Origin of the sequence: Pantoea hericii, from assembly GCF_014155795.1 — a bacterium.
GTDB classification, from domain to species: Bacteria; Pseudomonadota; Gammaproteobacteria; order Enterobacterales; family Enterobacteriaceae; genus Pantoea; species Pantoea eucalypti.
On the sequence record NZ_SCKV01000004.1, the window covers coordinates 114,977 to 172,647 of the forward strand.

General features: G+C 55.5%; 54 protein-coding genes, 3 tRNA genes and 2 other RNA genes (1 of these 59 cut by a window edge). 15 read left to right on the top strand and 44 right to left on the bottom strand.

The features are described from left to right. The first annotated feature begins 194 nt into the window (after positions 1-194). From galT to gpmA, 4 genes are all read left to right on the top strand, one after another. Positions 195-1,241 carry a galactose-1-phosphate uridylyltransferase gene (gene galT / locus H7K52_RS10080; RefSeq protein WP_039659199.1) on the top strand — a complete coding sequence of 349 codons (1,047 nt, stop codon included), beginning with the start codon at positions 195-197 and terminating at the stop codon, positions 1,239-1,241. After that, complete coding sequence (gene galK / locus H7K52_RS10085) at positions 1,238-2,386, top strand: galactokinase (RefSeq protein WP_182630000.1); 1,149 nt, start codon at positions 1,238-1,240, stop codon at positions 2,384-2,386. The genes galT and galK overlap by 4 nt, the downstream gene beginning before the upstream one ends. Continuing rightward, entirely contained in the window at positions 2,380-3,414 is a 1,035-nt protein-coding gene (gene galM, locus H7K52_RS10090) for a galactose-1-epimerase (protein WP_003851891.1), read from the top strand. Before galK ends, galM begins: the two co-directional genes overlap by 7 nt. Before the next feature lie 151 nt (positions 3,415-3,565). Further along, entirely contained in the window at positions 3,566-4,318 is a 753-nt protein-coding gene (gene gpmA / locus H7K52_RS10095; RefSeq protein ID WP_003851893.1) for a 2,3-diphosphoglycerate-dependent phosphoglycerate mutase, read from the top strand. Positions 4,319-4,568: 250 nt separating this feature from the next. Here the strand turns inward: gpmA and aroG are convergent, their stop codons facing one another. Continuing rightward, positions 4,569-5,621: a 3-deoxy-7-phosphoheptulonate synthase AroG gene (gene aroG / locus H7K52_RS10100; protein WP_182630001.1), complete on the bottom strand. Its 1,053-nt coding sequence runs from the start codon at positions 5,619-5,621 to the stop codon at positions 4,569-4,571. Between the two features lie 287 nt (positions 5,622-5,908). Here aroG and H7K52_RS10105 point away from each other — a divergent pair, with 287 nt between their 5' ends. From H7K52_RS10105 to zitB, 4 genes are all read left to right on the top strand, one after another. Further along, on the top strand, positions 5,909-6,277 hold the full coding sequence (locus tag H7K52_RS10105) for a YbgS-like family protein (protein WP_003851898.1): 369 nt from the start codon (positions 5,909-5,911) through the stop codon (positions 6,275-6,277). 98 nt (positions 6,278-6,375) lie between these two features. After that, on the top strand, positions 6,376-6,957 hold the full coding sequence (locus tag H7K52_RS10110; RefSeq protein ID WP_008925036.1) for a response regulator transcription factor: 582 nt from the start codon (positions 6,376-6,378) through the stop codon (positions 6,955-6,957). 14 nt (positions 6,958-6,971) lie between these two features. Further along, positions 6,972-10,028, top strand: coding sequence for a hybrid sensor histidine kinase/response regulator (locus tag H7K52_RS10115; RefSeq protein WP_220486790.1), 3,057 nt, complete (start codon positions 6,972-6,974; stop codon positions 10,026-10,028). Then, a complete protein-coding gene (gene zitB, locus H7K52_RS10120; RefSeq protein WP_182630003.1) occupies positions 10,006-10,995 on the top strand; it encodes a CDF family zinc transporter ZitB in 990 nt (329 codons plus the stop codon). Before H7K52_RS10115 ends, zitB begins: the two co-directional genes overlap by 23 nt. On the opposite strand, the gene pnuC is transcribed toward zitB, so the two are convergent. The 3 genes from pnuC to H7K52_RS10135 all read right to left on the bottom strand — a co-directional run bounded on the left by pnuC (position 10,989) and on the right by H7K52_RS10135 (position 13,465). After that, a complete protein-coding gene (gene pnuC, locus H7K52_RS10125; protein WP_182630004.1) occupies positions 10,989-11,711 on the bottom strand; it encodes a nicotinamide riboside transporter PnuC in 723 nt (240 codons plus the stop codon). The two genes, zitB and pnuC, sit on opposite strands and share 7 nt — an antisense overlap. 23 nt (positions 11,712-11,734) lie before the next feature. Then, complete coding sequence (gene nadA / locus H7K52_RS10130; protein WP_182630005.1) at positions 11,735-12,796, bottom strand: quinolinate synthase NadA; 1,062 nt, start codon at positions 12,794-12,796, stop codon at positions 11,735-11,737. 126 nt (positions 12,797-12,922) lie between these two features. Continuing rightward, a complete protein-coding gene (locus tag H7K52_RS10135; RefSeq protein ID WP_105099400.1) occupies positions 12,923-13,465 on the bottom strand; it encodes a methylated-DNA--[protein]-cysteine S-methyltransferase in 543 nt (180 codons plus the stop codon). Between the two features lie 158 nt (positions 13,466-13,623). Here H7K52_RS10135 and H7K52_RS10140 point away from each other — a divergent pair, with 158 nt between their 5' ends. Further along, positions 13,624-15,099 carry an AlkA N-terminal domain-containing protein gene (locus H7K52_RS10140; RefSeq protein ID WP_182630006.1) on the top strand — a complete coding sequence of 492 codons (1,476 nt, stop codon included), beginning with the start codon at positions 13,624-13,626 and terminating at the stop codon, positions 15,097-15,099. A 376-nt stretch (positions 15,100-15,475) separates the two neighbouring features. Here the strand turns inward: H7K52_RS10140 and H7K52_RS10145 are convergent. The 24 genes from H7K52_RS10145 to sdhC form a co-directional block, all read right to left on the bottom strand. Beyond that, a non-coding RNA gene (locus H7K52_RS10145) (RtT sRNA) lies at positions 15,476-15,610 on the bottom strand. Between the two features lie 43 nt (positions 15,611-15,653). Next, a non-coding RNA gene (locus H7K52_RS10150) (RtT sRNA) lies at positions 15,654-15,788 on the bottom strand. Positions 15,789-15,831: 43 nt separating this feature from the next. After that, positions 15,832-15,907 (bottom strand) — tRNA-Lys (locus H7K52_RS10155). A 46-nt stretch (positions 15,908-15,953) separates the two neighbouring features. Continuing rightward, positions 15,954-16,029: transfer RNA gene (locus tag H7K52_RS10160), tRNA-Lys, on the bottom strand. Positions 16,030-16,100: 71 nt separating this feature from the next. Further along, positions 16,101-16,176 (bottom strand) — tRNA-Lys (locus H7K52_RS10165). Between the two features lie 164 nt (positions 16,177-16,340). After that, the gene (gene cpoB / locus H7K52_RS10170; protein ID WP_003853134.1) at positions 16,341-17,135 is read right to left on the bottom strand and encodes a cell division protein CpoB; all 795 of its coding nucleotides are present in this window, start codon (positions 17,133-17,135) and stop codon (positions 16,341-16,343) included. Positions 17,136-17,144: 9 nt separating this feature from the next. Continuing rightward, on the bottom strand, positions 17,145-17,672 hold the full coding sequence (gene pal / locus H7K52_RS10175; protein ID WP_003853135.1) for a peptidoglycan-associated lipoprotein Pal: 528 nt from the start codon (positions 17,670-17,672) through the stop codon (positions 17,145-17,147). Between the two features lie 51 nt (positions 17,673-17,723). Next, the gene (tolB, locus tag H7K52_RS10180; RefSeq protein ID WP_003853138.1) at positions 17,724-19,019 is read right to left on the bottom strand and encodes a Tol-Pal system beta propeller repeat protein TolB; all 1,296 of its coding nucleotides are present in this window, start codon (positions 19,017-19,019) and stop codon (positions 17,724-17,726) included. Between the two features lie 115 nt (positions 19,020-19,134). Further along, the gene (gene tolA / locus H7K52_RS10185; RefSeq protein WP_182630007.1) at positions 19,135-20,457 is read right to left on the bottom strand and encodes a cell envelope integrity protein TolA; all 1,323 of its coding nucleotides are present in this window, start codon (positions 20,455-20,457) and stop codon (positions 19,135-19,137) included. A gap of 27 nt (positions 20,458-20,484) precedes the next feature. Continuing rightward, positions 20,485-20,913: a colicin uptake protein TolR gene (tolR, locus tag H7K52_RS10190; RefSeq protein WP_003853140.1), complete on the bottom strand. Its 429-nt coding sequence runs from the start codon at positions 20,911-20,913 to the stop codon at positions 20,485-20,487. Positions 20,914-20,926: 13 nt separating this feature from the next. Continuing rightward, positions 20,927-21,613 carry a Tol-Pal system protein TolQ gene (gene tolQ, locus H7K52_RS10195; protein ID WP_003853142.1) on the bottom strand — a complete coding sequence of 229 codons (687 nt, stop codon included), beginning with the start codon at positions 21,611-21,613 and terminating at the stop codon, positions 20,927-20,929. Then, positions 21,610-22,014: a tol-pal system-associated acyl-CoA thioesterase gene (gene ybgC / locus H7K52_RS10200; RefSeq protein ID WP_008925029.1), complete on the bottom strand. Its 405-nt coding sequence runs from the start codon at positions 22,012-22,014 to the stop codon at positions 21,610-21,612. The genes tolQ and ybgC overlap by 4 nt, the downstream gene beginning before the upstream one ends. Before the next feature lie 178 nt (positions 22,015-22,192). Continuing rightward, entirely contained in the window at positions 22,193-22,495 is a 303-nt protein-coding gene (gene ybgE, locus H7K52_RS10205; protein WP_182630008.1) for a cyd operon protein YbgE, read from the bottom strand. Then, positions 22,495-22,599, bottom strand: a complete 105-nt coding sequence (gene cydX, locus H7K52_RS10210; protein ID WP_008925027.1) for a cytochrome bd-I oxidase subunit CydX — start codon at positions 22,597-22,599, stop codon at positions 22,495-22,497. The genes ybgE and cydX overlap by 1 nt, the downstream gene beginning before the upstream one ends. A 15-nt stretch (positions 22,600-22,614) precedes the next feature. Continuing rightward, the gene (gene cydB / locus H7K52_RS10215; RefSeq protein WP_078804199.1) at positions 22,615-23,754 is read right to left on the bottom strand and encodes a cytochrome d ubiquinol oxidase subunit II; all 1,140 of its coding nucleotides are present in this window, start codon (positions 23,752-23,754) and stop codon (positions 22,615-22,617) included. A gap of 11 nt (positions 23,755-23,765) precedes the next feature. Next, positions 23,766-25,337: a cytochrome ubiquinol oxidase subunit I gene (gene cydA, locus H7K52_RS10220; protein WP_008925025.1), complete on the bottom strand. Its 1,572-nt coding sequence runs from the start codon at positions 25,335-25,337 to the stop codon at positions 23,766-23,768. A gap of 573 nt (positions 25,338-25,910) precedes the next feature. Beyond that, positions 25,911-26,786 (bottom strand): succinate--CoA ligase subunit alpha, encoded by an 876-nt coding sequence (sucD, locus tag H7K52_RS10225; protein ID WP_003853148.1) that lies wholly within the window; start codon positions 26,784-26,786, stop codon positions 25,911-25,913. Continuing rightward, positions 26,786-27,952 carry an ADP-forming succinate--CoA ligase subunit beta gene (gene sucC / locus H7K52_RS10230; protein ID WP_003853151.1) on the bottom strand — a complete coding sequence of 389 codons (1,167 nt, stop codon included), beginning with the start codon at positions 27,950-27,952 and terminating at the stop codon, positions 26,786-26,788. The genes sucD and sucC overlap by 1 nt, the downstream gene beginning before the upstream one ends. 67 nt (positions 27,953-28,019) lie before the next feature. Continuing rightward, positions 28,020-29,243, bottom strand: a complete 1,224-nt coding sequence (gene odhB, locus H7K52_RS10235) for a 2-oxoglutarate dehydrogenase complex dihydrolipoyllysine-residue succinyltransferase (protein WP_003853153.1) — start codon at positions 29,241-29,243, stop codon at positions 28,020-28,022. Positions 29,244-29,258: 15 nt separating this feature from the next. Next, positions 29,259-32,066 (bottom strand): 2-oxoglutarate dehydrogenase E1 component, encoded by a 2,808-nt coding sequence (gene sucA / locus H7K52_RS10240; protein ID WP_003853155.1) that lies wholly within the window; start codon positions 32,064-32,066, stop codon positions 29,259-29,261. A 200-nt stretch (positions 32,067-32,266) separates the two neighbouring features. Further along, positions 32,267-32,983 (bottom strand): succinate dehydrogenase iron-sulfur subunit, encoded by a 717-nt coding sequence (locus H7K52_RS10245; protein ID WP_003853156.1) that lies wholly within the window; start codon positions 32,981-32,983, stop codon positions 32,267-32,269. 14 nt (positions 32,984-32,997) lie between these two features. After that, on the bottom strand, positions 32,998-34,764 hold the full coding sequence (gene sdhA, locus H7K52_RS10250) for a succinate dehydrogenase flavoprotein subunit (protein WP_182630009.1): 1,767 nt from the start codon (positions 34,762-34,764) through the stop codon (positions 32,998-33,000). Next, complete coding sequence (sdhD, locus tag H7K52_RS10255; protein ID WP_008925023.1) at positions 34,765-35,112, bottom strand: succinate dehydrogenase membrane anchor subunit; 348 nt, start codon at positions 35,110-35,112, stop codon at positions 34,765-34,767. Next, positions 35,106-35,495 carry a succinate dehydrogenase cytochrome b556 subunit gene (gene sdhC / locus H7K52_RS10260; protein ID WP_033742984.1) on the bottom strand — a complete coding sequence of 130 codons (390 nt, stop codon included), beginning with the start codon at positions 35,493-35,495 and terminating at the stop codon, positions 35,106-35,108. The genes sdhD and sdhC overlap by 7 nt, the downstream gene beginning before the upstream one ends. Positions 35,496-36,128: 633 nt before the next feature. On the opposite strand from sdhC, the gene H7K52_RS10265 reads away from it, so the two are divergent. After that, positions 36,129-37,412, top strand: a complete 1,284-nt coding sequence (locus H7K52_RS10265) for a citrate synthase (protein WP_003853167.1) — start codon at positions 36,129-36,131, stop codon at positions 37,410-37,412. A gap of 347 nt (positions 37,413-37,759) precedes the next feature. Here the strand turns inward: H7K52_RS10265 and nei are convergent, their stop codons facing one another. The 11 genes from nei to H7K52_RS10320 all read right to left on the bottom strand — a co-directional run bounded on the left by nei (position 37,760) and on the right by H7K52_RS10320 (position 46,988). Beyond that, a complete protein-coding gene (gene nei / locus H7K52_RS10270; protein ID WP_008925021.1) occupies positions 37,760-38,548 on the bottom strand; it encodes an endonuclease VIII in 789 nt (262 codons plus the stop codon). A gap of 11 nt (positions 38,549-38,559) precedes the next feature. Continuing rightward, positions 38,560-39,207: a pyroglutamyl-peptidase I gene (gene pcp / locus H7K52_RS10275; RefSeq protein WP_008925020.1), complete on the bottom strand. Its 648-nt coding sequence runs from the start codon at positions 39,205-39,207 to the stop codon at positions 38,560-38,562. A gap of 6 nt (positions 39,208-39,213) precedes the next feature. Next, on the bottom strand, positions 39,214-40,230 hold the full coding sequence (locus H7K52_RS10280; RefSeq protein ID WP_033762882.1) for a DUF979 domain-containing protein: 1,017 nt from the start codon (positions 40,228-40,230) through the stop codon (positions 39,214-39,216). After that, the gene (locus tag H7K52_RS10285) at positions 40,230-40,958 is read right to left on the bottom strand and encodes a DUF969 domain-containing protein (RefSeq protein WP_182630010.1); all 729 of its coding nucleotides are present in this window, start codon (positions 40,956-40,958) and stop codon (positions 40,230-40,232) included. The genes H7K52_RS10280 and H7K52_RS10285 overlap by 1 nt, the downstream gene beginning before the upstream one ends. A gap of 52 nt (positions 40,959-41,010) precedes the next feature. Continuing rightward, positions 41,011-41,748, bottom strand: a complete 738-nt coding sequence (gene pxpA, locus H7K52_RS10290) for a 5-oxoprolinase subunit PxpA (RefSeq protein WP_182630011.1) — start codon at positions 41,746-41,748, stop codon at positions 41,011-41,013. Continuing rightward, positions 41,738-42,667 (bottom strand): 5-oxoprolinase subunit PxpC, encoded by a 930-nt coding sequence (gene pxpC / locus H7K52_RS10295; protein WP_182630012.1) that lies wholly within the window; start codon positions 42,665-42,667, stop codon positions 41,738-41,740. Before pxpC ends, pxpA begins: the two co-directional genes overlap by 11 nt. After that, positions 42,661-43,317, bottom strand: coding sequence for a 5-oxoprolinase subunit PxpB (gene pxpB / locus H7K52_RS10300; RefSeq protein WP_008925015.1), 657 nt, complete (start codon positions 43,315-43,317; stop codon positions 42,661-42,663). The genes pxpC and pxpB overlap by 7 nt, the downstream gene beginning before the upstream one ends. Positions 43,318-43,477: 160 nt before the next feature. After that, a complete protein-coding gene (locus H7K52_RS10305; RefSeq protein ID WP_008925014.1) occupies positions 43,478-44,221 on the bottom strand; it encodes a type 2 GTP cyclohydrolase I in 744 nt (247 codons plus the stop codon). 18 nt (positions 44,222-44,239) lie between these two features. After that, positions 44,240-45,664 carry a deoxyribodipyrimidine photo-lyase gene (phrB, locus tag H7K52_RS10310; protein ID WP_008925013.1) on the bottom strand — a complete coding sequence of 475 codons (1,425 nt, stop codon included), beginning with the start codon at positions 45,662-45,664 and terminating at the stop codon, positions 44,240-44,242. Between the two features lie 12 nt (positions 45,665-45,676). Beyond that, positions 45,677-46,633, bottom strand: a complete 957-nt coding sequence (locus tag H7K52_RS10315) for a YbgA family protein (protein WP_008925012.1) — start codon at positions 46,631-46,633, stop codon at positions 45,677-45,679. A gap of 154 nt (positions 46,634-46,787) precedes the next feature. Beyond that, the gene (locus H7K52_RS10320) at positions 46,788-46,988 is read right to left on the bottom strand and encodes a YbfA family protein (protein WP_003853189.1); all 201 of its coding nucleotides are present in this window, start codon (positions 46,986-46,988) and stop codon (positions 46,788-46,790) included. A 256-nt stretch (positions 46,989-47,244) separates the two neighbouring features. On the opposite strand from H7K52_RS10320, the gene kdpE reads away from it, so the two are divergent. Continuing rightward, positions 47,245-47,919, top strand: a complete 675-nt coding sequence (gene kdpE, locus H7K52_RS10325; RefSeq protein ID WP_003853190.1) for a two-component system response regulator KdpE — start codon at positions 47,245-47,247, stop codon at positions 47,917-47,919. A 276-nt stretch (positions 47,920-48,195) separates the two neighbouring features. On the opposite strand, the gene pgm is transcribed toward kdpE, so the two are convergent. Both pgm and seqA read right to left on the bottom strand, forming a co-directional pair. Then, positions 48,196-49,836, bottom strand: a complete 1,641-nt coding sequence (gene pgm, locus H7K52_RS10330) for a phosphoglucomutase (alpha-D-glucose-1,6-bisphosphate-dependent) (protein ID WP_008925011.1) — start codon at positions 49,834-49,836, stop codon at positions 48,196-48,198. Positions 49,837-49,863: 27 nt separating this feature from the next. Beyond that, positions 49,864-50,409 (bottom strand): replication initiation negative regulator SeqA, encoded by a 546-nt coding sequence (gene seqA / locus H7K52_RS10335; RefSeq protein ID WP_008925010.1) that lies wholly within the window; start codon positions 50,407-50,409, stop codon positions 49,864-49,866. 250 nt (positions 50,410-50,659) lie between these two features. Here seqA and ybfF point away from each other — a divergent pair, with 250 nt between their 5' ends. The 4 genes from ybfF (at position 50,660) to fur (ending at position 53,323) form a co-directional block, all read left to right on the top strand. Next, the gene (ybfF, locus tag H7K52_RS10340) at positions 50,660-51,424 is read left to right on the top strand and encodes an esterase (RefSeq protein ID WP_003852814.1); all 765 of its coding nucleotides are present in this window, start codon (positions 50,660-50,662) and stop codon (positions 51,422-51,424) included. A 168-nt stretch (positions 51,425-51,592) separates the two neighbouring features. After that, positions 51,593-51,868: a LexA regulated protein gene (gene ybfE, locus H7K52_RS10345; RefSeq protein ID WP_003852811.1), complete on the top strand. Its 276-nt coding sequence runs from the start codon at positions 51,593-51,595 to the stop codon at positions 51,866-51,868. A 132-nt stretch (positions 51,869-52,000) separates the two neighbouring features. Beyond that, positions 52,001-52,531, top strand: a complete 531-nt coding sequence (gene fldA / locus H7K52_RS10350) for a flavodoxin FldA (protein WP_003852808.1) — start codon at positions 52,001-52,003, stop codon at positions 52,529-52,531. Between the two features lie 348 nt (positions 52,532-52,879). Continuing rightward, positions 52,880-53,323, top strand: a complete 444-nt coding sequence (gene fur, locus H7K52_RS10355) for a ferric iron uptake transcriptional regulator (RefSeq protein ID WP_003852805.1) — start codon at positions 52,880-52,882, stop codon at positions 53,321-53,323. 64 nt (positions 53,324-53,387) lie between these two features. Here the strand turns inward: fur and H7K52_RS10360 are convergent, their stop codons facing one another. The 3 genes from H7K52_RS10360 to nagE all read right to left on the bottom strand — a co-directional run. After that, on the bottom strand, positions 53,388-53,783 hold the full coding sequence (locus H7K52_RS10360) for a hypothetical protein (protein WP_003852803.1): 396 nt from the start codon (positions 53,781-53,783) through the stop codon (positions 53,388-53,390). Between the two features lie 234 nt (positions 53,784-54,017). Next, positions 54,018-55,685, bottom strand: a complete 1,668-nt coding sequence (gene glnS / locus H7K52_RS10365) for a glutamine--tRNA ligase (protein ID WP_182630013.1) — start codon at positions 55,683-55,685, stop codon at positions 54,018-54,020. Positions 55,686-55,837: 152 nt separating this feature from the next. Beyond that, positions 55,838-57,671, bottom strand: the 3' portion of a protein-coding gene (nagE, locus tag H7K52_RS10370; protein WP_182630014.1) for an N-acetylglucosamine-specific PTS transporter subunit IIBC. The gene runs 194 nt beyond the window's last position; only the last 1,834 of its 2,028 coding nucleotides appear in the window; the start codon falls outside the window, past its right edge; its stop codon occupies positions 55,838-55,840.

The window sequence follows — 57,671 nt, forward strand, 5'->3', positions numbered from 1 at the left end:
AAAGCACATCGGTGTAAGCGCTACCATTCAGCACCGTCTTTAACGCCGCATAACCGCACACAATGCCTCGAAATAAGAATATTCAGCTTGTGTAAACGATACCATTTATCCAGACTTGATCACGCTTTCGGGCGCGCTGATGTGCTACTTTTTACCGATGCCTCTTTGGCTTTTGACGCTTACCAGGATCTCACATGGAAAAATTCAACCCGGTCGATCACCCGCATCGCCGTTACAATCCACTGATTGATCAATGGATTTTAGTTTCACCTCATCGGGCCAAACGTCCGTGGCAAGGCGCGCAGGAAACCCCGGCGGTCAATACTTTACCGGCGCACGATCCGGACTGCTTCCTGTGTGCCGGAAATACCCGCATTACCGGCGATAAAAACCCGGACTATGCGGGCACGTACGTCTTTACCAACGACTTTGCCGCACTGATGACCGACACGCCTGACGCGCCCGAGAGCGACGATATCCTGATGCGCTGTGAAAGCGCACGCGGCACCAGTCGGGTCATCTGCTTCTCGCCCGATCACAGTAAAACGCTGCCGGAGATGTCACTGAGCGCGCTGGAGGAAGTGGTGCGCACCTGGCAGGCGCAGACCGCCGATCTGGGTCAGCACTACCCGTGGGTGCAGGTGTTTGAGAACAAAGGCGCGGCGATGGGCTGCTCCAACCCGCATCCGCACGGTCAGATCTGGGCCAACAGCTTCCTGCCAAATGAAGCGCAGCGTGAAGATGATCATCAGCGCGACTATTTCGCTAAACATGGCTCGCCGATGCTGGTCGATTATCTGGCCCGTGAGCAGCAGGATGGCAGCCGCACCGTGGTGGAAACCGAACACTGGCTGGCCGTGGTGCCATGGTGGGCGGCCTGGCCGTTTGAAACGCTGCTGCTGCCGAAAGCGCACGTTAAACAGCTGACGGACCTCAGCGAAGCCCAGAGCGCCGACCTGGCAAAAGCCATTAAGCTGCTGACCAGCCGCTACGACAATCTGTTCCAGTGCTCCTTCCCCTACTCAATGGGCTGGCACGGCGCGCCGTTTAATGGCGAAGCCAACGATCACTGGCAGCTGCACGCTCACTTCTATCCTCCGCTGCTGCGTTCAGCAACGGTGCGTAAATTTATGGTTGGCTATGAAATGCTGGCCGAAACCCAACGCGATTTAACGGCGGAACAGGCGGCGGAACGTCTGCGTTCTGTCAGCGACGTTCACTTCCGTGAGGCACAACAATGAGCTTAAAAACCATCACGCAGCAGCTTTTTTCTGACGCATTTGGCTACGCTGCCACCCATACCATTCAGGCACCGGGCCGCGTTAATCTGATTGGCGAGCACACTGACTATAACGACGGCTTCGTGCTGCCGTGCGCTATCGATTATCAGACGGTCATCGCCTGTGCCCGCCGTGACGATCGCCAGATTCGCGTGGTCGCTGCCGATTATGAGAATGCGCAGGACACGTTCTCGCTGGATGAAGAGATTGTCAGCGTGCAGGAACCGATGTGGGCCAACTATGTGCGTGGCGTGGTGAAACATCTGCAGAAGCGTCACGCCGATTTCGGCGGCATCGACATGGTGATCAGCGGCAATGTGCCACAGGGGGCGGGCCTCAGCTCATCGGCCTCGCTGGAAGTGGCGGTCGGCACCGTGGTACAGCAGCTCTATAACCTGCCGCTGGATGGCGCAGCCATCGCCGTTAATGGTCAGGAAGCGGAGAACCAGTTCGTTGGCTGTAACTGCGGCATCATGGACCAGTTGATCTCCGCACTGGGCCAGAAAGATCACGCTATGCTGCTCGACTGCCGCACCCTGGGCACCCGTCCGGTGTCGATGCCGGAAGATATCGCGGTGGTGATCATCAACTCCAACTTCCGTCGTACGCTGGTCGGCAGCGAATACAACACCCGCCGCGAGCAGTGTGAAGCGGGCGCGCGTTTCTTCAATAAGAAAGCGCTGCGTGACGTTGAACTGGCCGAGTTTGAAGCGGCACAGTCGCAGCTCGATCCACAGGTCGCCAAACGCGTGCGTCACGTTCTGACCGAGAACGCCCGTACCCTGGAAGCCGCCGATGCGCTGACGCAGGGCGACCTGACCCGTATGGGCCAGCTGATGGCCGACTCTCACGCCTCAATGCGTGACGATTTCGAAATCACCGTGCCGCCGATCGATACGCTGGTTGAGATCGTGAAAGCGCAGATTGGTGAGCGCGGCGGCGTCCGTATGACCGGCGGCGGCTTTGGTGGCTGCATCGTGGCACTGATGCCACTGGACCTCATCGATCAGGTTAAAGCCGCCGTGGCAGAACAGTATGAAGCCGCGACCGGCATCAAAGAGACCTTCTACGTCTGTAAAGCCTCTGAAGGAGCCGGCCAATGCTGAATGACGTCAACTCCCATGCGCCCGACGGTCAGCCGTGGCGCATAACCGTGCTGCGCAATGCCAACGGCATGCTGGCAACTTTTATGGACTGGGGGGCGACCTGGCTCTCTGCCCGCGTACCGATGCAGGATGGCACGGTGCGTGAAGCGCTGCTCGGCTGCGCCACGCCCTCTGACTATCTGCACCAGGATGCCTATCTGGGCGCCACCGTGGGCCGCTACGCTAACCGCATCGCTGGCGCAAAACTCAATAAACTTAACCGTCAGCTGGTGCCTAACCAGGGCGTACATCAGCTGCATGGCGGACCGGAAGGCTTTGATAAACGCCGCTGGCAAATTGTCAGTCAGTCTGACAGCGAAGTGCATTACCGCATCGATTCACCGGATGGCGATCAGGGCTATCCGGGCAATCTGATTGCTGACGTGCGCTATCAGCTGGATGATCAGAACTGCCTGAGCATCAGTTATGAAGCGCGTTGCGATCAGTCCTGCCCGGTCAATCTGACCAACCATGCTTACTTTAATCTTGATGCGCATCATGGCGATGTCCGCCAGCATCGCTTACAACTGCACGCCGACCAGTATTTACCGGTCGACAGCGAAGGCATTCCGAATGCGCCGCTAAAAGCGGTCGCCGATACCAGCTTTGATTTCCGCAACGCTAAAGTCGTGGCGCAGGATTTCCTGGCAGATGACGACCAGCGTGCAGTAAAGGGCTATGACCACGCGTTTCTGCTGAACAGCGCCGGCGACGAGAGTCAGCCTGCGGCAGAACTCTGGTCAGAAGATGGAAAATTACAGCTCAGCGTGACTACCTCGGCCCCGGCGTTGCAGTTCTACTCCGGCAACTATCTGGCGGGCACCCGTGCCCGTGAGCAGGCGAGCTATAATGCCTTTCAGGGCATTGCGCTGGAGAGTGAATTTTTACCGGATTCGCCTAATCACGCTGAGTGGCCTCAGCCTGATTGCTGGCTGCAGCCGGGAGATCGCTGGGAATCGGTGACGCGTTATCGCTTCACGCCACGCTGAGCCTCCGGCTGAAAAACGCGCAGTGCGTCACACACAGGCTTACGCGCTGCCCGCTTTTCCGTTATGGTATGGCGCAATCAGCTCGTGTATCAGGCGGGCAGCAGCAGGTTTCCAATCTCACAGAAACATCACAGTATTAAGGAGTTAAGCTATGGCTGTAACTAAGCTGGTTCTGGTGCGACACGGCGAAAGCCAGTGGAACAACGAAAACCGCTTTACCGGTTGGTATGATGTTGACCTTTCTGAGAAAGGTCGTGGCGAAGCCAAATCAGCAGGTCAGCTGCTGAAGAAAGAGGGCTTTGTTTTTGATTTTGCTTACACCTCCGTACTGAAGCGTGCCATTCATACGCTGTGGAATGTGCTGGATGAGCTGGATCAGGCCTGGCTGCCGGTTGAGAAAACCTGGCGTCTGAACGAGCGTCACTATGGTGCGCTGCAGGGTCTGGATAAAGCTGAAACTGCCGCCAAATATGGCGACGAGCAGGTTAAGCAGTGGCGTCGCGGCTTTGCCGTCACCCCGCCAGAGCTGGATCGTTCAGATGAGCGCTTCCCGGGCCATGACCCGCGTTACGCGAAACTGACCCCAGAGCAGCTGCCAACCACCGAAAGCCTGGCGCTGACCATCGACCGCGTTATCCCTTACTGGAACGACACCATTCTGCCGCGCATCAAAAGCGGTGAGAAAGTGATCATTGCTGCACACGGCAACTCACTGCGTGCACTGGTAAAATATCTGGATAACCTGAGCGAAGATGAAATCCTCGAACTGAACATCCCTACCGGCGTACCGCTGGTGTATGAGTTCGATGAAAACTTCAAACCGCTGAAACGCTACTACCTGGGCGACCAGGACGAGATCGCCGCGAAAGCTGCAGCCGTTGCGAATCAGGGTAAAGCGAAGTAATTTCTCGCTGAAAGGCAAAAAGGCCAGACGAAAGTCTGGCCTTTTTTATGCTTTAAATCTCTTGAAGCCGTGCTTAATGCTCAAAAGCACAGGAAGCATGGTCAGAATAGGAAAGCGTCCCGCGCCAGGGATGGCGCGGGCAGAGCATGCCATGGATGGCGGTTTTTGCGTCTTTCCGATCTGACCGTGTTCCCTTTGCAGAGGCACAATCCTCAAAGCGAACTTAATCAAACTTTGTCAGTGATCTCAATCATCCGCGGCGCTGTTTAACCGCTGCCGCCAGCTGACGCAGCACCTTGTCGGTATCTTCCCAGCCGATGCAGGCATCGGTAACACTTTTGCCATAGACCAGCGGCTCGCCGCTCTCCAGGCTCTGGTTACCTTCCACCAGATGACTCTCAATCATCACACCGACAATCGCCTGCTCACCGTTAATCAGCTGCTGTGCAACATCGTCTGCCACGACCATCTGACGCTGGAACTGTTTGCTGCTGTTGGCATGGCTGAAATCGATCATCACCTGCTGTGGCAGACCCGCTTTCGCCAGTCCTTCTTTTACCTCAGCCACATGCTGCGCGCTGTAGTTTGGCTCTTTTCCGCCGCGCAGAATGATATGACAATCACCGTTACCGCTGGTTTCCACAATCGCGGAGTGACCATACTTCGTCACTGACAGGAAACAGTGTGGCGAACCCGCCGCGTTAATCGCATCGATCGCGACCTTAATGGTGCCATCGGTGCCGTTTTTGAAACCCACCGGACAGGAAAGGCCCGATGCCAGCTCACGGTGAACCTGAGATTCTGTGGTACGCGCACCAATCGCGCCCCAGCTCATCAGGTCAGCCACGTATTGCGGGGTAATCATATCCAGAAACTCGCCCGCCGCCGGTAAACCGCTGTCGTTAATGTCCAGCAGCAGCTTACGCGCCAGACGCAGACCGTCGTTGAGCTGATAGCTATTGTCCATATATGGATCGTTGATCAGCCCTTTCCAGCCCACCGTGGTGCGCGGCTTTTCAAAATAGACCCGCATCACCACTTCCAGCTCGCCTTTCAGCTCATCACGCAGCGCCAGCAGGCGATCGGCATACTCTTTCGCCGCGTCTGTGTCATGAATGGAGCAGGGACCAATCACCACCAGCAGGCGGTCCTCCTTGCCCTGCAGGATCTGATGAATCGCCTGACGGGCCTGTGAAACGGTCTGTGCAGCACGATCGGTCGCCGGGAATTTTTCGAGCAGCGCAACCGGAGGTAACAGCTCTTTAATCTCTTTGATGCGTAAGTCATCGTTCTGGTAATTCATACTGATTCCATTTTATTTCTGGCCCGGCGCCCGCCGGACACAACCTGCCCAATGTAGCCCGAAGCGCCAGGGGTGTAAATTCCCGCTGCGGGTTAAATGTGCGGGTCATATTTGCATTAATCAGGTTAGCGACTAGACTTTTTACTGGTAAGCACTGAGGAACATCCCGCTTACCAGATTTAATCACCCTGTTTAAGCCAACCGGCGAATTTTATTTCGTCAGGGATTTTATTACCCGAAATTGCACCTCTGGGCTTAAAGCAACTTCATTTATTAACGGGAGTATAATGATGAAAAAGTTTGCCTTAGTTTTTTTGACAGCAGCAATGACACTGAGCAGCGGTGCGGTACTGGCTGCGGACAGCAGCAGCAACAATGGTACAGCTAATCAGGCGGCCAGTGCAGGTGCAGCAGCGGGCGGCGCAAATGAAAATCTGCCGCCAAACAAAGTTGATAACGATAAAATTAATAACACCGGCAACAACACTAATCCTGCAACGTCTGGCAGCACCACCAGCAATGGTAATATGTCTGCTAACGAAATGGACCAGAACGCCCAGTGTAAAGATGGCAAATGTCCGAACATTAATAAAAAAGTTCAGACTAAAGTGGGCGGCGGTGACGTAGATACCAAAACCGACGGCACCACCCAGTAATGCTGTTTAACCCGGCGCGCTTCGGCTCTCCGGGTTTTTCTCCCCTCTGCCCCACTCTTCCGCTATGCTAATCCTGTGAAATTTACAGGGAATCCTTCATGGCTGTTTTGCTTCTGATTGACGATCATCCGCTGGTTGAAGTGGCACTTGAAGCCGCCCTGAGCCAGTCACCTATTCCGGTTCAGCTCCTCTCTGCCAGCAGTGAAAAAGCCGCCCGTCCCCTGCTTCAGCAGTCACTGGACATTATCGTGCTGGATATCGGCCTGCCGGATAGTGATGGGCTGGAGTTCCTGCGTCGCCTGAAGATCCATCGACCCGATTGCCCGGTCCTCATCTACTCCGCGCAGCAGACCCGCCACTATGTGCGTCGCGCTCAGGCGCTGGGTGCCGCCGGTTATGTGGTGAAAAGCCAGCGTATGGCGCAGTTGCTCAGCGCTATCCTTGCCGTGCTCGGCGGACAGACGGCTTTCCCGGAGATGGATGATGAGCCTGAACTCCCGCTGACCCAGAAAGAGCGTCAGATTCTGGCCCTACTGGCCAGCGGGCTGTCTAATCTGCAAATTGCTGCCCAGTTGCACATCAGCAATAAAACGGTCAGCACCCATAAGAAAAATATTCTGGAAAAAACCGGCGCCCGCTCGGTGGTAGAACTGGCCGATCTGTGGAAGGCGCAGCAGTGAGAGTTTTTCTGCTGATGCTGCTGTTGCTGTGCGGCTCCGCGCTGGCTGAGGTGCGTCCGGTGAGCAGCGTCAATCTGCCGATGATGCTGCCGGTGACGCACGCGGAAACCATGCAGGGCAAAATCCTGCGCGTTGGCCTGCTGGAAGAGAACCACGCGCCCTGGACAATGCGCATCGGCAATGACCTCTATGGCATCAATGCCGACTATCTTTCCGCGCTGCGACAGCTGACCGGCGCGCAGTTCACCCTCAACCTGTACAGCGATCAGCTGCATCTCATGCAGGCACTGAGCAGCGGCCAGATTGATTTCGCGCTGGGCATGTGGGTCACGCCCCTGCCCGCCGGCACCCTGAGCAGCGATAACTGGTACAGCAGCCCGCTGCGTGTCTACCGCAATCAGCAAAACCAGCGTGCCGTGATGTTTAACAGCCAGAATGCCCAACTGGCGATCAGCGACAGCACGCTGGCCCAACTGCCGCCCGCGCTGGCGGCCCGCCACAGCTTCAGACGCTACAGCAGCGATCTGCAGGCGCTCTACACCCTGCTCAATCAGCAGAATGACTATGTGGTGGCGGATGAGACCAGCGCCGGTTTTTTGTTAAGCCAGCTTCAGCAGGGCCAGATTTACCAGATCGCCTCTCACATCGAGGCCGGACAGCTCAACCTGCGCGCGGTGGCACGTGATCCTCAGCTTATCAGCTGGATTAATCAGAGCCTGCGTCAGTTGCCAGCGGAACTGATGAACACGCTACAGGCGCGCTGGAGCAGTAACCTGCCGCGCTATCAGGATACGCAGACCCTGATGCTCAGCCCCGCTGAACGCGCCTGGATCGCCGATCATCCGCGCGTTACTTACACCGCCGAACCGGACAACTATCCCTGGAGCTACCGCGATGCCAGCGGCACCGCCAGAGGTTATGGCGTGGACTTGCTGAAAGCGATAGCACAGAGCACAGGATTGCAGTTTGAGCCGGTATGGGTCAGCAATCCCCGTCAGGCACGCACCCTGATTGAGCAAAAGCAGGCGATGCTGCAGCTGATGCAGCCGCTGAACGGCGATGCGATGCAGAGTACATCGCTGCCGGTGTGGCGGGCGCTGTGGGGCATCTACAGCATCCAGTCTGACACGCTGGCGCACTGGCGCGACCTGCGCGGCAAACGGATTGGTGTATTGCAGGATGACCTGGCGCTGCGCCTGTTGCCTGCGGATCTGCAGCCCCTGCAGTTTGCCGACCGTAATAGCCTTTATGACGCGCTGGCAAAAGGGCAGATCGATGTGCTGGTCGATAATGTGCTTTCCGCCCGCTGGCGTATTGCCAGCCGCGATGATGCGCGCATCCACCTGGCCTTTGCCGCCAGCGACATCGCCTGGCCCATCGCGCTGGGCGTCACACCCGACCAGGCGGTGCTGCGCACGTTGCTGGATCGTGCTCTGCAGCAGATTCCGGCCGATACCCAGAGCCAGATGCGCGACAGCTGGTCTACCCCGCCGCAGCCCGGCAGCGTGATGGCAATGGGTTCGCTGCCAATGATGGTGCTGGCGGTGGCCGGTGCGGCCATTATGCTGCTGTTGCTGCTGCTGGCACGCCGTTACTGGCAACAGCGCCGCGAGCGTCAGCAGCGTGAACAGGCAGAGCATGCAAATGCGATGAAAAGCCAGTTTCTGGCAACCGTCAGTCATGAGCTGCGCACGCCGATGCAGGCTATCCTGGGGCTGCTTGAGCTGGAAAAACAGCAGCACAGCAGCCAGAACCTGACGCTGCTTCACAGCAGCGCACAGTCGTTGCTGACGCTGCTGAATGACCTGCAGGACCATGCCCGCATTGAGAGCAACAGTTTTACCCTGGCACCCCGTCCACTGGCGCTGGCGCAATGGCTCAGCCAGCAGCAGCACTTTTATCACCCGTTAATGCGCGGTGACGGGCCGCGTCTGATTGTCGAGGCGCTGACGCCGCTGCATGACACGGTGCTCATCGATGCCGATCGCCTGCAGCAGGTGATCAACAACCTGATGACCAATGCGCTGAAATTTACGCGTCACGGCACGATTCGCCTGACCCTGGCTGCCCAGGATCAACAGCTGATTCTCACAGTGAGCGACAGCGGCAGCGGTATCCCATCGGAGGAACAGCAGAAGTTGTTTGATCCCTGGTATCAGGCGCCGTCCGGAAAATCAGTTTCGGTGCAGGGCAGCGGCCTGGGGCTGTTTATCTGCCGCGAAATAGTGCTGCGGATGGGCGGCGATATCCGGCTCGCCTCAGAACCGGGGCTCGGCACTCAGGTCACTGTGACGCTGCCGCTTGAGATCTGCACGCCAGCAAACCACGTGGATGAATCCGCCCTGCCCGGTTTTCCGCAGCTGCGGGTGGCGATTGTGGATGACCACCCGACTAACCTGCTGGTGATGCAGCAGCAGCTGGCACGCTTTGCCATTCAGGCTGACATCTTTGAGCAGGGACGTGCGCTGCTGCAGGCCGATGCGCAGCAACCTTATGACCTGCTGTTTATCGACCAGATGATGCCGCGTCCCGACGGCACGCTGCTGCTGCGGATACTGCGTCGGCGTGACCGCCAGCGGAGACGGCAGGCGATGCGGGTACTCTGCTCGGCTGATGCGCAGCTGCTGTCGCGCTCGCTTGAGGAGCGGGAGCGGGTATTGATCAAACCGGTGCAGTTAGGCGATCTCAGCGCGTTGCTGGCAGAGTGGCAGCAGGCGTGGCAGGACGATCCGCTGGCGTCACTGGATGACAATCTGTGGCAACTGGCACAGCAGAATGACAAATTCCTCAGCCGTCTGAGCCAGACGCTGCACAACACGGTCACGCAGGATCTGGCTGCGATGCAGGCGGCGCATGATCGTGCGGACTGGACGCCGTTCGCTGAGGCGGCACACAGGATGAAAGGAAGCTTTTTACTGGTGGGGCTTGAGCATGGCGCGCAGCTCAGCCAGCAACTGACGGAGCAGGTAAAACAGCATCAGGACCCGTCTGAGACGTGGCAATTACTGATATTATTAGCAAACAGGTTACTGAAAAAACTGGAAACTTATGGCACATACCCACACTCATAGCGGGCAGGATAGTAATCGCACGCGTCTGGCGGCCGCCTTCGGGGTGACCGTCGTCTTCATGGTTGCTGAAGTCATTGGCGGCTGGCTCTCTGGTTCACTGGCGCTGCTGGCGGACGCCGGGCATATGCTGACCGATGGAGCCGCACTGCTGATGGCCTTGCTGGCGGTCCATTTTTCACGCCGTAAACCCAATGCACGGCACACCTTTGGCCTGCTGCGCCTGACCACGGTAGCCGCATTTGTTAACGCCATTGCACTGCTCGGCATAACTGCGCTGATTGTCTGGGAAGCAGTGCGCCGCTTTGCCGACCCGCAACCGGTGACCGGCGGACTGATGCTGGGAATCGCGATCGGCGGCCTGCTGGCCAATCTGCTCTCGTTCTGGCTGCTGCATCATGGCAGCGGAGAGAAGAACCTCAACGTGCGGGCCGCGGCGCTGCATGTGATGGGTGACCTGCTCGGTTCAGTGGGCGCGATTGTGGCGGCAGTAATTATAATGCTGACCGGCTGGACGCCCATCGACCCGATACTGTCGTTGCTGGTGTCACTGCTGGTGCTACGCAGCGCCTGGTCGCTGCTGCGTGAGAGTCTGCAGGAGTTACTGGAAGGGGCTCCGCATTCACTGGATGTGAATAAGCTGACACGGGATCTCACCCTGAACATCGCCGAGGTGCGCAATGTTCACCATGTGCATCTGTGGCAGGTGGGCGAAAAGCCGATGCTGACGCTGCATGCGCAGGTGATCCCGCCTTACAATCATGATGCGCTGCTGCATCGCATTCACGACTATCTGCGCGAGAACTATCAGATCGCGCACGCGACGGTGCAGATGGAGTACCAGCCCTGCGCTGGTGCCGAGTGTGAACTCGGCTCAGGCAGTGCGGCTGCCACCGGCCATGACCACAGTCATTCTCACGACCACGATCATGGCCCTGCTCATGTTAAAGGCGACAAGCACACTCACTGAGCTGACAGCGCGCGGGAACCCTGTTGCCGCGCGCTGCGGATCCACATACGTGATCCGTTCAGCGCAATCATCGTCAGAATCACATACTCCAGCGACATCGCATAGACACCCTGGCGGGCGAAGATCATCACGCTAATCACGTTGATGATGACCCACAGCAGCCAGTTCTCCACATATTTGCGCGTCATCAGCACCATCGCGGCAATAGACAGCACCATCATGCAGGAATCCCAGAACGGGAAGGCATCCGGCTGCAGCGCAGGCATCGCCACCGACAGGCCCAGACCGTTCATCAGCGTTACCGCCGCACGGGTTAACAGCGCAAACACCGGATCGATATAGAGGGTCATCAGCGCAATCGCAATCACACACCCTGCTGTCCAGGCCAGCGCTTTAGGCAGCGGCAGCCAGCGGATTTTCAGCGCCGCCTGGTGATCTTCGGTCTGTCGGCTCCATGCGTACCAGCCATAGAGATTGGCGGCAAAGAAGAAGAGCTGCAGCAGCAGGCTGGCATAGAGCTGGATCTGAAAGAAGATCACCGCAAACAGCGTGACGTTAATCAGGCCAAACGGATAGTTGATAATTTTTTCCAGGCTGGCAAACCAGATACAGAGTAAGCCCGCCAGCGTGCCGATGGCCTCAATCCATGAGAGATCGTAGCCTCCGGCACCCAGAGGAATATGAACCAGAATATTATGTGTGCTGAAGAAGTCCATGCAGAGCACCTGTCCGGGAACGCTTAGGCGTTGCCCTTCACGTTGAGTTTAAGTTCCGCTGCAAAGGATAGCATGCGATTAAGCGGCAGTAACGCCGCCTCTCGCAGCGTCTCATCCACCTGAATCTCATGTTCCACCCCACCCGACTCCAGCGCCTCTGCGATGGCTTTAAGGCCGTTCATTGCCATCCAGGGACAGTGCGCGCAGCTGCGGCAGGTTGCCCCTTCACCCGCGGTCGGCGCTTCCAGCAGCTCTTTATCCGGCACCGCCTGCTGCATTTTGTAGAAGATGCCGCGGTCGGTCGCCACAATCATCTGCGGATGCGGCAGGGATTTCGCCGCCTGAATCAGCTGGCTGGTCGAGCCGACAGCATCCGCCAGTTCGACAATCGCCTGCGGTGACTCAGGATGCACCAGCACCGCCGCATCGGGATAGAGCGCTTTCATGCGCTGCAGCGCCTGGGTTTTGAACTCGTCATGCACAATGCAGGCGCCCTGCCAGCACAGCACATCTGCGCCCGACATCCGGGTGACGTAGCGGCCAAGGTGACGATCCGGTGCCCAGATGATCTTTTCGCCGAGACTGTCGAGATGCTCAATCAGCTCTACCGCAATGCTGGAAGTGACCACCCAGTCGGCGCGGGCTTTGACGGCCGCCGAGGTATTGGCATAGACCACTACAGTGCGATCGGGATGCGCATCACAGAAGGCGTTAAACTCTTCAATGGGACAGCCAAGATCCAGTGAGCACTCCGCCTGCAGGGTCGGCATCAGCACGGTTTTTTCGGGGCTGAGGATTTTGGCGGTTTCACCCATAAAGCGCACGCCCGCCACCAGCAGCGTGGTCGCCGAATGATTGCTGCCGAAACGCGCCATCTCCAGCGAGTCGGAGACGCAGCCGCCTGTCTCTTCCGCCAGCGCCTGAATTTCCGGATCGGTGTAATAGTGCGCCACCATCACCGCGTTTCGCGCTTTCAGCAGCGCTTTGATTTTCTCACAGTAAAACGTCTTCTCATCGTCACTCAGGCGGGCGGGTTTCGGCGGAAAAGGATAAACGGCGCTTTCAGGATCGAACATTACACTCATGACACAGCTCTCGTTTTGTCTAATTAACGAAAATCACCTGCGGAGGCGAATTTTGGCGTTGAACCCGCCGTCGTGTTTTATATGCTAAACACGATAACGGAAAAGCCACACTGTGTCGTGAGATTTTTACTCTGCCTGCGTTACAGCACCGACCCTGCCCGTCTGCGTTTCATCTGCCAGCACCAGCGTTTTCTGCGGCGCTTCCAGTGCCAGCAGGAAAGCTTTGGTCTCCAGGCCGCCCGCAAAGCCGGTCAGCTTGCCGTTGGCACCGATCACGCGATGGCATGGCGCGACAATGGAAAGTGGATTACGGCCGTTGGCCGCGCCGACCGCGCGCACCGCCTGTGGATGGCCGATCTCCCGTGCAATCTGGCTGTAGCTGCGCGTCTCACCAAACGGTATCGCCACCAGCGCCTGCCAGACTTTTTTCTGAAAGTCGGTGCCGACCATGTCGAACGGCAACGCAAAACAGCGTCGCGCACCGGTAAAGTACTCGCTGAGCTGACGCGCGGTTTCGATCAGAATGGGATGATCGTCATTGCGCGTTTGAGGTAAAAACCGGGTGCGTTTTGGATCGTCGTTTTCCCACAAAATCCCCGCCAGGCCGATATCGCTGGCGACCAGCTTCAGCTCGCCCACCGGGGTAACTATCTGTTTGAAGTAGTACATGGTGATTCTCCCGTCACGGTTCCGTCGTCCAGTATCGCACTTTTCATCAGCCTGACTGGCTGTTTTCGGTCATGGTTATAAACTGTTGTACTGTCCGAAAACAGCCAGTCTGCCGGGATTCCCCCCTGTAGGCTGCGCTTATTTACCGGAGAAATGCCATGCTCGATCCCGACATTGCCTATCAGGCGCTGACCTCACGTGATACCCGCTTCGACGGCGTTTTCTTTGTGGGCGTGACCTCAACCGGTATCTATTGCCGCCCAATTTGCCCGGTCAAAGCGCCGATGCAGAAAAACTGTCTTTTCTTCAGCAGCGCCGAGGCGGCGGAGAAAGCGCGCTTTCGCCCCTGCCTGCGCTGCCGGCCTGAGCTGGCACCCGGCAATGCGCCTGTCGATCAGCCGCATCGCGTGGCGGAGCAGCTGATTCAGCGCATTGAGGAAGGCATGCTGGAGGAGCGCGAAGGTCTGGAGGCGATTGCCGCTGAGTTCAGTCTCAGCCTGCGTCAGCTGCGCCGTATCGTGCAACATGAACTCGGCGTCTCACCACTGGAGCTGAAGCAGACACGGCGAATGCTGTTGGCCAAGCAGTTGCTGACAGAAACGCAACTGCCGGTCACAGAGGTCGCCTACGCCAGTGGCTTCAGCAGTCTGCGCCGTTTTAATGATGTTTTCCAGGCTCGCTACCGCATGACGCCAAGCGCGCTGCGCCGCGACGATACAGGCGCGAAGCGTGCGCAGCCCGGCGACCGCGTGACGCTGCGGCTGGCCTATCGCCCGCCCTACGACTGGGAGGCGATGCTCTGGTTTTTGCAGACACACCTGATGAAGGAAGTTGAGGCAGTGGAAGATGGCTGCTGGCGACGTACCGTGGCGCTGGGACGTTATCGGGGCTGGGTCAGTGTGTCCCATCTGCCGCAGAAGAACGCGCTGCAGGTGACGCTCTCAACCTCGCTGACGCCGGTTCTGCCGCTGCTGCTGCGCCGCCTGCGCGATCTGTTTGACCTGGACGCGCAGCCGCAGCGTATCGCCGCCTGTCTGGCTCAGGACCCGCTGCTGGCACCCAGCCTGATTGCACATCCTGGTCTGCGTGTGCCGGGCGCCTTCGACGCTTTTGAACTTGGCGTGCGTGCTATTATCGGCCAGCAGGTGACCGTCAAAGCCGCCACCACAGTCAGCAGCCGTTTTGCCGCCGCCTTTGGCGAGCCCTGTGAAACGCCCTTTGCCGACCTGACCCGTTACACCGCGCTTCCTGAACGCATCGCAGCGCTGACGGTGGATGACGTTGCGCCGATGGGCATCGTCAGCGCCGCCCGCTCCCGCGCCATCATCGCCTTTGCCACCGCCTGCGCCAGCGGCGATCTGCGTCTCAGTGCCGCGCAGCCGCCTGATGAGGTGATAAAAAAGCTGGTCAGCCTGCCGGGCATTGGTCCCTGGACCGCGCACTATATCGCGATGCGCGCCCTGCGCTGGCCGGATGCCTTTCCCAAAGAGGATATCGCCATCCGTAATAACCTGGGCGGCATGTCATCTAAAGAAGCAGAAGCGCGCTCGCAATCCTGGCGTCCCTGGCGCAGCTATGCGGTGATGCATATCTGGGAGAGCCTGGCAGTGGCGAAGGTGAAGAAAAAGCCGTGACGGTCAATGTAAGGATGCGGATTGTCTGCCCTGACCTGCATAGTCGGTATCGCAGAAACTAAAAATGCAGAGCCTCTTCCAGACTGATTACAGACTCGCAGCCGACTGAATCTTCCAGCAACGAATAAGTTCGATGCGCAGGGAACAGGATCAGAAGAGGAAAGCGTCCCGCGCCAGGACGGCGCGGGCCGAGCAGGTCATGGATGACGGCTTTTGCGTCTTTCCGATCTGACCGTGTTCCCTAAGCAGTCTCGATCTCACAGCAATCCAGGTCAGACTTCACAACACCTTAAACGCCATTGGCTTTTTACATTCAACGCAAGTCTGTGATACTGCAGAAACGAAAAAAGCGCCCAAAGGGCGCTTTTTTCTTAATTGGTAGGTCGTGCAGGATTGCCTCGGCCCTTCCCAGGGCCTCGCCCTCCGGGTGATGCTGACGCATCAGCCTGAATCACCGGGCGATTCAGTCGAACCTGCTGCAGGTTCTCACCCTGCACGGTAAAGTCCGTGCCCCGGAAACGAAAAAAGCGCCCAAAAGGCGCTTCTTTCTTAATTGGTGGGTCGTGCAGGATTGCCTCGGCCCTTCCCAGGGCCTCGCCCTCCGGGTGATGCTGACGCAACAGCCTGAATCGCCGGGCGATTCAGTCGAACCTGCTGCAGGTTCTCACCCTGCACGGTAAAGTCCGTGCCCCGGAAACGAAAAAAGCGCCCAAAAGGCGCTTCTTTCTTAATTGGTGGGTCGTGCAGGATTCGAACCTGCGACCAATTGATTAAAAGTCAACTGCTCTACCAACTGAGCTAACGACCCGCTGGGGGCTTACAACCGTTCAGCGCACCAGGCGGCTGAGATAAGATGGTGGGTCGTGCAGGATTCGAACCTGCGACCAATTGATTAAAAGTCAACTGCTCTACCAACTGAGCTAACGACCCATCTTAGGTTGTGAAGCAATGCTGAAGTGTTCTTCTTGAAACTGCGCGGTAAAAAGCGCGTCTGAAGGAGATGGTGGGTCGTGCAGGATTCGAACCTGCGACCAATTGATTAAAAGTCAACTGCTCTACCAACTGAGCTAACGACCCATCTTCAGGCTTACCAGACACTTTTCAATGTGTCCCGGCAACGGCGGCATATATTACTGATTTAGCGGGGTAGCGCAACTCTTATTTCTGCTAAACGCTTCAGTTGCTTACCTTTCATACGGCAAGACCAGAAATCACACGATATCTGGTCTGAACCGGACAAATTACAGACCGCTCAGACGTTTCTGAGCTTGTTTAGCAGATTCAGTGTCTGGATAAAGTTTGATCACCTGCTGGAAGACCGCTTTGGCTTTCGCCGTGTCTTTTTTCTCCTGCATGATCACACCCACTTTCAACAACGCTTCTGCAGCTTTCGGCGACTTCGGATAGTTTTTCACTACCGTGGCGTAATAATACGCCGCGTCGTCCTTTTTGCCTTTGTTGTAGTTCAGCTGACCCAGCCAGTAATTCGCATTCGGCTGATAGGTCGAATCAGGGTAACGTTTTACCCACGCCTGAAGCGCGCTGATCGCCTGGTCATACTGTTTCTTCTCCAGAATCAGCGCCACAGCCGCATTGTAATCGCTGTTCGCATCGCCGGTCTGCGCAGGTGCGCTCTCCGTTGATGCTGCCGCGCCTGCGGTTGCTGCTGCGCCTGTATCTGCTGCGGCATCGCTGCCGGCTGCCTGTTGCCCGCCGTTGCTGCTGGCGCTGCTCAGCGTGTCAATCTGCTGGTAAAGCTGCTTCTGCCGCTCAACCACCTGATTCAACTGATACGTGTTTTGCTGGATTTGCCCACGCAGCGCATCAATATCACGCTGGTTATCGCTCATCTGCTGCTGCAATTGCTGCATCAGCTGTGCCTGGGCATTAGAGATTCGTTCAAGAGTGGTGACACGGTCTTCGACCGAGCCGGAGCCAACGCTACTGATTGACGCTTGGGCATTAGCGGCCCAGGGGGCCGCTACGCCAATCAGTAACGACAGACTCAACAGATGACGTCTGAAGTTACTAACCATGTGATTCTCTTAGTAGACCAGAACGGCACGACGGTTTTTAGAATACGCTGCTTCGTCATGACCCAGAACGGCTGGCTTCTCTTTACCGTAAGAAACGATAGACATCTGATCAGCCGACACGCCTTTACCCTGCAGGTACATCTTAACGGCGTTAGCACGACGTTCGCCCAGGGCGATGTTGTATTCCGGCGTACCGCGCTCATCCGCATGACCTTCGATGGTCACTTTGTATGATGGGTTGCTGCGCAGGAAAGTTGCGTGCTGATCCAGCATCTGTGCGTAATCAGACTGAACGTCATATTTGTCCAGACCGAAGTACACGATGTTGTTCTGCTGCAGCTGCTGCATCTGCAGACGAGCCTGCTCGTCAGAAGACATGTTGCCGCCGTTGCCGTTCATGCCAGAATTTGCACCGTAAGCGCCATCAGCACCCATGCCAGTCTGGTCATTGTTGTTGTTTTTGTGTGAGCTACAAGCCGCTACTGCCAGAACCGGCAGAGCCAGCATCAAACCCTTCAGCACTTTGTTCAGTTGCATTTCAAAAATCCCATTATTGTTTATTGTTTGCGATGTCTGAAGTGTCAGACATTACAGATACGGCGACCAGGCAGGAAATTTTACCTGTCCATCAGTTGCCGGAAGACGCGCTTTGAAACGGCCGTCGGTTGAAACCAACTGTAACACGGAACCCATACCCTGAGTAGAGCTGTAGATTACCATTGTGCCATTTGGTGCCAGGCTCGGCGTTTCATCCAGGAACGTGTCCGTTAACGTTTGAACGGCTCCCGTTTCCAGATCCTGTTTGGCGACGTGTTGAGCACCACCGTTGGTGCTAATCATCACCATAGATTTACCATCTGTTGCCACATCCGCATCCTGGTTCTGACCGCCTTCCCAGGTAATACGCTGTGGCGTGCCGCCATTAATACCGACTTTATAAATCTGAGGGGCACCCGCCTGATCGGAGGTATAAGCCAGAGTCTGGCTGTCCGGGAACCAGGTCGGTTCAGTACTGTTATAACGACCATCCGTCACCTGACGCGTCTGACCTGACGCCAGATCCATCACATAGAGGTTCAGGCTACCGGTTTTAGAGAGTGCGAAAGCGAGCTTAGAACCATCTGGCGAGAATGCCGGAGCACCGTTGTGACGCGGATATGAGGCAACCTGACGGATGGCACCGTTAGAGAGCGTCTGGACCACCAGCGCGGACTTGCCGCTTTCAAAGGTCACGTAGGCCACTTTGCTGCCATCCGGAGACCAGGCTGGCGACATCAGTGGCTGTGGTGAACGATGCACGACGAACTGGTTATAGCCATCGTAGTCAGCGACGCGCAGCTCATAAGGGAACTGGCCACCGTTGGTCTGCACGACATAAGCGATGCGGGTGCGGAAAGCGCCCTTAATGCCTGTCAGCTTCTGGAACGTTTCGTCACTGGCAGTGTGAGCGGCATAGCGCAGCCACTGCTTTGTCACTTTATATGAGTTCTGTGCCAGCACTGTACCCGGCGCACCGCCGGTGTCAACCAGCTGGTAAGAGACCTGATAGCTGCCATCCGGGTTAGACGCGACCTGACCGACGACTACGGCGTCGATGCCGAGTGCACTCCAGGCGGCAGGCTGCACTTCCTGCGCGCTGGTTGGCTGCTGTGGCAGACGTGAGCGATCCAGTGGATTGAATTTGCCACTGTTGCGCAGGTCAGCCGCCACGATGCCGCCAACATCTTCCGGCGCGGCACCAGAACCGGCCCATTTAAACGGCACCACGCCAATCGGGCGCGCGGTATTCACACCCTGGGTGATCTCAATTCGAACTTCTGCATGCAGCATGGCTGCCCACAGCAGGATAAAAAAGCCTAACGTAACGCGAAGAGCTTGCTTCATTTTATCTCCCTTATCTGAACCTCAGTCCACGATAATTGGCACTGTTCCTGGAAACCACGAGTACAACATAAGTACGGCAAGCTAAACATAGATCAACTTGCCGACCGTGACTGCATTATTGCGGTTTAAAACGCATCGGGGCGTTTTTAAACACTTCGTAGACCGCCTGAGAAGGCGGCTTCGGAATACGTGCCTGTTTGGCAGCAGCAATAGCGGCCTGGCAGAGCGCGGGATCACCACCCTCTGACTTAACATCAATCAACAAGCCATCAGGCGCAAGTTTAATCCGCAAATCACAGGTTTTTCCGCGATACAGATCGGCATCGTAGAATCGGCTCTGAATCGCACTCACCACCTGACCCATGTAGGAGTTGATCTCAGCGCCCGATGCCCCCGCTTTCTTCTGGTTGCCCTGCCCCGCTGCGCCACCTGATGTGCCGCTTTTCGGTGCATTTTTACCGGAAGTGAGTCCACCCAGCAAATCATCAACATCGCTGTCATTGGCCGCATCGGCGGCAGCTTTCGCTTTGGCATCTGCTTTGGCTTTCGCGGCAGCATCGGCTTTCGCTTTGGCGGCCGCATCGGCTTTCGCCTTAGCAGCCGCTTCCGCTTTCTCTTTAGCGGCCTCTTTCGCCGCCTCAGCTTTCTCTTTGGCGGCTTCGGCTTTTTCTTTAGCAGCCTCAGCGGCTTTCTCTTTTGCTGCCTCAGCAGCTTTTTCTTTCGCTTCTGCGGCTTTCTCTTTCGCTTCTTCGGCGGCTTTAGCTTTGGCATCCGCAGCCGCTTTCACTTTGGCCTCAGCCGCCGCTTTTGCATCCGCTTCAGACTTTGCCTTCGCTTCCGCAACGGCTTTCTCTTTTGCCGCAGCGGCAGCAGCGGCTTTCGCCTGCTGATCAGCCTGCTTCTTTGCTTCAGCCGCGGCCTGCTTTGCCTGCTCGGCGGTCGCTTTGGCCTGGGCATCCGCCTGGGCTTTCGCATCGGCTTTGGCTTTAGCTGCTGCCGCTTCGGCCGTTTTCTGCTGTTCCTGAGCCTGTTTCGCGGCGTCTTCTGCCGCTTTCTGCTGCTCAGCCTGCTGTTTAGCCTCTTCTTTCGCGGTTTCCTGCGCGGCTAAACGCTCTTTTTCCAGCGCTTTCAGACGCTGCTGTTCAGCAGCCTGTTTCTGTTGCAGCTCTTCTGCCTGCTGCTGCGCCTGCTTTTTACGCTGTTGCTCAGCCCGCTGGCTGTCGCTTTGCTGGTTCTGCTGACGATTGTATTGACTCACGACGGCACCGGGATCGACCATCACAGCATCAATATCGCTGCCACCGCCACCCGCACTGCTGGGGTCAACGTGCTCATTAAACGAGCTCCAAATCAGCAGCGCGATCAACACGATATGCAGAATCACCGAAATGATTATCGCGCGCTTTAACTTCTCGTTTTGCTCGGTTGCCTTCGACACACTCGGTTCCCAAAAAACGGTTCGATTTTAAATCGGCTGCGTCATCAAACCGACAGATTTAACACCCGCCTGGTGCAGCAGGTTGAGCGCTTTAATGATTTCATCGTAAGGCACTTCTTTCGCGCCCCCGATCAAAAACACCGTCTTAGGATTTGCTTCCAGTCGACGCTGCGCTTCGCTGATCACCTGCTCGGGGGGGAGCTGATCCATACGATCGTGATCCACGACCAGGCTGTACTGCCCCACGCCCGCCACTTCAACAATTACCGGCGGATTATCATCGCTGGAAACGGTTTTAGAGTCGGTCGCATCAGGCAGATCCACTTCCACGCTCTGGGTAATAATGGGTGCCGTTGCCATGAAGATCAGCAGCAGCACCAACAGGACGTCCAGTAGCGGAACGATGTTGATTTCCGACTTCAGGTCGCGGCGTTTGCGACCACGTACTCTGGCCATCATTAACCTCTATTTACTTAGCGCTATCGCTGGAGAAAGCCTGGCGATGCAGAATGGCAGTGAACTCTTCCATGAAGTTGTCGTAGCCCTGCTCCAGTTTGTTGACGCGCTGGTTCAGACGGTTGTACGCCATTACCGCCGGAATTGCCGCAAACAGACCGATTGCGGTTGCAATCAATGCTTCAGCGATACCCGGTGCCACCATCTGCAGTGTTGCCTGCTTCACCGCGCCCAGCGCGATAAAGGCGTGCATGATCCCCCAGACAGTACCGAACAGCCCGATATAGGGACTGATTGAACCGACAGTACCGAGGAACGGAATGTGGTTTTCCAGCGCTTCCAGCTCACGGTTCATTGAGATGCGCATCGCACGGCTTGCACCATCAATAACCGCCTCCGGCGCATGATTGTTAGCGCGGTGCAGTCGGGCGAACTCTTTAAAGCCGGAGTAGAAAATCTGCTCCGAGCCGCCCAGCTCTTCCCGACGCTCCTGGCTCTCCTGATACAGTCGGGAGAGTTCGATGCCGGACCAGAATTTGTCTTCAAATGCCTCAGCTTCTCTTCCCGCCGCATTCAGAATACGTGTGCGCTGAATAATGATGGCCCAGGAGGCAATAGAAAAGCCGATCAAAATCAACATGATAAGTTTGACCAGAAGGCTCGCCTTCAGGAACAAATCAAGAATGTTCATGTCAGTCACTGCTTGAACTCCGCGACAATAGACTTGGGAAGCGCAATCGGCTTCATTAGATGAGGGTTAATGCAGGCAATCAGGACCTCTGCCTCATTGAGCACTTTGCCTTCAGTATTCACGATACGCTGAGTGAACGTCATGGTAGCCCGAGTCATTGAGGTGACCTCGCTCTGGATCTCCAGAAGGTCATCAAGACGCGCCGCTGCAAGATAGTCCACCGTGATGCGCCGTACCACAAAAGCGATCTGCTGTTCTAACAGCATCTGCTGATTGAAATGGTGCTGTCGCAACATTTCGGTACGTGCTCGTTCATAAAAAGCGATATAGCTGGCGTGATAAACCACACCACCGGCATCAGTATCTTCGTAGTAGACCCGAACCGGCCAGCGAAACAGCGTTGTACTCACTCTACATCCCGGCCTCGTTTTAAACGTTGCTACTATACGCAAGAGAATTGGGGTTGGGAATGGCTCGTCAGAGCCAGGCGAAAATAATTATCGCTCGGTAACAAATGGAACGATTTCAGGAAGATTAATTGACCAGACACTGACAAATATTCACTGACAGCGCTGGTGAGGTGGGGTGTTACAGGTAAAAACGGTAAAGCGCGATAAATAACACCAGCATGGCGGGTAACGGGCTAAACAGCGCCTGCCATCGGGTTTGCTGTGGCCGGAAGCCTGTACCGTGAATCACACCACTGCAGACCGCCCAGATCAGCACCAGACCCTGCAGCGCAGGCAGCTGACCCGCGTGGTTAGCAAAGCGGGTCGGGTCCCACATCACGCCGCCAGCCGCCAGCAGCGCCAGCAGCGCCAGCAGCAGTGAAAGGGCCCGTAACGGGCCCTTATCCATCAGATCATACAGCATCCGAATTGGCGTACGCATCAGTGAGACTCATCCTGCGCTTCAACGTGTTCAATCGCCAGCGCGGTCACGATACCAAAGGCACAGGCCAGCAACGTGCCGAGAATCCAGGCAAAATACCACATGCGACTTCTCCTTAATTAATAGAGTGAGTGACTGTTGCTTTCAATATGCTCTTTGGTGATACGACCAAACATCTTCCAGTAACACCAGGTGGTGTAAATCAGAATGATTGGAACAAAGATAGCGGCGGCAACGGTCATCGTTTGCAGCGTCAGCAGGCTGGACGTTGCATCCCACATCGTCAGGCTGGTACCCGGCACGGTGCTGGATGGCATGATGAACGGGAACATCGCAATGCCGGCGGTCATGATGACGCAGGCCAGCGTCAGTGAAGAGAACAGGAATGCCCAGGCGCCCTTCTCAACCCGCGAGCAAAGTATGGTCAGCAGCGGCAACACCACGCCCAGCAGCGGGAACAGCCACAGCACAGGATGGTTCTGGAAGTTGACCATCCAGGCACCTGCCTCACGCACTACCGTTTTACCCAGTGGGTTAGAGGCAGCAAAGTGATCCATCGTGCTGGTCACCACATAGCCATCAATACCATATTTCACCCAGACACCGGCCAGGATGAAGCAGACCATCATCACCAGGGCGGCAAGTTGTGCTGCGGTGCGTGAACGCAGATGCAGTTCGCCCGTGGTGCGCATCTGCAGATAGGTTGCGCCCTGTGCCAGAATCATCGCTACGCTGACCACACCAGCCAGCAGGCCAAACGGATTCAGCAGCTGGAAGAAGTTGCCGGTGTAGAACAGACGCAGATACTCATCGGCATGGAACGGCACGCCCTGTAACAGGTTGCCAAACGCCACGCCAATGACCAGCGGCGGCACGAAGCTGCCGATGAAGATGCCCCAGTCCCAGGCACCGCGCCAGCGGTTGTCTTCAATCTTCGAGCGGTAATCGAAGCCAACCGGACGGAAGAACAGCGAGGCGAGCACCAGAATCATGGCCACGTAGAAGCCAGAAAAGGCCGCCGCATAGACCATCGGCCAGGCGGCAAACAGTGCGCCACCGGCAGTGATAAGCCAGACCTGGTTGCCGTCCCAGTGCGGGGCGATACTGTTAATCATAATGCGACGCTCAGTATCGGTGCGACCCAGAATGCGCGTCAGCATGCCGACGCCCATATCAAAACCATCTGCGACAGCAAAGCCGATTAGCAGCACGCCAATCAACAGCCACCAGACAAAGCGCAGAACTTCATAATCAAACATGGTCGCTCTCCTTATCCCCGAACCGGCTGCGTGGTTGCCGTGATCTGCTCATGATGATAACGCCCGGTTTTCAGGCTGCTCGGCCCAAGGCGGGCGAATTTGAACATCAGGTACATCTCAGCCACCAGGAACAGCGTGTAGAGTCCGCAAATCAGGATCATCGAGAACAACAGATCGCCTACAGTCAGAGAAGAGTTCGCCACCGCAGTCGGCAGAACTTCACCGATAGCCCAGGGCTGACGACCATACTCCGCGACGAACCAGCCGGATTCGATTGCGATCCACGGCAGCGGGATACCAAACAGCGCCGCTTTCAGTAACCAGCGATTTTTACCGATGCGGTTACGCAACACGCTCCAGAACGCCAGCGCGATAATGCCCAGCAGCAGAACACCACACAGCACCATGATACGGAAGGCGAAATAAAGCGGGGCAACACGCGGGATAGAGTCCTGCGTCGCCTGTTTGATCTGCGCTTCTGTCGCATCCGCCACGTTATCGGTATAGCGTTTCAGCAGCAGACCGTAACCGAGATCCTGTTTGTGACTGTTGAACGCGTCCCGTACCGCCTGATCCTGACTGCCACCGCGCAGTTCGTTCAGCAAGGCGTAGGCTTTCATGCCGTTGCGGATGCGTACTTCATGCTGTGCCATTAACTCTTTCAGGCCCGTCACCGGCGTATCCGTGGATCGGGTGGCAATCAGGCCCAGCAGCCAGGGAATCTGAATGGCGTACCGGTTCTCCTGAGTGGCCTGATCGGGCAAGCCAAACAGGGTAAAGGACGCCGGCGCCGGCTGGGTTTCCCACTCCGCTTCAATCGCGGCCAGCTTGGTTTTCTGCACATCACCCATTTCATAACCAGACTCATCACCCAGCACGATCACTGACAGCACCGCCGCCATGCCAAAGCTGGCCGCGATAGCGAACGAGCGTTTAGCAAAGGCGAAGTCGCGGCCTTTCAGCATGTACCAGGCACTGATGCCCATGATAAACATCGCGCCTGTGGTGTAACCGGCCGCGACGGTGTGAACGAATTTCACCTGTGCCACCGGGTTCAGCACCAGCTCTGAGAAGCTGACCATCTCCATGCGCATGGTTTCAAAGTTGAACTCTGAAGCGATAGGGTTCTGCATCCAGCCGTTGGCGACCAGAATCCACAACGCAGACATATTCGAGCCCAGGGCGACCAGCCAGGTCACCGCCATGTGCTGCACTTTACCCAGCCGATCCCAGCCAAAAAAGAACAGGCCGACAAAGGTCGATTCCAGGAAGAACGCCATCAGACCTTCAATGGCGAGCGGCGCGCCGAAGATATCGCCGACGTAGTGAGAGTAATATGACCAGTTTGTCCCGAACTGAAATTCCATGGTCAGTCCGGTAGCGACACCCAGCGCAAAGTTAATACCAAATAACTTGCCCCAGAACTTCGTCATATCTTTATAAATTTGTTTACCGCTCAGGACATAGACCGTTTCCATGATCGCCAGCAGAAACGCCATACCCAGCGTTAAAGGGACGAACAGAAAATGGTACATCGCCGTTAAGGCAAACTGTAACCGCGACAGCTCGACGATATCTAACATAAGGACTCCTTGCTCCTCGCTTTGTCTCCGTCACGCGCGCGATCAGATCGAACGTAATCGGAGTCAGGAACGACTGTTTATTGATTCCAGTTTTTTATTACCAGCAGAACAGGTCTGTGAGCTGCCCGAAAAGGCGAGTAACGAATGAAGCAGCTCTGAAAAATGTCAATCAGCGCTTTATTAACGGCTGCTTTAACAGGAGAAAAGTGGGTGTCATCCCGGGTTGAGCAGTCGTATGAAAATTTGTGTAAAAGGCTGGATTGATGCAGCGCAATTTACGCCCTTAGCGTTGCGCTTTGCCAGAGATATAGTTGGATATAAAACGTGATTTATTGATCTGGATTAACGTAATAAGTTTCCAGATAGAGCTGGGTCAGTTTCCTGTTAAAAAATTGTCATTAATGAAATAAGACGTGAAGAAATAGTTTACCTTTGCCACTTTTTCTTAACGTGATAAACGGTGAGCAGGTTATTTAACAACGTATTCTTCGCTTTCACTGCCAGCATTATGCCCGTTGATAACGGACATAAAAAAAGCCACCCGAAGGTGGCTTAGTTTCAGATGACGCTGACTTATTTGGCCGGTAATACGGCTTTAACTGCATCACCGATATCAGCCAGGCTGCGAACGGTTTTCACGCCTGCCGCTTCCAGCGCAGCAAATTTCTCATCTGCTGTGCCTTTACCACCGGCAATGATGGCGCCTGCATGGCCCATACGCTTGCCTTTTGGCGCGGTTACGCCAGCAATATAGCCCACAACCGGTTTGGTCACGTGCTCTTTAATGAAGGCTGCGGCTTCTTCTTCAGCGCTACCGCCGATCTCACCGATCATCACGATAACTTCAGTCTGTGGATCATCCTGGAACATTTTCAGAATGTCGATGAAGTTAGAGCCTGGGATCGGGTCACCGCCGATGCCGACGCAGGTTGACTGGCCGTAGCCGATGTCAGTGGTCTGCTTAACCGCTTCATAGGTCAGCGTACCTGAACGCGATACGATACCAACGCGGCCCGGCTGGTGAATGTGGCCCGGCATGATGCCGATCTTACATTCGCCAGGGGTGATAACACCCGGGCAGTTTGGACCGATCATCCGCACGCCTGCTTCATCCAGCTTCACTTTCACGGTCAGCATATCCAGGGTCGGAATACCTTCGGTGATGGTGATGATCAGTTTGATACCCGCTTCGATCGCTTCCAGGATGCCATCTTTACAGAATGGTGCGGGGACATAGATCACGGTGGCAGTTGCGCCCGTCGCTTCTACGGCTTCGCGTACGGTGTTGAACACCGGCAGGCCGAGGTGAGTCGTGCCGCCTTTGCCTGGCGTCACGCCGCCAACCAGTTGGGTGCCGTAAGCCAGCGCCTGCTCAGAATGGAAAGTCCCCTGGCCACCGGTGAAACCCTGGCAAATGACTTTGGTGTTTTTGTCGATCAGAATGGACATTATTTACCCTCCGCGGCAGCAACAACACGCTGTGCGGCGTCTGTCAGGCTGGTTGCTGCAATGATGTTCAGACCGCTGTCCGCCAGTTTCTGGGCGCCCAGCTCGGCGTTGTTACCTTCCAGACGTACCACTACTGGCACGTTCACACCCACTTCAGCCACTGCGCCGATGATGCCGTCGGCAATCAGGTCACAGCGTACGATACCGCCGAAGATGTTAACGAAAACGGCTTTAACCGCATCGTCAGACAGGATGATTTTGAAGGCTTCGGTTACGCGCTCTTTGGTCGCGCCGCCGCCGACATCAAGGAAGTTGGCTGGCTGACCGCCATGGTGCTTAACGATGTCCATGGTACCCATCGCCAGACCTGCGCCGTTAACCATACAACCGATGTTGCCTTCCAGCGCAACATAGTTCAGTTCCCACTGTGTCGCATGTGCTTCACGTGGATCTTCCTGGCTTGGGTCGCGCATTTCACGCAGTTCTGGCTGACGGAACAGGGCATTGCCATCGGCACCCAGTTTACCGTCCAGGCAGATCAGGTCGCCCTGCTTGGTAATCACCAGCGGGTTGATCTCAACCATCGCCAGATCGCGCTCCAGGAACAGTGTCGCCAGACCCATGAAGATCTTGGTGAACTGACCTACCAGCTTGCCAGTCAGGCCAAGTTTGAATGCCAGCTCACGGCCCTGGTAAGGCTGCGGACCGGTCAGCGGATCCAGCGCCATTTTATGGATCAGGTGCGGGGTCTCTTCCGCCACTTTTTCAATTTCCACGCCGCCTTCAGTCGACGCCATGAAAATGACGCGACGCGTTGCGCGATCGACCACAGCGCCCAGATAGAGCTCCTGGTCGATATCGGTCGCTGCTTCAACCAGAATCTGGTTTACCGGCTGGCCGTTTGCATCAGTTTGATAGGTCACCAGGCGTTTGCCCAGCCAGTTTTCAGCAAAGGCGCGAATCTCTTCTTTGCTGTTAACTACTTTCACACCGCCCGCTTTACCGCGGCCACCGGCATGAACCTGACATTTAACTACCCACGGGCCTGCGCCAATTTTAGAGGCAGCTTCTTCCGCTTCACGTGGTGTAGTACAGGCGTAACCCGTTGGTGCAGGCATGCCATACCGTGCAAACAGTTGTTTCGCCTGGTATTCGTGTAAGTTCATGATGTTCTATCCATTCAGGTCTGAAAAGAGTATTGAGGTTGGGCGCGCCAGGCGCGCCCGGTGAAAATCAGACATCCAGCAGCAGGCGCGCCGGATCTTCCAGCATCTCTTTCACTGCAACCAGATAACCAACTGATTCACGGCCATCGATCAGACGGTGGTCGTAGGAGAGCGCCAGATACATCATTGGCAGCACTACAACCTGACCATTGACCGCCATCGGGCGATCCTTGATGGCGTGCATGCCCAGGATGGCGCTCTGCGGTGGGTTGATGATCGGGGTAGACATCAGTGAACCAAAGACGCCGCCGTTGGTAATGGTGAAGTTACCGCCGGTCAGATCTTCCACTGTCAGCTTGCCGTCACGGCCTTTCACTGCCAGCTCTTTGATTTTCTTCTCGATGTCCGCCATGCTCAGCGCATCAACGTCACGCAGGACTGGCGTAACCAGACCACGTGGTGTAGAGACCGCAATGCTGACGTCGAAGTAGTTGTGGTAAACCACATCTTCTCCATCGATAGAAGCGTTCACTTCCGGATAGCGTTTCAGCGCTTCAACAACCGCTTTGATGTAGAAGGACATAAAGCCCAGACGCACACCGTGACGCTTCTCGAACGCCTCACCATACTGCTTGCGCAGATCCATGATGGGCTTCATGTTGATTTCGTTGAAGGTGGTCAGCATCGCGGTGCTGTTCTTCGCTTCCAGCAGACGCTCGGCAACGCGCTTACGCAGACGCGTCATCGGCACGCGTTTTTCGCTGCGGTTAGCCACTGGCTGCTGCGCGGTAGCCGCATCAGCAGCAGGTGCTGCCGCTTTAGCAGCCTGCGGCTTGTTGGCCAGGTGTTTTTCAACATCTTCACGGGTCAGACGTCCGCCAACACCGCTGCCTTTAATCTGAGAGGCGTCGAGATTGTGCTCTGCAATCAGGCGGCGGATAGCCGGGCTGAGCGCATCGTTGCTCTCTTCTTCCAGTGACGCAGTCTGACGCTGAGCCGGGGTAGACTCTTTGCTTTCAGACTTCGCGCTGCTCTCTTTACCGGCGCTATTGCCCTCTTTCAGACGACCCAGGATCTGGCGGGAGGTAACAGTGGCACCCTCATCTTCCAGAACGGCTTCCAGGATACCGTCAGCAGAGGCTGGTACTTCCAGCACCACTTTATCGGTTTCGATTTCGACCAGCACTTCATCGCGAGTGACTGCATCGCCTGGTTTTTTGTGCCAGGTTGCCACTGAGGCATCGGCAACCGATTCAGGCAGGTCGGGAACGAGAATATCTACGCTACTCATTATCTTTCCTTTTAATTAATTAACGTTCAGCGCGTCATTAACCAGGTCTTGCTGCTGTTGTTGGTGTACGGACATGTAACCCACGGCCGGTGAGGCGGAGGCCGGGCGGCCTGCATAACGTAAAGTGGCACCAAATGGCACAACTTCACGGAAATGATGCTGGCTGCAGTACCAGGCGCCCTGATTCAGTGGCTCTTCCTGACACCAGACAAAATCCTGTACGTGAGAATACGCTTTCAATGCTTCCTGAACCGCTTGATGCGGGAACGGATAAAGCTGTTCGATGCGCACGATAGCCACATCGGTCTGCTCATTTTTACGACGCTGCTCAAGCAGGTCGTAATACACTTTACCGGAGCACAGTACGACGCGTTTAACGCCCTGCGGATCCAGATCATCGACTTCACCAATCGCAGGCTGGAAGCTGCCATTCGCCAGTTCATCCAGCGTGGAAATAGCCAGCGGATGGCGCAGCAGAGATTTTGGTGACATCACAATCAGTGGACGACGCATACCGCGCAGCGCCTGACGACGCAGCATATGGTAAACCTGTGCGGGTGTAGACGGCACGCAAACCTGCATGTTCTGCTCAGCGCAAAGTTGCAGATAACGCTCCAGACGCGCAGAGGAGTGCTCCGGGCCCTGACCTTCATAACCGTGCGGCAGCAGCATCACCAGGCCACACATACGGCCCCATTTCTGCTCACCGGAACTGATGAACTGGTCAATAACAACCTGTGCACCGTTGGCGAAGTCACCAAACTGCGCTTCCCAGATGGTCAGGATGCGCGGCTCTGCGGTGGCGTAGCCATATTCAAAGGCCAGTACCGCCTCTTCTGACAGCACGGAGTCCCACACTTTGAACTGACCCTGACCACTGTGCACATGATGCAGAGGAGTATAGGTTGAGCCGTTCGCCTGGTTATGAACCACCGCATGACGGTGGAAGAAAGTACCGCGACCGGTATCTTCGCCCGACAGGCGAACCGGAATACCTTCATCAACCAGCGTGGCGTAGGCCAGATTTTCCGCGCCGCCCCAGTCGAAGGCCTTTTCGCCTTCAGCCATCAGACGACGGTCGTTATAAATCTTGGCAACACGCGACTGCACTTCCACCTCTTCAGGCACCTGGCTGATACGCAGCGCCAGTTCCTTCAGACGTTTCATGTCGACCTGCGCCGGATAAGGCTCATCCCACTCATGATTCAGGTAAGGTGACCAGGTAAAGGAGTGGAGACTCATTGGACGCCATTCCGGCACCACGCACTCGCCCGCATCCAGCGCGTCACGGTAGAGATTGACCATTTCGGTCGCATCTTCCTGCGTGGCAACGGCTTCACCTTCCAGACGGTCGGCGTAGATTTTGCGCGGCGTCGGGTGTTTTTTGATTTTCTGATACATCAGCGGCTGGGTCGCACTTGGCTCATCCGCCTCGTTATGACCATGACGGCGATAGCAGACCAGATCGATAAACACATCGCGCTTAAAGGTGTTGCGGTAATCGAGCGCCAGACGGGTCACAAACGCGACCGCTTCCGGATCGTCAGCATTGACATGGAAAATCGGTGCCAGCACCATTTTGCCGATGTCGGTGCAGTAAGGGGTAGAACGCGCATCTTTCGGGTTGGACGTTGTAAAGCCAACCTGGTTGTTGATAACGATGCGAACCGTACCACCCACTTCATAACCGCGCGCCTGTGACATGTTCAGGGTTTCCTGAACCACGCCCTGACCAATCACGGCCGCATCACCATGAATGGTGATCGGTAAAACTTTATTGCTGGCTGGCTCATCCAGACGATCCAGACGGGCACGCACAGAACCCATAACCACCGGGCTGACGATCTCCAGGTGTGACGGGTTAAACGCCAGCGCCAGGTGAACCAGGCCGCCTTCGGTTTCCACGTCAGAGGAGAAGCCCATGTGGTACTTCACGTCACCGGTGCCCAGATGTTCTTTATGCTTACCGGCGAACTCGTCGAACAGATCCTGCGGCTTTTTGCCCAGCACGTTGATAAGCACGTTGAGACGACCACGGTGCGCCATACCCAGTACCACTTCACGGGTACCGCTCTTGCCGGCGTGACGAATCATTTCGCGCAGCATCGGAACCAGCGCATCGCCGCCTTCCAGCGAGAAGCGTTTGGCACCCGGGAATTTCGCCCCAAGGTATTTTTCCAGCCCTTCTGCCGCAGTCAGCTCTTTCAGGAAACCTTTTTTCTCTTCGTTGCTGAACGCTGCACGGCCCGCAACCGACTCAAGACGCTGCTGGATCCAGCGTTTTTCATCGGTGTTGTTAATGTGCATATATTCTGCACCAATCGAGCCGCAGTAAGTCTGCGTCAGCGCCTGGAAGAGATCGGCCAGCTTCATGGTGTCTTTGCCAATGGCAAATGAACCTACGTTAAAGCTTTCCTGAAAATCGGCCTCGGTCAGGTCGTGAAAAGCGGGATCGAGATCGGCGACACGGTCCTGTTTCCACAGGCCGAGCGGATCAAGATTGGCATGCTGATGACCGCGGAAACGAAACGCGTTAATCAGCTGCAGCACTTTCACTTGCTTGGAGTTGGTTTCCGGATCGGAGACAGATGAGGTGTAACGAGATGCATCTTTCGCCAGGCGACGGAAGTACTCACGTGTGGTGGAGTGAAACTGCTCAGGTTTCATTCCGGTGCCCGGTAACTGCTGGAACATCGAGCGCCACACTGCATCGACAGAGTCAGGATCGGTCAGGAAATCCTCATAGAGCTGCTCTATGTAAGACTGATTCGCGCCGGCCAGCCAGGAAGAGTCCAGCCAGGGCTTCATCGCGCTGTTCTGCATTGTGATCCCTTAAGCATTGCTATGCTTTTTTGAGGTTTCATTTGTTGCCGCTTTCGCGGTTTGCCGTAGTGAGTTCAGCGATACGAGCACTTTGCGCAGCGCGCGTGGCCCGTAAGGGAACCTTTGTAAACGTGGTAGTCACCGCGCTTACAGAGGCTTCCGTAAAACACCGGGAACCTGAGGTTCCCGGCGGAGATAACTTATGCGCCGCGCTGCAGCAGCATCGACTTGATATGGCCGATGGCGCGCGTCGGGTTAAGCCCTTTCGGACAGACACTCACACAGTTCATGATGCTGTGGCAGCGGAATACGCTGAAAGCATCATTCAGATTGTCGAGACGCGCTTCGGTTTCCGTGTCGCGGCTGTCAATCAGGAAGCGGTATGCTGCCAGCAGGCCAGCAGGACCGATGAACTTCTCAGGGTTCCACCAGAAAGATGGGCATGAGGTTGAGCAGCAGGCACAGAGAATACATTCATACAAACCATCCAGGTGTTCGCGCTCATCCGGTGACTGCAGATGCTCACGTGCTGGCGGGTTCTCGCCATCATTCAGCAGGAAAGGCTTAATTTTCTCATACTGTGCATAAAACTGGCTCATGTCTACGACCAGGTCACGCACTACCGGTAAACCTGGCAGCGGACGGATAACAATTTTCTGTTTGCCGTTGCCCAATGCCGAGACGGGCGTAATACAGGCCAGTCCGTTTTTACCGTTCATGTTGAGGCCATCAGAGCCGCAGACGCCTTCGCGGCAGGAGCGACGAAACGCCAGCGTTGGATCTTTCTCTTTCAGGCGAATCAGCGCATCCAGTAGCATCATGTCGCGACCGTCTTCCGACTCCAGGGTGTAATCCTGCATGCGCGGCTTGTCATCGACGTCCGGATTGTAGCGATAAATTGAAAACTCAAGTCTCATGATCGTCTCCGAAATTAGTAGGTACGCACTTTCGGCGGGAACGCCGCGCGCAGTTTCGGCTGCATGTTCACCTCACGGCGCGTCATGCTTTCGGTTTCCGGGACATAAAGACTGTGGCACAGCCAGTTTTCATCATCACGATCCGGGAAGTCGAAGCGACTGTGTGCACCGCGGCTCTCGGTGCGATAGTTAGCCGCTACCGCCGTGGCAAAAGCCGTCTCCATCAGGTTATCCAGCTCAAGGCACTCAATACGCTGCGTATTGAAATCTGGTGAGCGGTCATCCAGACGCGCTGACTTCAGACGCTCGCGAATCTCTTTCAGCTCTTCCAGACCCTGCGCCATTGCGTCGCCTTCGCGGAATACAGAGAAGTTGTTCTGCATGCAGCGTTGCAGCGCTTTACGAATCTCAACCGGATCTTCGCCGGTGGTGTTGTTTTCCCAGCGATTGAAGCGCGCCATCGCCACGGCGATCTCATCTTCAGAAGCATCGCGCAGGTCGCCCTGCTCTTTGATACTCTCCAGCAGATGCAGACCGGCTGCACGGCCAAAGACCACCAGGTCGAGCAGTGAGTTACCGCCCAGACGGTTGGCACCATGGACGGATACGCAGGCAATTTCACCGACAGCGAACAGGCCTGGAATCACCACATCTTCGCCCTGCTCATTCACGCGCAGTGCCTGACCGGTCACTTTGGTCGGAATACCGCCCATCATGTAGTGGCAGGTCGGGATGACCGGGATTGGCTCTTTAATCGGGTCAGCATGGGCAAAGGTACGAGACAGTTCAAGGATGCCTGGCAGACGTGACTCAAGCACCTCTTTACCGAGGTGATCCAGTTTCAGCTTCAGATGCGGACCCCACGGGCCATCACAGCCGCGACCTTCACGGATCTCAATCATCATTGAACGCGCAACCACGTCGCGGCCCGCCAGATCTTTGGCATTAGGCGCATAACGCTCCATGAAGCGTTCGCCATGTTTGTTCAGCAGATAGCCGCCTTCACCACGACAGCCTTCTGTGACCAGCACGCCCGCACCGGCGATACCGGTTGGGTGGAACTGCCACATCTCCATATCCTGCACCGGCACGCCCGCACGCAGTGCCATACCGACGCCGTCACCGGTGTTGATATGCGCATTGGTGGTGGACTGGTAAATACGGCCTGCGCCGCCGGTTGCCAGAATGGTCGCTTTCGCTTTGAAATAAACGGTTTCGCCGGTTTCGATGCAGATTGCGGTACATCCAACGACTGCGCCATCAGCATTTTTCACCAGATCCAGTGCATACCACTCAGAGAAGATGGTGGTTTTGTTTTTCAGGTTCTGCTGATAAAGCGTGTGCAGCAACGCGTGACCAGTACGGTCAGCTGCGGCCGCGGTACGTGCCGCCTGCTCGCCACCGAAATTCTTCGACTGACCACCAAACGGACGCTGATAAACACGACCATCTTCCAGACGCGAGAAAGGCAGGCCCATGTGCTCCAGTTCCAGAATCGCTTCCGGGCCGGTTTTGCACATATATTCAATCGCGTCCTGGTCACCGATGTAGTCGGACCCTTTGACGGTGTCGTACATATGCCATTCCCAGTTATCTTCATGGGTATTACCCAGCGCAACGGTAATACCGCCCTGCGCAGATACTGTGTGGGAACGGGTCGGGAAAACTTTAGATAACAGAGCGCAGGTCTGGCCGCCCTGGGAGATTTGCAGTGCGGCCCGCATTCCTGCGCCACCTGCGCCGATTACCACGGCATCGAACTCTCTGATTGGCAAATTCATTTACACACCCCACACCACAACAAAGCCATAAATCGCATACCACAACAGCGCCACGACAATCACAAACTGCAACAGCAAGCGAACCGGCAGCGATTTGACGTAGTCTGTTAACACCTGCCACATACCGATCCAGCCGTGGACCAGAATGGAGAACAGCGTCAGCAGCGTGAACACTTTGGTGAATGCGGACGCGAAGAAGCCACGCCACAGGTCATAGGTCAGCGTGTCTGTCATCACAACGAAACCGAGGATGTAGACGATGTAGAGCGTAATGAGGATTGCCGTTGCACGCAGCAGCAGCCAGTCCTGAATGCCGTTGCGACCCAACGCGGATGCATTGCTTACCATACGAGGACTCCCGCCAGAATTGCCAGCACGACAGTGATCACAAAAGTCATATGAGCGGAACGCTTACCTGATTCCAGCGTTTCGGCCAGATAACCAAAATCCATCAACATATGACGAATCCCGCTCACCGCGTGATAGGCCAGCGCCGTTAAAATGCCCCACATGATGAACTTCGCGAAGAAGCCGTCCATGATGGATGCAGCGTGCTGGAAACCTTCAGGAGAAGAGAGAGAGAGACCGAGTAGCCACAGCAGGATGCCAATAGCAACCAATGTGATTACGCCGGAGACGCGGTGAAGAATGGACGTTATTGCAGTAACGGGAAACCGGATCGTCGAGAGATCCAAGTTGACAGGTCTTTGTTTTTTCACGGTTTTGCCCACACAGCTCTTTTTTATTTTGCTTCCTCCGGACCTGAGGCGGAGTCTAATCACAACGCGTGGCAGACTTTAACCGTCACCAATAAAGCAACATCCAGTGTTAATTGACGCGGTAGTAAACGCTGGGTGGCTCCTGGTGTCAGGGTGTTCCGGAGACCTGCCTGGAGTATAGGAGGATCACATTCTGATTACAATTCCCCTACAAACTCTTTGGTATATTTTAGGTAGAACAGTGATCATACTCACGATTTTCACAATTGATACAATTTTAATTATCTGATTTGACAATAGTTCAACAATTCAGTTACAAACTAAGCCTATAAATTCCTATGATGCACAAAAGTTATGGGGATACACTTTCCCCTAAGCGCAAGTTATGTAACATTGCGATAATGAGCTTTAAAAAGCATCAGGTTATTGGTTACCAAGAAGTTATGTCCTGACCGGATCTTTAACAACCGCGATATGCAGCATGTCCATGGCTCACCGGTTCCCGCTGGGAACGCGCCGCTCACTCTGTACCCTGCACCCGCTTTATCCCCGCAGAGTGATACTGTGTAGTTTTGCCAACCGCAACATGAACGCGTTTCAGGTGTCTAAAGATCCTTACCTACATAAGGCGCTATGGAGACGAAAATGACAGATAAAAAAGTAACGCTAACCCTGCAAGATGGAACATCTATTGAACTGGACGTGCTGAAAGGTACGCTGGGCCAGGATGTGGTTGATGTCCGCGCTCTGGGTTCAAGTGGCCTGTTCACCTTCGATCCCGGTTTTACGTCTACTGCGTCCTGCGAATCTGCCATCACCTTTATTGATGGTGATGAAGGTATCCTGCTACACCGTGGTTTCCCTATTTCTGAGCTGGCGACCCACTCTAACTATCTGGAAGTCTGCTACATTCTGCTGAATGGCGAAGCACCGAACCAGAAACAGTTTGATGAGTTCCGCACCACTGTTACCCGCCACACCATGATTCATGAGCAGATTACCCGCCTGTTCCACGGCTTCCGTCGTGACTCACATCCGATGGCGGTTATGTGCGGTGTTACGGGTGCTCTGGCTGCGTTTTACCACGATTCGCTGGATGTAAACATTGAGCGCCACCGCGAAATCGCGGCATTCCGTCTGCTTTCCAAAATGCCGACCATGGCAGCAATGTGTTACAAATATTCTATCGGCCAGCCATTTGTTTATCCTCGCAACGACCTCTCCTATGCCGGTAACTTCCTGCACATGATGTTTGCTACCCCGTGCGAAGAGTACAAAGTGAATCCAGTGCTGGAACGCGCCATGGACCGCATTCTGATCCTGCATGCTGACCATGAGCAGAACGCCTCGACGTCGACCGTACGTACCGCCGGTTCAAGCGGCGCGAACCCGTTTGCCTGTATCGCCGCCGGGATCGCCTCCCTGTGGGGACCGGCGCACGGCGGTGCCAACGAAGCGACCCTGCGTATGCTGGAAGAGATCAGCACCGTTGAGCACATCCCGGAATTTGTTAAGCGCGCCAAAGACAAGAATGATTCATTCCGTCTGATGGGCTTTGGTCACCGCGTGTATAAAAACTACGATCCACGTGCGACCGTAATGCGCGATACCTGCCATGAAGTGCTGAATGAGCTGGGTATGAAGGATGACCTGCTGGAAGTGGCGATGGAGCTGGAACACATTGCGCTGAACGACCCGTACTTTATCGAGCGTAAACTCTATCCAAACGTGGACTTCTACTCCGGTATCATTCTGAAAGCGATGGGTATTCCATCCTCCATGTTTACGGTGATCTTCGCGATGGCCCGTACTGTTGGCTGGATTGCACACTGGAAAGAGATGCACGACGAAGGCATGAAGATTGCCCGTCCGCGTCAGCTCTACACCGGTTATACCGAGCGCGAATTCAGTTCACAGCTGAAGAAGTAAGATTCGGAGGGCGGAGATTTCTCCGCTTGATGTTGCTTAAAAACCGGGAGCGGTTGGCTGTGATACCGCGCCTGCGCAGAGAACATGGTCAGATCGGAAAGACGCAAAAGCCGTCATCCATGACACGCTCGGCCCGCGCGATTACGCACCTCATCCGAGAGGTGCGCCCGTTTCCGGGCCAACGCTTTGCGTTGTTCAAAAACGCTCCCGGCGTTTTTGTCCCTGGCGCGGGACGCTTTCCTCCTCTGACCATGCTCCCTGCGCGTTAAGCTATTTTATTGCTATAAGATTCACACGGGCCTGGCTCTGTCAGCCGTAAGAGCATTTTACCCTTTTGACTTTACTGTCTATCTTTGACACCCCGGACACCAGTAAAACGGCCGTGATGACAGCGTGCCCTTCTCAATCACCGTGCCACAGCGCCGGCATTGCTTGCCCTGCCGATGAAACACCTCAAACTGAAACGCCGCTTCCTCATGATATTTCTTCATGGTTCCACGCATCCGATAAGCATGACGCGGCACTGACAGCAGCGCCTCGCTGAAAGCAGTCAGCTGATCGTCACTGAGATCCTGCGCCCGATGATTTGGCAGCAGCTGCGCCAGCCAGAGAATCTCGGCACGCAGGTAGTTTCCCAGCCCGGCCAGAAAAGCCTGATCCAGCAGCAGACCACTGAACTGACGCCGCCGGAAACGGGGTGACAGCAGCCGCTCTCGCACCTCTTCAACCGTCAGCGCGCTGTTCAGCACATCCGGTCCGATGCGGGTCAGAAACGGATGTGCCGCCAGCGTATCAGCGTTAAGCAGTTCAATATCTGACGCGCTGTAAAGCAGAATCGCTTTACCCTTTGTAGCAAGCCGCACCCGCAACTGACGCGTGGTATTGAGTTCGGTATCGGGTTTCACAATGCGCCAGACACCATAAAGCTGGTTATGACTGTAGAGCGTCAGACCATTGCTGAAATGAGTCAGCAGCGCTTTACCCCGCGTCTCAATCGCCTGCACCTGCTCACCAATCAGTGAAGGTTCATAGGTCTTGAGCTGAGGAAACGCAAACCACGCTTCCGTTAAGGGCTCACCCACAATGGCGGCTTCAAGCTTATCCGCCACGCGGCGAATTTCCGGTCCTTCTGGCATCGTTCTTCCTCTTAATGGGTGGCGCCGCCAGCCTGTTTAATATCTTCGCCGGTCTCCAGCGTCACCTTCACCGCAATCTCCAGCGCCTGAATAATGGTCGCGACCGCCATGCTCGGCGCACCAGGATGTTGCGCGGCCTGTTCAGGCAGGTAAGGAATATGAATAAAGCCACCCCGCGCCGGACTCCCTTGCTGCTCAAGCCAGTGCAGCAGGCCATACATCACCCGATTGCAGGTAAAGGTCCCGGCGGTCTGTGAGACCGACGCGGGGATCCCCGCGTCGCGCACTGCCGCCACAATCGCTTTGATGGGCAGACGGGAAAAATAGGCTGCCGGGCCGCCTGCCACAATCGGTTCGTCTACAGGCTGCTGGCCGGCGTTGTCCGGGATGCGGGCGTCATCGACATTGATACCGATACGTTCCACGGTAATGTCGCTGCGACCGCCCGCCTGCCCGACTGACACTACCGCGTCCGGTTTAACCTCTTCCAGTGCCTGATTCAGCACATTAAGTACCTCACTGAATACCACCGGCAGCTGTCGGATGACGATCGTCGCTCCGCCAATCTTTTTGCCTTCCAGCGCGCGCACCGCTTCCCACGAGGGATTAATCGTTTCACCGCCAAAGGGTTCAAAAGCGGTCATCAGGACAGTTTTCATGCAGCCTCACAGAAACATCAGGAAATAGAGCAGGAAAATGTTAACGATTAACAGTAGCACACCGGTTGGAATCTGAGCCTTAATGACCGCGTTACGATCGGGCAGCTCCAGCAGCGCCGCCGGAACAATATTGAAGTTGGCCGCCATCGGCGTCATCAGCGTGCCGCAGTAACCGGAGAACATACCAATCGCCGCCATTACCGCCGGATTTCCGCCGTGCTGCAGCACCAGAATCGGAATGCCAACGCCTGCAGTAATAATCGGAAATGCCGCAAACGCGTTACCCATGACCATGGTTAACAGGGCCATCCCGACGGCATAGACGGTGACGGCGATAAAGCGGTTATCCACCGCCAGCCAGGTTTCAGTCAGATGCGAAATAGCACTGCCTACGCCCGCGGCGGTAAACAGCAGTCCCAGGGTGGCGAGAATCTGCGGCAGAATAAACGCCCAGCCAATTGAATCCAGCAGGCGACGGGTCTCCTGCATCGACTGTACCGGTTTTTCATGGGTCAGTTTTAACGCCACCAGCCAGCCAATCACACAGCCGGCCATCATTGAAAACAATGTCACCAGCGTGGCGTGATTACCGGGACCGAACACCGCATCCTGCAACCCCGGAATATTGTTGAACGCCAGCACACCGACCACGGTCACAACCGGAATCGCCAGTGCAGGCAGAAACAGCTTATTCCGCAGACGCTGTGCGCTTGCCTGTTTCTCTTCATTAGTGCGCTGATGATAACGACCCAGCCGGACACCCCCTAAACCCGCAATCAGCGCCATGATCACCACAATGACACCGATGGTGATGTGCAGCATTCGGGTGCCCGCCGCGTCCGAGCCCATCAGGCTGCTCATCAGCGCCGTCGTCCAGTCACCGACCAGAAAAACCAGGCCATATAAGGCCCAGAAGAGCCCGGTGGTAAAGCGACGCGGATTAGCGCGGTCACGCCATGAGAGGATAGCCACCACCAGCAGGATAATGCCCGCCAGCCACATCAGATATTGTTGCTGGAACATTACTGACCTCCTTTGGCTTTCAGCGCCTGGCTGTTGAGCTGCTGCAGCTCACGTGCCAGCTGACGATCCAGACGAACCAGACGCGCTGAATGGATCAGGAACGCAGCAACGGCAGTTGGAATGCCCCATAAGGCGATGTGCAGCGGCTCAGTCTGAATCCCGGCCGACGCCTGCATAAAGTTGTGCATAAAGATAATCGCGCCAAATGCCACGAAGATATCTTCACCAAAGAACAGGCCGACGTTATCGGTCGCCGCTGACATGGCGCGCAGCTTATGGCGCAGTTCAGGCGAGATCTCGCCATAGCGATTTTCTGTGGCGCCCTCCGCCATCGGTGCCAGTAACGGACGCACCATCTGCGGATGTCCGCCAAGACTGGTTAATCCCAGCGCCGCAGTAATTTCACGCACAAACAGGTAGACGATCAGCAGCCGTCCGGCGGTGGCGGTTTTAATCTGAGCAATCCACGCCTGCGCCCTTTCTTTTAGCCCGTGACGTTCCAGCAGGCCAATGACCGCCAGTGGCAGCAGCAGAATCAGCGGCAGGTTCCGGGTGTTAAGAAACCCTGCGCCGAGTTTTTCCAGAATGTCCGCCAGGGGCATCATCGCAGCCAGACCGGTGACAAATCCGGCGACAATCACCACCAGCACCGGATTAAAACGTAATACGAAGCCGACGATGATCGCGGCAATGCCCAGTAGTGGCAAGAGATTCACTGCAGTTTCCATGGATTTTCCCCGAGTTAAAAAACCCGGCATAAGCCGGGCTAAGTGTGATTATTCAGGCGCTGGTGACACGAATCTGCTGGTCGGCAAACGCATCACGTAACCGCTGTGCAAACTGCAGGGCATGCTCGCCGTCGCCATGTAAGCAGACAGTCTGCGCGTTCACCGCCACCCATTCTCCGGTGATACTTTTCACTTTGCCCTGCCGTACCATTGTCAGTGTCTGATCGATAGCCTGCTGTTCATTCTCAATCAGCGCGCCCGGCTGGTTGCGCGGCACCAGCGCACCGCTGCTGAGATAGCCACGGTCAGCAAACACCTCTTCCCGCGTGTGTAAACCGTAATGCGCCGCAGTACGGATCGATTCGCTATTCGCCAGCCCGACCACAATCAGCTGGCTGTCCACCGCCCTGATGGCGCGGGCAATGGCATCAGCCAGCACCGGGTCAGATGCAGCCTGGTTATAGAGCATGCCGTGTGGCTTAACATGCACCAGGCGCGCGCCCTCACTTTCTGCCAGACTTTTCAGCGCGCCAATCTGATAGATCATCTGGGCATAGACCGTTTCCGGCGGCAACTGCATGGCGCTGCGGCCAAAGTTCTCGCGATCGGGAAAGGCGGGATGCGCCCCGATGGCGACGCCGGATGCCTTTGCCCAGCGCACCGACTGCAGCATGGTCTGTGCATCACCGGCGTGAAAGCCACAGGCGATGTTGGCAGAGCTCACCAGTTGCAGCAGCGCTTCATCGCTGGCGCAGCCCTCACCCAGGTCGGCGTTTAAATCAATTTTCATTGAGTCCCCATTTCATCTGGTCCAGAGCGCGTTGCTGATGCTGACGGGCCAGCATCGCTTCCGGCAGGGTGCAGTGAATAAAGTGAATCGACTCACCCAGACGGATTTGCGCCAGGTGATAAAGATCGGCTTCGATAACAGAAGCGATGCGCGGATAACCACCGGTAGTCTGGGCATCCGCCATCAATACGATGGGCTGTCCGTTCGGCGGCACCTGAATCACACCTGGCATCACGCCGTGTGACAGCAGCTCGCGCGGGCGCTCACGTTTAAGCTCACGTCCTTCCAGCCGGTATCCCATCCGGTTACTTTGCGGGCTGAGTTTCCATGCGGTGCGCCAGAACGCCTGCTGCGCTTCGGGACTGAATTCGTGATACTCCGGACCAGGCAAGGCGCGAATGCGGTTGCCCCACAGCAGTTGTCGTACCCCGACTTTGCGGTCGAACTGACGCGTCGGTTTCCCCAGCGGGACCTGATCGCCATCCTGCAAGGCGCGCCCATGAAATCCGCCAAATTTTGCTTTCAGGTCGGTACTGGCAGAGCCAAGCACCGCGGGGATGTCAAAACCACCCTGCACCGCCAGATAGCTGCGCATACCACGCTGCGGCATCGCCAGCGACAGGACCTGTCCGCGTTTCACTGGCGTGCGCCAGCCCGTCCAGACCGGCTGGCCGTCCAGCTCCGCATGACAGCCTGCACCCGTCAGCGCAAACCAGCCGTCGCGGGTAAACGCTGCTTTGAACTGGCCGAGCACCATCTCCAGCACCGCGCTGTCGGGCGCATTGCCTACCAGTACGTTGGCGGTGAACATGGCGGGATAATCCAGCACGCCACCGGGGCTGATACCGAACTGACGCCAGCCGTATCGACCCGCATCCTGAATAGTGGCCGCCAGCCCGGCCCGCAGAATGTTTAACATACGCCCTCCTGTTGCGGCACAAAGCGCACTTTGTCACCCGGACGGAGCAGCGTGGGCGGTTGCTGCAGCGGATCAAACAGCGCGGTGCGTGTCTGGCCGATCAACTGCCAGCCGCCGGGCGACGCCAGAGGGTAGACGCCGGTCTGGCTGCCACCGATACCCACGGATCCCGCGGGCACGGCCACCCTGGGCTCACTACGACGCGGAATGTGCAGGCGCGGATCCAGTCCGCCCAGATAGGGGAAACCCGGCTGAAAGCCAATAAAAAACACGACGTATTCGCTGCTGCTGTGCAGCTCAACCACCTGATGAGGCGTCAGCGCGGCATGTTCAGCCACCGCCGTCAGGTCGGGACCGGCCTCACCGCCGTAGATCACCGGGATCTCTACCAGACGCGACTCAGGTAATTGCGCTTCACTCTCTTCCCACCATCGCTGAAGTCGCTCAATCGCATCCAGCGCACTCTGCTGGGGATCACGCAAAATCAAGGTGATGTTGTTCATGCCGGGAATGACCTCCAGCACGCTCGCAGAGGACTGCAATCGCTGGTTAAGTCCCCAGATACGTTGCTGACTCTCCAGTGAGACCGGGGGTTCCAGCTCCAGCACGACAGCGCGTTCACCCAATAAATAACACCGTGCTCGTTGCAACAGCTACCTCCCGCTCAGTTGAGATCGCGACCGGCTGACCGTGCCGGATGCCCGAATCAGCCGATGGCTTATCTACATAAAGCAAATAATTATGCGAAAGTGACAGGGATGTGTCAATAGATTTAGGTCCTGCGCAGGCACACAGGACCCGGGAAGGAGATCAGGCAGGATTGGGAATATCAATGAAAGTCACATCAAGCTCGTGGTGCTGCGCCAGCCACTCGCCCAGCGCTTTTACGCCGCCGCGCTCGGTAGCGTGATGGCCTGCAGCAAAGAAGTGCAGCCCCTGCTCACGTGCGCTGTGAATGGTCTGTTCAGAGACTTCTCCGGTGATATAAGCATCGACGCCTGCGGCAGCGGCCTGGTCGATAAAGCCCTGGCCACCCCCGCTGCACCAGGCGATACGACGAATCAGCGCGGGCGCGTTATCGCCGCAATGCAGCGGTTCACGTCCCAATCGGTCACCGATTCGACGTGCCAGCTGCTCACCGGAGATCGGCTCAGCCAGCTCACCCCAGAACACCAGCGGCATCACTTCACCCTTTATTTCAATATCCAGCAAGTTTGCCAGCTGGGCGTTGTTGCCCAGTTCAGGATGCGCGTCGAGCGGCAGGTGCCAGCCATAGAGATTAATATCATTAGCCAGCAGAGTGCGCAGACGACGACGCTTCATACCTTTAATCGCGGCCGGTTCACTTTTCCAGAAATAGCCATGATGGACAATAATCGCATCGGCCTGACGTGCCACCGCCTCGTCCAGCAGTGCCTGACAGGCCGTCACGCCGGTGATAATCGTTTTGACCTGGCTGCGTCCCTCAACCTGCAAACCGTTGGGGGCGTAGTCACTGAAGCTGTGGCTGTCGAGGTGCTGATTGATCAGCGTCTCTAATTCGTAATGGTTCATTCAGGCTCCTTCGAGGCCTCAGGCGGCGCTTTTGGCGCGCTCAAAGGCATCTAATGTCTTTTTACGGGCGGCCTTATGATCCACGATTGGTGCCGGATAATCGAGTTTCTTGTGATGCTTCTCCGCCCAGACGTGGGGCTGGTGAATATCGCTGTCAGGGACGTCGGCCAGTTCCGGCAGATAGTGGCGGATAAAATCCCCCTTCTCGTCGAAGCGCTCGCCCTGTGTCGTCGGATTAAAGATGCGAAAATAGGGAGCCGCGTCAGTGCCCGTCGATGCTGCCCACTGCCAGCCGCCGTTGTTCGCGGCCAGATCGCCATCGATCAGTTGCTGCATAAAATAGCGTTCGCCTTCACGCCAGTCGATCAGCAGATCTTTGACCAGGAAACTGGCTGTGATCATTCTTAAGCGGTTGTGCATCCACCCCAGCGCCTTCATCTGACGCATCGCCGCATCGACAATCGGGTAACCCGTTCTACCCGCTTTCCAGGCGTCAAAGTGTGCGTCGTTACGCTGCCATTCAACGTTACGCGTCCAGTCGATAAACGGCTGATGCCGACAAAGCGCCGGGTAGGCAACCAGCAGATGGCGGTAGAACTCACGCCAGATCAGCTCGTTCAGCCAGGTAAATGCGCGGCTGTTGTCCAGTGCATCGGGATGCTCATGCAACACACGATGCAGGCATTGGCGGGGTGACAGCACGCCGGTCGCCAGATAAACCGACAGACGGCTGGTGGCATCCAGCGCCGGCAGGTCACGCTTCGCAGGGTAATCGATAACCGGTTTAGTGGCGAAATGACGTAAACGCTTCAGCGCAGCTGCTTCGCCTGCCGGGAACAGATCTTCATCAAAAGCCTTGGTCGGATAATCAAAAGCAGGAATCGGGGTGACTTTCAGCGGCGAACCTTCACGCGGTTTCGGCGCTGGCACGCACTCCGGCAGACTCTGTTGCAAACGGCGGACAAACGCTTTGCTAAACGGCGTAAAAACCTTATACATCGAGCGGTCGCCGCTCTGCACGCTGCCGGGCGGCAGCAACAGGCTGTCATCAAAACCCTGACAAATGACGCCCGCATCATCAAGACGCTTTTCAGCCCGGGCATCGCGCTGGCGCTCGTTGACCTCATACTGATAGTTGTAGAAAAGCTGATCGACCTTTTGCTTTTCGCAGAATTCCGCCAGCGCATCAATACTGTCGCTGAAGGCATGACAGGCCTGATAGTGAAGGGGAATGCCCCGCTCAGCCAGGGCGCTCTGGACTTCCAGCAGACTGGCGTGAATAAACGCCGCCTGTTTTGGGGACATGTCATGCTGCTGCCACTGTTCTGGCGTGGAGAGGTAGAGCGCAATCACTTTTGCATCGCTGTCGCGGCAGGCGGCGTGCAGCGCCAGGTTGTCGTTGATGCGTAAATCGTTACGCAACCAGACCAGATGGGTGGTCATACTCCTCCTGAATTATTGTCCGTAGCGTAAGCACAAGGCTTCGGGATAGGGATCAAAATAGCGTTGCTGGGCCAGCCACGGATGCGGGTATTCGGCCATGTAGTGCTTAAGAATGGTGATCGGCACCAGCAAGGGTTGTGTGCCCTGACGATAGCGGTCAATCAGGGTTGCCAGCTCCTGGCGCTGCGGTGAGCTCAGATGGGTGCGGAAGTAGCCCTGCACATGCATCAGTACATTGGTGTGATTGCGACGTGAGGCGGGGCGTGACATCAGTTCCATCATACGATTGCGGTACTCGAAGGCAAAGGCGTCGAGCGACTCCCACTGGCTCATTGAGGCGACAAACGGTCCCAGTTCGCGATACTTCTCCTGCGAATGTGCCAGCATCATCAGTTTGTAGCGGCTGTGAAAGGCGATTAAAGCCTGACGGGTCAGGCCATTTTCCCACATCTGATTGAACTCGTGCAGCGCGCAGATACGACCAATAAAGTTCTCACGCAGAGCGGGATCGTGCAGACGACCATCTTCCTCCAGCGGCAGCCAGGGCATTTCGCGCTGCAGGAATTCAGCAAAAATACCAGTGCCCACTTTGCGGTTGTTATTGTTGTCAGGCTCATAGACCCGCACACGCTCCATGCCGCAGCTGGGGGACTTGGCGCACAGAATATAGCCGCAGAGATGATGCAGCGATTTTACCCGCTCGGCAGACCAGTCACGCATCTGCGTGGTGACCTCTTCTCCACCATCTTTGCTGAAGCAGAGATGCAGCTCATCGTCGCCCTGCTTTACCAGGCGTAATGCCGGGCGCGGCGTTGGCAAACCGATCGCCATTTCCGGACAGATCGGTTCAAAACGCACAAACGGGGTAAGATCGTCGGTCGCAAAAGTAAGACGCTTGTGCCCACCATCAAATCTGACGCGGTCGCCGAGCAGGCATGCACTGATTCCAACGGGGATTTTTTTGCTCATACTTGTACAACCTCAGAAATCTTGTAGAGGTTTAAGTGTAGCGCAAAATGGTCAGGAATAAAGGAGGAAAACGCGGTTCAGATCTGCTTATACTCAGAAAAAACGCAAAAAAAAGCCCGGTCAATTGACCAGGCCTGTTTTGTGGCAGTACGACTTACCAGAACGCGCCACCACCGGCTTCAGACTGCGCCAGCCAGACCGGCTTTGCGCTGGTCTTGCACCAGACACGGTGCAGGTAACTGTAGAAACGTGCCCGGTCCTGTCGAAACAGCATGACAGGAAGCGCCAGCACGCCGAGAAAAACCACCAGCGTACGACGCGCGATAATTTTGTAACGTGGATAAGCCTGATACATGGTTCTCCTCCCGGTAAGCAAAAGTGTTTGAATGTGATCTGTGTCTGACTTTACGCCAGGTTGTGTAATTTTACTACTCGTCTGACCACTTATTTGCCGCTATTTACACGGTTTAAGAATCAGCCTGTAATTAAGTTACAGATAAGTTATCGTCTGGTTACATGAGGGTTTAAACGCCCGGAAGGTGAAGCTCACGGACGGCAGCCTGTAATATTGATAAAATGGTAGTTCGGCCCCTATCCAAGGCAGGTATTGCGTGACCACGGTTTTGATCGTTGAAGATGAAAAAGAGATCCGTCGCTTTGTCCGGCTGGCGCTGGAAAATGAAGATCTTAAGGTGTTTGATGCCGATACGCTGCAGCGCGGACTGATTGAAGCGGCAACCCGTAAGCCCGATTTAGTGATCCTCGATCTTGGCCTGCCAGATGGGGATGGCACCGATTTTATCCGTGACCTGCGCCAGTGGAGCGCCATCCCGGTAATTGTATTGTCAGCGCGCAGCGATGAGCAGGATAAAATCGCCGCACTGGATGCAGGCGCGGATGACTATCTGACCAAACCTTTTGGTATTGGCGAACTGCTGGCGCGCGTCCGGGTTGCGCTGCGTCGTCATAGTGGCCAGCAACCTGATGCCAGAGTTCACTTTGCCGACGTCAGTGTCGATTTCGCCGCACGGCGGGTGCAGCGCGGCGGCAATGAGATTCACCTCACTCCAATAGAATTTCGTCTGTTGAGTATTCTGCTGAATAACGCCGGAAAGGTGCTGACACAGCGACAGCTGCTGAGCCAGGTGTGGGGACCCAATGCCGTGGAGCACAGCCACTATTTGCGCATCTATATGGGCCATCTGCGCCAGAAGCTGGAAGCGAATCCGACACAACCTGCCCATCTGCTGACCGAAACCGGGATCGGCTACCGTTTTATGCCATAAAAAAAGGCGCCAGAGGCGCCTTTCATGACTGCAAACAAACTCAAATCATACTGAATCTGACCGCAACGGATAAACCCGAGGCACAGGGAACAGGGTCAGAGGAGGAAAGCGTCCCACGCCATGGATGGCGTGGGCCGAGCGTGTCATGGATGACGGCTTTTGCGTCTTTCCGATCTGACCCTGTTTCCTGTGCTGGCACGATCCCGCAACTAACCGGGGTAGAATTTGTCAGCAATCTAAAAGGCGCCAGAGGCGCCTTTTTATCATCCTGACTTATCAGGCGTTTTTCAGCACTTCGCTGACAATCTCTACGGCTTCTTTCTCAATCTGCTCGCGATGTTCTGCGCCCAGGAAGCTTTCACAGTAGATTTTGTAGGCATCTTCGGTGCCTGAAGGACGGGCAGCAAACCAGCCATTCTCCGTCATCACTTTCAGACCGCCGATTGAGGCACCGTTACCTGGTGCCGCCGTCAGACGCGCGGTGATAGGATCACCCGCCAGCGTATCCGCGCTCACCATCTCTGGTGACAGCTTCGACAGTGCAGCTTTCTGCGCTGAAGTGGCGGATGCCTGCAGACGGTTGTAGCTTGGTGCGCCAAAACGCGCAGCCAGTTCATCATAATGCTGCTGCGGATTTTTACCGGTCACCGCTGTAATTTCAGCCGCCAGCAGACACATGATGATGCCATCTTTGTCCGTTGACCACGGCGTGCCGTCGAAACGCAGGAATGAAGCGCCCGCGCTCTCTTCACCGCCGAAACCGAAGCTGCCGTCATACAGACCATCAACAAACCATTTGAAACCAACCGGCACTTCCACCAGCTTGCGACCAATGTCGTTGACCACACGGTCAATCATGGCGCTGGACACCAGGGTTTTACCCACGGCAACATCCTGGCCCCACTGTGGACGATGCTGGAACAGATAGTTGATCGCAACCGCCAGATAGTGGTTTGGATTCATCAGACCCGCCGGGGTCACGATGCCGTGACGGTCATAATCGGGATCGTTGCCGAACGCCAGATCGAACTTGTCGCGGTAAGCCAGCAGGCCTGCCATTGCGCTTTCGGACGAACAGTCCATGCGCACAACGCCATCTTTATCCAGATGCATAAAGCGGAAGGTCTGATCGACTGCATCGTTTACCAGCGTCAGATCCAGCTTGTAATGCTCAGCAATACGCTGCCAGTAAGCAATACCTGAACCGCCCAGTGGATCAACACCCAGCTTCAGGCCAGCTTTCTGAATTGCCGGGAAATCGATAATCTCTGCCAGACCTTCAACGTAAGGCTGAATCAGATCTTTCTCGACCACGTGACCGCTCGCCATAGCCTGTTCAAGTGGCAGACGTTTCACCTCTTTCAGCCCATCTTTGATCAGCTGATTAGCGCGATCTTCCACCACTTTAGTGACGTTGGTATCCGCCGGTCCACCGTTAGGTGGATTGTACTTAATGCCGCCATCTTCCGGTGGGTTGTGCGAAGGTGTGATGACGATACCATCTGCCAGCGGGCCACCCGCTTTATTGTGCTCAAGAATGGCGTTGGAAATCGCAGGGGTTGGCGTATAGCCATTATCCTGCTGAACAATAACATCAACGCCGTTCGCCGCCAGGACTTCCAGAACAGACAGAATCGCCGGTTCTGACAGCGCATGAGTATCTTTACCGACGTAGCAAGGTCCGGTGATGCCGTTCTTTTTACGCTCTTCGGCAATTGCCTGAGCGATGGCCAGAATGTGCATCTCGTTGAAGCTCTGGCGCCCTGCACTGCCGCGATGGCCAGAGGTGCCAAATTTCACCGCATGTTCCGGGTTCGCCACATCGGGCTGCAGGACATAATATTGTGACGTTAATTGTGCAACGTTAATCAAATCGCTCTGCTGGGCGGGTTGCCCGGCACGTGGGTGATTGGCCATTGGCGCTGCTCCCTGACGCTTAAGTTTTTAAATGGTGCCGCAAACTTTCTCGGTCAGTTCCGCAGGGAACTGCATCGAGAGCATGATGTGTTCAACCATGCTGCATTTACGACCAGTATTGGTGTTGGTGATCACCCAGTACGGCGTGCCGGGCACATGCTTCGGCTTAGTATGGGTGCCATTCTGCAACAGCGTATGCTCATCGCCTGCAAAATAGACGCGGGTACGCCCCTGCAGCGATGCAGTAGCCTCAGCAAAGGCTGCGGTATCAAGACGATAGAGCGTTGACAAAATAAGCATAAAGCGATTCACCGCCCGCTTCTGCTCCGCATATTCATCGGAAAGCAGCAGCTCACGCACCGCGCGAACACGATCCTGCGGGCGGGAACCCACAGAGGCCTGGGACTCTTTCGCTGCCTCTTTTGACGCTGGCTGAGCAGGCGAAGCAGGTGCAGTCTGACCGGCCGTGAATTTCAGCATACGACGCAGAATGTCGGATGCGCTTTCACCAATGTGTTGCGTATGGCTGGCAATATAACGGTAGAGCTCTTCGTCAACTTCAATCGTTTTCATCTTATTCCGTACGGTTCTTTCTCATGACAGAACCACCTGTTTCCTGAAAAGCACTGAGTATAGTCAGGCAATTCAAAAGGTGTGTGGGTTCTAACATCAGGATTATAAAGTTAAATTCAGGCGGGTTGTTAGCAATCAAACGGTTTACGGGCAAAAGTCAGAATATGTCCTAATGCCACCGGAACCGGCGCACCTGAAAAGGTGAAACCATGATAACCTAAGCTCAGGTCTCAAACTTAAGAACTTTGCTATGATTTTGAACGCCCGTCTGCAAACTGAACAATCCCCTCCTGATTCCCTGCCCATCCTCCTTATCCATGGTCTGTTTGGCAGCCTGGATAACCTTGGTGTGCTGGCGCGCGGGCTGAAAGATGCCGGTCCCCTGCTGCAGGTTGATGTCCGTAACCACGGTCTTTCGCCACGATCCGACGAGATGAACTACGCTGTAATGGCGCAGGATATGGTCGACACGCTGGATGCACAGGGCATCGAACGCGTCGCGGTTATCGGTCACTCGATGGGCGGTAAAATCGCGATGACTATGAGCGCGCTGGTGCCGGATCGCATTGAGCGACTGGTGATGATCGATATCGCACCGGTGGACTACCAGACCCGCCGCCACGATGAAATTTTTGCCGGTATTCGTGCCGTCACTGATGCGGGCGTTTCATCCCGCAGCGAGGCAGCCCGCATTATGCGCACGCTGATTGATGAAGAAGGGGTTATCCAGTTTCTGCTGAAGTCATTTCAGGAGGGTGAGTGGCGCTTCAATGTGCCGGTACTGTGGGATAACTACACCACGATTTCTGGCTGGCAGCCGGTTCCTGCCTGGGATCATCCCGCGTTGTTTATTCGTGGCGGCGACTCAAGCTATCTGGATAACCGCTACCGCGACGTGTTACTTCAACAGTTTCCGGCGGCTCAGGCACATGTCATTGGCGGCGCCGGGCACTGGGTTCATGCAGAGAAACCTGATGCCGTTTTGCGCAGCATTCGTCGTTTTTTTGCGCTTTAAAAGCAAATAGATGGCGGTAAAAGTTTAGGATTGGCGTCGGGAGTACGCGTGAAGTATGATGGCGCGCTAAAATTTTGCCGCTGGTCAGTTTTGCTGCGGCAATGGCCAATAATTTATAATCTGCGCGGTGAGTGTCTGGCGCCCGCCCCCATTCAGTTTTACTAAGCCATGGCAAAAGAACAGACTGACCGCACGACGCTCGATCTCTTTGCTGATGAGCGCCGCCCCGGTCGACCCAAAACCAGTCCGCTTTCGCGTGATGAACAGCTGCGCATCAACAAGCGCAACCAGCTTAAACGTGACAAAGGACGCGGACTTCGTCGTGTCGAACTGAAAATGAACAGTGAAGCCGTCGATGCACTTAATACGCTGGCAGAACAGCGTAATCTCAGCCGCAGCGAACTGATTGAACAGATGCTGCTGGCGCAGCTCAAACTGGATTGATGCGGGCAAATCGCACGCAGGAGCAAATGTCGGGGCTTTAACCGTTCACCGGTTTTCTCTCGTCTGCTATTATTCGCTGAAATGTGCTGCGGCACACATCTCATCATCAGGATTTAAGAGGTTATTTTACTCATGGCACTCGTAGGCATCTTCTTTGGCAGCGATACCGGTAATACCGAAAACATTGCAAAAATGATCCAGAAACAGCTGGGTTCAGACGTTGCAGAAGTGCATGACATCGCGAAAAGCACAAAAGAAGATCTGGAAGCATTTGATATCCTGCTGCTGGGTATTCCAACCTGGTACTACGGTGAAGCACAGTGCGACTGGGATGACTTCTTCCCGACGCTGGAAGAGATCGACTTTAATGGCAAGCTGGTGGCGTTGTTTGGCTGCGGCGATCAGGAAGATTACGCAGAGTACTTCTGTGATGCGATGGGCACTATCCGCGACATTATTGAGCCACACGGTGCCGTGATTGTCGGACACTGGCCAACTGAGGGCTACCATTTCGAAGCCTCAAAAGGTCTGGCGGATGATACCCACTTCCTGGGTCTGGCTATCGACGAAGATCGTCAGCCTGAACTGACTAACCAGCGTGTTGATCAGTGGGTTAAGCAGATTTTTGATGAACTGCAACTGAAAGAGATCATCGAAGCGTGATGGTGTCTGACTCAATGTGAGCGCCAGCTCACATTGAGGTAATGGAAATTCCTATAGAAATAATAGCCACATTTTTTTAACTTTCTCCGTTTAATCTGTAGAATACCCGCATCGATCTTCCGCTTATTTTCTCACGCGGCAAGACTAAGCGATGTACAAACAGACATCTGCCAGAATTCTCCCCGGCCCGGTGACGCCTCCCCAGCAGCCCATGATGATTCAGGCACGCCCTCTGGTTTTCATTTCATCGCTTCAGTTCTATAATGAGACGCAAATGAGAATGAGTGTAGATCGACATTCAAGGCGACAAGCCACAAAAGTGAATATTAGTAACAGGACAAAATCCGCATGACTGACAACAACACCGCATTAAAGAAGGCTGGCCTGAAAGTGACACTGCCCAGACTGAAAATTCTGGAAGTGCTTCAGGAACCTGAGTGCCATCACGTCAGTGCGGAAGATTTGTATAAACGCCTGATTGATATCGGCGAAGAGATTGGACTGGCTACCGTTTACCGTGTGCTTAACCAGTTCGATGACGCGGGTATTGTGACGCGCCACAATTTCGAAGGCGGCAAATCGGTCTTCGAACTGACGCAGCAGCATCATCACGATCACCTGATTTGCCTGGATTGCGGCAAGGTTATTGAGTTCAGCGACGAGTCTATCGAAACGCGTCAGCGTGAAATCGCAACCCGCCACGGCATCAAGCTCACTAACCACAGCCTCTATCTTTACGGACACTGCACACTGGGCGATTGCCGGGAAAATGAAACCCTGCACGACCAGTAACGCGAGCTGAAATAAAAAAACCGGTGAATTCACCGGTTTTTTTTCGTCTGATGTCTGCTGTCAGTCAGGCGACCAGCGTCTCCTGCAGATAACGCCAGCGCGGAATAGAGCTACTGCAATCGAGAATGGCCAGCGAGATGCGGCTATTGTTATTGCCATTCATCATCTGCATTTCGCGATACTGCACGGTGATCTCTTTATCATGATGAGAGAGGATCACATGTTCGCAGGTGGCAATGCGCATCCCTTCCCGCTGCCCCTGCAACTGCCGGAAAAGATCCTCGACCTCGTTCAGATTGTACTCTTTGCCTTTAGGGGTCACCATGCGGAATTCAGGATGAAAATAGGACATCAGCAGCTCAAAACTGTCGTCTGATCCGGCGGGCTTATTAAAAATACGTTCAATGAGCTGATGTAAAACGACGACACTGTGTTTGGCTTCCTGGGCGAGAACGGTCATATTTTTTCCTTCTGTAACCCGCTGTGCAACCTCTGAGAGCGCATAGCCTACCTGAAAGATGCTAATTCACATCCTGAAATTGATTAATTTTTTTAAACTCAGATTTCTCTCACAGTATGGCATTTAATGGATTGCAGTTAGTTCAGAACAAACGTCGGTAATGGTCGAAATAGGGACAATAAAAAAGGGCGATAAATCGCCCTTTTGTCATTTTATGAGGTCAGCCTCAACACGTTATTCGCCGGCTTTCGTCCAGGTATCACGAAGACCAACAGTACGGTTGAATACCAACTGCGAGGGCGTAGAGTAAACGCTGTCGGCGCAGAAATAACCTTCACGTTCAAACTGGAACGGTGTGGTCGGTTCTACATCGCGCAGGCTCGGTTCCACAAAGCCCTGTTTAATCGCCAGTGACTCAGGGTTGATCACCGCCAGGAAGTCCTCAGCCGCACCCGGGTTTGGCACGCTGAACAGGCGGTCATACAGACGGAACTCAGCAGGCTGCGCGTGATCGGCAGAGACCCAGTGAATCACGCCTTTGACCTTACGGCCATCAGCAGGATCTTTGCTCAGCGTATCAACATCGCTGGTGCAATAGATGCAGGTGATGTTGCCCGCTTCATCTTTAGCAATTCGCTCAGCACGAATCACGTAGGCGTTGCGCAGGCGAACTTCTTTGCCCAGCACCAGACGTTTATATTGCTTGTTCGCCTCTTCACGGAAATCTGCACGGTCGATCCAGATCTCGCGGCTGAACGGCACTTCACGCGTGCCCATCTCCGGCTTACCCGGATGATTGGGCATGGTGAGGGTTTCGCTGTGACCCGCTGGCAGGTTTTCGATCACCACTTTTAGCGGATCGAGCACCGCCATGGCACGTGGTGCATTCTCGTTAAGATCATCGCGAATACAGGATTCCAGCGAGGCCATCTCCACGATGTTATCCTGTTTGGTCACGCCAATACGACGGCAGAACTCACGGATAGAGGCTGCGGTGTAACCGCGACGACGCAGACCTGAAACGGTCAGCATGCGCGGATCGTCCCAGCCTTCTACGTGCTTCTCGGTCACCAGCTGAGTGAGTTTGCGTTTCGACATCACCGCATACTCCAGATTCAGACGCGAGAACTCGTACTGGCGCGGATGAACCGGAATGGTGATGTTATCCAGCACCCAGTCATAGAGACGGCGGTTGTCCTGAAACTCCAGCGTACACAGTGAGTGCGTGATGCCTTCCAGCGCATCGGAGATGCAGTGGGTAAAGTCATACATCGGATAGATGCACCACTTGTTACCCGTCTGGTGGTGTTCTGCGAACTTGATGCGGTACAGCACCGGATCACGCATCACGATGAAACTAGAGGCCATGTCGATTTTGGCACGCAGACAGGCGCTGCCTTCGGCAAACTCACCGTTGCGCATTCTCTCAAACAGCGCCAGGTTCTCTTCCACGCTGCGATCGCGATAAGGGCTGTTTTTGCCAGGCTCTTTCAGGGTGCCGCGATATTCGCGAATCTCATCCGGACTGAGTTCATCAACGTAAGCCAGACCTTTAGAAATCAGCTCGATGGCATAATTGTAGAGCTGATCAAAATAGTTTGATGAGTAACAGACCTCACCGCTCCACTCAAAACCCAGCCACTGGACGTCACGCTTAATGGATTCAACAAATTCCATATCCTCTTTAACCGGATTGGTATCGTCGAAACGCAGGTTGCATTGCCCCTGATAATCCTGGGCGATGCCAAAATTCAGACAGATCGATTTCGCATGACCAATATGCAGATAGCCATTGGGCTCTGGCGGGAAACGGGTATGCACGCTGCTGTGCTTACCGCTCGCCAAATCTTCGTCAATGATCTGACGAATAAAGTTAGTTGGGCGGGCTTCAGCCTCACTCATCTCAAAAATCCTCAATACGAATAACGGGTGATTTGTACCACGAAGTAACGGAGTATGATCCACAAAGCGTCTGAGGGAAACAACCGTTTGTTAAGCCTTTAAAACAAAAAAGGCAGGAATCGCTTCCTGCCTGTGAGGTTCTGTTGCGGGGATTAGCCTTTCACTTCGTATAGCGGGGTTTCACCGGCTACCACCTGGCCGCGAGCCAGTAATGTCAGCCCTGCGAAGTCATCGCTGTTACTGACCACGACCGGACTCACCATTGAGCGGGCGTTCGCGTTCAGGAATTCAAGGTCCATCTCCAGCACCCGCTGACCAGCGACCACGGTGGCCCCCTCGTCAACCAGACGGGTAAAGCCTTTACCTTCCAGCGCCACGGTATCCAGTCCCATGTGTACCACTATCTCTACACCATTCTCCGTTTCCAGACAGAAGGCGTGATTGGTGTTGAAGATTTTAACCAGCGTACCCGCTATCGGTGCCACGACCCATTTGTCGCTGGGTTTGATCGCCAGACCGTCACCCACCGCTTTGCTGGCGAAGGCTTCATCCGGCACATCATCCAGTGCCACGACTTCACCGCTGACTGGTGCCAGCAGGGTTGCGATGACACGCTTCTCACTGTTCAGCACCGCCTGCGGTGCCACAGCCGGCTCAGTCGGTGCGCTGCTGGCTGTCGCTGCAGCAACCGGACCCTTGGTCAGCACTTTTTTCATGGCCGAGGCGATGCTTTCTGCCTGGGTGCCCACGATGATCTGCACGCTCTGTTTGTTAAGACGAATCACGCCGGACGCACCAAGACGCTTCGCCACACCTTCATTAACCTGAGCGGAATCATTCACATTAAGACGCAGACGGGTGATACAGGCATCGATGCTGGTTAAGTTCTCTGAACCACCCACTGCACCGATGTAACGGCGCGCCAGTGATTCAGTCGCCGTTTCACCATTGTCGGTTTTATCCACGTTGACGTCGTAACCATCACTTTCATCACCGTCAACCGCCAGCTCACGGCCTGGCGTCATCAGGTTGAATTTTTTAATCGTGAAGCGGAATACGACATAGTAGATAGCGAAGAAGACCAGCCCCTGCGGAATCAGCATGTACCAGTGTGTCGCGAGAGGATTACGGGTCGACAGCACCATATCCACCAGCCCGGCGCTGAAACCAAATCCGGCAATCCAGTGCATACTGGCAGCAATAAAAACAGAGAGACCGGTCAGAACGGCGTGGATCAGATAGAGCACCGGCGCCACGAACATAAAGGAGAATTCCAGCGGTTCGGTGATACCCGTAAAGAAGGCAGCAAACGCAGCAGCCAGCATAATACTCCCCACTTTGACGCGGTTCTCTGGACGCGCACAGTGGTAGATAGCCAGTGCTGCACCCGGCAGACCAAACATCATAATCGGGAAAAAGCCCGCCTGATAACGACCGGTAATCCCTACGGTTGCGGTTCCGTCAGCCAGTGACTGCGCACCGCCAAGGAATTTAGGAATGTCATTAATACCTGCAACGTCAAACCAGAACACGGAGTTCAGCGCGTGATGCAGACCGACCGGAATCAGCAGGCGGTTGAAGAAGGCATAGATGCCGGCACCGACAGAGCCCAGCTTCTGGATGTGTTCACCAAAGCTGACCAGGCCGTTAAACACCACTGGCCAGATGTACATCAGGATAAAAGCGACGAAGATCATCAGGAACGAGACCAGAATCGGCACCAGCCGCCGTCCGCTGAAGAAGGAGAGCGCTTTAGGCAGCTCAACATGGCTGAAGCGGTTATAGACTTCTGCTGACAGGATACCGACCAGAATACCGACAAACTGATTCTCAATTTTGCCAAACGCTGCAGGTACCTGAGCTAAAGGAATTTTCTGAATCATGGCCACCGCGGCCGGTGAGCAAAGCGTGGTGACCACCAGGAATCCGACAAAGCCGGTCAGGGCTGCCGCACCATCTTTATCTTTTGACATGCCATAGGCGATA

Coding starts and splice junctions, on each gene's coding strand:
- H7K52_RS10320 (WP_003853189.1), bottom strand. CDS start 46,988: ATGTATCAGGCTTATCCACGTTACAAAATTATCGCGCGTCGTACGCTG.
- sucD (WP_003853148.1), bottom strand. CDS start 26,786: ATGTCCATTCTGATCGACAAAAACACCAAAGTCATTTGCCAGGGTTTC.
- galK (WP_182630000.1), top strand. CDS start 1,238: ATGAGCTTAAAAACCATCACGCAGCAGCTTTTTTCTGACGCATTTGGC.
- nei (WP_008925021.1), bottom strand. CDS start 38,548: ATGCCAGAAGGACCGGAAATTCGCCGCGTGGCGGATAAGCTTGAAGCC.
- H7K52_RS10110 (WP_008925036.1), top strand. CDS start 6,376: ATGGCTGTTTTGCTTCTGATTGACGATCATCCGCTGGTTGAAGTGGCA.
- sdhD (WP_008925023.1), bottom strand. CDS start 35,112: ATGGTAAGCAATGCATCCGCGTTGGGTCGCAACGGCATTCAGGACTGG.
- aroG (WP_182630001.1), bottom strand. CDS start 5,621: ATGAATTACCAGAACGATGACTTACGCATCAAAGAGATTAAAGAGCTG.
- tolR (WP_003853140.1), bottom strand. CDS start 20,913: ATGGCCAGAGTACGTGGTCGCAAACGCCGCGACCTGAAGTCGGAAATC.
- H7K52_RS10315 (WP_008925012.1), bottom strand. CDS start 46,633: ATGAGCAAAAAAATCCCCGTTGGAATCAGTGCATGCCTGCTCGGCGAC.
- glnS (WP_182630013.1), bottom strand. CDS start 55,685: ATGAGTGAGGCTGAAGCCCGCCCAACTAACTTTATTCGTCAGATCATT.
- H7K52_RS10280 (WP_033762882.1), bottom strand. CDS start 40,230: ATGTTCCAGCAACAATATCTGATGTGGCTGGCGGGCATTATCCTGCTG.
- pcp (WP_008925020.1), bottom strand. CDS start 39,207: ATGAAAACTGTCCTGATGACCGCTTTTGAACCCTTTGGCGGTGAAACG.
- tolB (WP_003853138.1), bottom strand. CDS start 19,019: ATGAAGCAAGCTCTTCGCGTTACGTTAGGCTTTTTTATCCTGCTGTGG.
- phrB (WP_008925013.1), bottom strand. CDS start 45,664: ATGACCACCCATCTGGTCTGGTTGCGTAACGATTTACGCATCAACGAC.
- nadA (WP_182630005.1), bottom strand. CDS start 12,796: ATGAGTGTAATGTTCGATCCTGAAAGCGCCGTTTATCCTTTTCCGCCG.
- gpmA (WP_003851893.1), top strand. CDS start 3,566: ATGGCTGTAACTAAGCTGGTTCTGGTGCGACACGGCGAAAGCCAGTGG.
- galM (WP_003851891.1), top strand. CDS start 2,380: ATGCTGAATGACGTCAACTCCCATGCGCCCGACGGTCAGCCGTGGCGC.
- pxpC (WP_182630012.1), bottom strand. CDS start 42,667: ATGTTAAACATTCTGCGGGCCGGGCTGGCGGCCACTATTCAGGATGCG.
- H7K52_RS10265 (WP_003853167.1), top strand. CDS start 36,129: ATGACAGATAAAAAAGTAACGCTAACCCTGCAAGATGGAACATCTATT.
- H7K52_RS10245 (WP_003853156.1), bottom strand. CDS start 32,983: ATGAGACTTGAGTTTTCAATTTATCGCTACAATCCGGACGTCGATGAC.
- sucC (WP_003853151.1), bottom strand. CDS start 27,952: ATGAACTTACACGAATACCAGGCGAAACAACTGTTTGCACGGTATGGC.
- H7K52_RS10360 (WP_003852803.1), bottom strand. CDS start 53,783: ATGACCGTTCTCGCCCAGGAAGCCAAACACAGTGTCGTCGTTTTACAT.
- H7K52_RS10285 (WP_182630010.1), bottom strand. CDS start 40,958: ATGGAAACTGCAGTGAATCTCTTGCCACTACTGGGCATTGCCGCGATC.
- ybfE (WP_003852811.1), top strand. CDS start 51,593: ATGGCAAAAGAACAGACTGACCGCACGACGCTCGATCTCTTTGCTGAT.
- fldA (WP_003852808.1), top strand. CDS start 52,001: ATGGCACTCGTAGGCATCTTCTTTGGCAGCGATACCGGTAATACCGAA.
- odhB (WP_003853153.1), bottom strand. CDS start 29,243: ATGAGTAGCGTAGATATTCTCGTTCCCGACCTGCCTGAATCGGTTGCC.
- galT (WP_039659199.1), top strand. CDS start 195: ATGGAAAAATTCAACCCGGTCGATCACCCGCATCGCCGTTACAATCCA.
- sdhA (WP_182630009.1), bottom strand. CDS start 34,764: ATGAATTTGCCAATCAGAGAGTTCGATGCCGTGGTAATCGGCGCAGGT.
- cydA (WP_008925025.1), bottom strand. CDS start 25,337: ATGTTAGATATCGTCGAGCTGTCGCGGTTACAGTTTGCCTTAACGGCG.
- pal (WP_003853135.1), bottom strand. CDS start 17,672: ATGCAACTGAACAAAGTGCTGAAGGGTTTGATGCTGGCTCTGCCGGTT.
- pnuC (WP_182630004.1), bottom strand. CDS start 11,711: ATGGACTTCTTCAGCACACATAATATTCTGGTTCATATTCCTCTGGGT.
- seqA (WP_008925010.1), bottom strand. CDS start 50,409: ATGAAAACGATTGAAGTTGACGAAGAGCTCTACCGTTATATTGCCAGC.
- H7K52_RS10105 (WP_003851898.1), top strand. CDS start 5,909: ATGATGAAAAAGTTTGCCTTAGTTTTTTTGACAGCAGCAATGACACTG.
- H7K52_RS10305 (WP_008925014.1), bottom strand. CDS start 44,221: ATGAACCATTACGAATTAGAGACGCTGATCAATCAGCACCTCGACAGC.
- H7K52_RS10115 (WP_220486790.1), top strand. CDS start 6,972: ATGCTGCTGTTGCTGTGCGGCTCCGCGCTGGCTGAGGTGCGTCCGGTG.
- ybgE (WP_182630008.1), bottom strand. CDS start 22,495: ATGCGTACGCCAATTCGGATGCTGTATGATCTGATGGATAAGGGCCCG.
- H7K52_RS10135 (WP_105099400.1), bottom strand. CDS start 13,465: ATGTACTACTTCAAACAGATAGTTACCCCGGTGGGCGAGCTGAAGCTG.
- cpoB (WP_003853134.1), bottom strand. CDS start 17,135: ATGGTTAGTAACTTCAGACGTCATCTGTTGAGTCTGTCGTTACTGATT.
- cydB (WP_078804199.1), bottom strand. CDS start 23,754: ATGTTTGATTATGAAGTTCTGCGCTTTGTCTGGTGGCTGTTGATTGGC.
- ybfF (WP_003852814.1), top strand. CDS start 50,660: ATGATTTTGAACGCCCGTCTGCAAACTGAACAATCCCCTCCTGATTCC.
- pgm (WP_008925011.1), bottom strand. CDS start 49,836: ATGGCCAATCACCCACGTGCCGGGCAACCCGCCCAGCAGAGCGATTTG.
- cydX (WP_008925027.1), bottom strand. CDS start 22,599: ATGTGGTATTTTGCCTGGATTCTCGGCACGTTGCTGGCCTGTGCCTTT.
- fur (WP_003852805.1), top strand. CDS start 52,880: ATGACTGACAACAACACCGCATTAAAGAAGGCTGGCCTGAAAGTGACA.
- zitB (WP_182630003.1), top strand. CDS start 10,006: ATGGCACATACCCACACTCATAGCGGGCAGGATAGTAATCGCACGCGT.
- pxpA (WP_182630011.1), bottom strand. CDS start 41,748: ATGAAAATTGATTTAAACGCCGACCTGGGTGAGGGCTGCGCCAGCGAT.
- H7K52_RS10140 (WP_182630006.1), top strand. CDS start 13,624: ATGCTCGATCCCGACATTGCCTATCAGGCGCTGACCTCACGTGATACC.
- sucA (WP_003853155.1), bottom strand. CDS start 32,066: ATGCAGAACAGCGCGATGAAGCCCTGGCTGGACTCTTCCTGGCTGGCC.